The following is a 54,489-nucleotide window of genomic DNA, read 5'->3' on the forward strand; positions in this document are numbered from 1 at the left end:
ACCCAAAAACCCCCCGCCCGCCCGCCCGGCTATCATTCAACCCCCCCGGGGCCCCCTCCCCCCCGTGGGGCCCCGGGGGGGGGGGGGGGGGGGGGGGGCCCCCGGGGGGCGGCGCCCCCCCCCCGACCACGGATCCGAGGGGCCTTCTCCGGCGGGGTTCAGCCGCAGTTGGCCCAGCCGGTGCTCGTGCTGCCCGAGCCGGCGCTGCCGGACACGCGCACGCACTGGCCCTTGGCGGGCAGCTTGACCGGGCCGGCGTAGTACTGGAAGCTGCCGCTGTCCGACTGGCTCCCGCCGCCCTGCACCTCCAGCGTGACGCTGACGGAGGTGCTCTTGCCGACGTTCGCGGTCTTCATGGTGACCGCGCAGTTCTGTCCGGTGCCGTTGTTCCACAGCTGGTACGTCACACCGCCGGAGAAGGAGCTGGAACGCTGGACCACGAAGCCCGACCCACACACCTGGGTGGGCGTGTGCGGGTTCTTGACCGGCGCGGCGGCCGCCGTGGGCTTGGCGGTGGTCTTCGTCGGCGTCGGGGCCGGCTTGGCGGTCGTCCTCGTGGGCGTGGGTTTTGCGGTCGTCGGGGTCGGGCGTGCGCTGGTCCTGGTGGGCTGCGGCTCCCGCGGCGGGGTCGTCCGTTGCGTGGGCGTCCGGCTCGCGGGCACGGTCTTGGTCACCCTCGCCTGGGGCGAGCTCTGCTTCTTGGCCTTCGCGGTCGGCCGCGCGGTGCTCACCGACGGCGTGGGCACCGCGACCGGCTGCGTCGGCATCGGCGCCGGCGTCGCGGGCACGCTCGGCACGGAGGTCAGCTCGGGCGCCACCGGAGAGGCCGGCGTCCATTCCGACGGCAGCTCCATCGGGCCGACGTCCTGGTCAGGGCTGATGGTGCCCCAGGGCACGACGGCCTCGGGCTGCGCGTCGCCGGCCTGATCGGAGCCCTGCGGTCCCTGGGCCGGCGCGGTGCCCACCGGCGCCAGGATCCCGCCCCGGCCGGCCCGCGCCGCGGCGGAGTTGACCTGCTGGAGCTCGACGTATTTGGTGGCGCCCCACAGGCCGACGGCCGAGACGAGCGCGACCACGCCCACTCCGGCGACCACCATCACGGGGAAACCCCGACGCGGGGGCTGGGTAGAGGGACCGAGCGGCCTACGCTCGTCCCTGACGGCGTTCGGCGGCTGCGGAGCGCCCTCCGGCGGCCCCCACATCGGCCTCTCGGGCCGCTGCGGCGGCCCTGCGAGGGGGACGTCGTTCATCGGCCCCTGCGGCGGCGACCCGTGGGGCGGCACGTGCGGCGGCGGTCCCTGCGTGAACGGCCTCTGCGCAGAGGCCGTCGGCCCCTGACCCGGCACGCCACCCTTCGGGCCCTGCGGCCCCTGACCCGGCACACCACCGTTCGGGCTCTGGGCCGGACGCCACATCGGCCCTTCGGCCGGCACACCGGAAACCGGAGCCCCCGGCGCCGGACTCGCACCGGGATCCCCCGTCACCGGACCCGGAACGAGACCGCCCAGGACGGGACCGCCGGGAACCGGACCCTGGAGCGGCCCCGGCGCCGGGGCATCGGGGGATGATCTCGGGAGGGGGACGCCCTCGACGGGCTCCTGCGCGGCGGCGGGCGGAGGATCCCCGCGGTGGTCCCCGAGCATCCGCATGAGCGCGTTGTAAGCGGTCGGCCGCGCCCTCGCCTCCTTTGTCAGGGCCGCGAGCAGCACCTTGCGCATCGGCTCGCGCGCTATGCCGACCTCGGGCTCGGCGTCGAGCACACCGTCCCGCCCGGCGAACGGCGGCTTCCCCGTCCCGGCGAACACGACGGTCGCCGCCCAGGCGAACACGTCCGCGTACGGCCCGTACTGGAGGCCCTTCAGCTGCTCGGGCGCCTGGTAGGCGGCCTGTCCCGCGGGCTCGCCGAGGGCGGCGTCGGTCACCCGGGGACCGTCGGGGCCGAGGATCACGTTGTGCGGGGTGAGCGAGCCGTGCGTGAGGCCCGCGAGGTGGACGGCCGACAGCGCGGTCAGCACGCCGACAGCGACCCGTTCCAGCGCGTCCCCGCTCAGCGGCCCGTCGTCGGCGACCGTCTGCGCCAGGCTCTTGCCCTCGACGTGCTCGCGGACGACGTACGGCCGGCCCTCCAGGAGTCCCGCGTCCAGGACCCTGGCGACGTACGAGCTGGAGACCCGCTTCGCGCCGAGGAGCCGGGCGGGCACGTCAGGGCCGGGATCCGGTTCGGCGGGGAGCACCTTGACGGCGACGAGGGGCGCCTCGGCGGACTCGCGTCCGAGGAAGACCTGGCCCCTCGGTCCCTCTCCCAGCAGCCCGACAATCTCGAAAGCGCCGATCCGCTCTGGATCCTCAGGTCGCAACGGGTGCATGCCCAAAAACCTTCCACCAGCAAAGCATGATCGGGCACATTCAACCAGATATGTTACATAAGCATCAGGAGTTTCGGTCATGCGCTGACATAGCCGGTGCCGGTGAGATCGGTCCGGCCGGCCAGGCGGATCTGGGGGTGCTCCAGGCCGACGCCCGCTGTCGATGACCGCGCCGGTGGACAGCGGCCAGACGCGCTGGGGTCGAGCCGTTTCTGCGCCACGACTCGCCGACCTGCGTCCGGGACGGCCGGCAGTCGTCAGGGGCGGTGGCGGGCGCCAGGCAGGGCGAGCGCGCTATCCATGAGGGCGCGACCCATCATGAGGAAAGAGGGCAACCCGCCCGATTCATCCGGTAATCAACGGAAGAAGCCCCGGCGCCGTCGCCAGGGCCTCAGACCGTCGGTCACTGCGTCGCGGACTCGATGTTCTGGCGGTACGTGCCGATGACGCGCGACGCCTCCCTGAGCTCGTCCGACATGCGCTGGAACGAGACCTGGTAGTTGTCCCACGCCTGCTTGAAACGCACGGCGCCCTGACCGGTCCACACCGTGCCGACCTTGGCGGCCTCCTTGCTGAGGGCGCCGATGACGGCCTGGACCGCCTCCGCCTGCCGGTCGAACTGGCTGGCCATCGCCGCCATCTCGGTCGGGTCGCCGCCTAGCATGCTCTGGCTCATGCATACCTCCTGGAAGGGGTGAAAGCGCCCTCACCCTAAGAGCGGCCCACCGGCCGTCGCCCGGGTTATGCCAAGCGGCTATGGTCTACCAGAGGATCGTTCGGATGGGTTCAGGGAGCAGTCCGCACATGCGGGAAGTCGTGGTGACCGGCGGCGGCATCGGCTACACGATCGCGGCCAAGGGCACCGGATCCGGCTCGTACGGCGCCGTCAGGGCCGCCCTGAAGTCATGGAGCGCCGACCTGGCCGCCGACCTGGCCGCCGGGCTCGGCCCCCGGGGGGTCACCGCGAACGTCGTCTCCCCCGGCCTCGTGCCGGACACCGACTTCTTCCGCGGCGAGGATGACCGGCGAGGGCGTCCGGCGGCGCCTGGCCGGCACCCGCGACGGCCGGCCCGGCACCCCTCCGACGTGGCCGATACCGTTCTGTTCCTGGCCTCGGCGGGAGCCGGGCACATCACGGGGCAGGTGCTCCACGTGAACGGCGGCGCGTACCTCAGCCGCTGAACCGAGATGAGAGACACGAGGAAGGACGTGGTCCGGTGCGGAAGGTTCTGATCGCCAACCGCGGCGAGATCGCCGTACGTGTGGCCCGGGCGTGCAAGGACGCCGGGATCGGCAGCGTGGCGGTCTACGCCGACCAGGACCTCGACGCCCTGCACGTCAAGGTCGCCGACGAGGCGTACGCGCTGGGTGGGCAGAGCCCGGCCGAGACCTACCTCGACATCGCCAAGCTCCTCGACGTCGCCCGGCGCTCCGCGGCCGACGCCGTGCACCCCGGCTACGGGTTCCTGGCCGAGAACGCCGACTTCGCCCAGGCCGTCATCGACGCGGGTCTCGTCTGGATCGGGCCGCCGCCCGCCGCCATCGCCGCCCTCGGCGACAAGGTGCAGGCCCGCCACATCGCCCAGAAGGTCGGCGCGCCGCTGGTCGCCGGCACGAAGGACCCGGTCTCCGGGGCGGACGAGGTGGTGGCGTTCGCCGAGGAGCACGGCCTGCCCATCGCGATCAAGGCCGCGTACGGCGGCGGCGGGCGCGGCATCAAGGTGGCCCGCCGCCTGGAGGAGGTCGCCGAGCTGTACGAGTCGGCGGTGCGCGAGGCGGTCGCCTCGTTCGGGCGCGGCGAGTGCTTCGTCGAGCGCTACCTCGACCGGCCGCGCCACGTCGAGACGCAGTGCCTGGCCGACCGCGAGGGCAACGTGGTGGTCGTCAGCACCCGCGACTGCTCGCTCCAGCGCCGCCACCAGAAGCTGGTCGAGGAGGCGCCCGCGCCGTTCCTGACCGACGAGCAGGTCGAGATCCTCTACACGAGCTCCAAGGCCATCCTCAAGGAGGCCGGCTACGTCGGGGCCGGCACCTGCGAGTTCCTCGTCGGCCAGGACGGCACGATCTCGTTCCTGGAGGTCAACACCCGGCTGCAGGTCGAGCATCCCGTCACCGAGGAGGTCTCCGGCATCGACCTGGTGCGCGAGATGTTCAGGGTCGCCGACGGCGAGCCGCTCGGTTACGACGACCCGGTGCTGCGCGGCCACTCGATCGAGTTCCGGATCAACGCCGAGGACGCCGGGCGCAACTTCCTGCCCGCGCCCGGCACGCTGACCGTCATGCGCCCGCCGTCCGGGCCGGGCGTGCGGCTCGACGCCGGGTACGAGGCCGGGATGACCGTGCCGGGCACGTTCGACTCCCTGGTCGCCAAGCTGATCGTGACCGGCCGCACCCGCGAGGAGGCGCTGGAGCGGTCGCGGCGGGCGCTGGCCGAGTTCGACATCGCCGGCATGCCCACCGTGCTGCCGTTCCACCGGGCCGTCGTGTCCGACCCGGCGTACACGTCCTCGCCGTTTTCCGTCCACACGCGGTGGATCGAGACGGAGTGGGACAACCCCGTCGAGCCGTACGCGGGCGACGTGGCCACGGCCGAGACGCCCGCACGGGAGACGGTGACGGTCGAGGTGGGCGGCAAGCGCATCGAGGTCGTCCTGCCCGCGGGGCTGGGCACGCCCTCGTCCGGGCCGGCCCCGGGCAGGGCGCCGCGGCGCGCGGGCGGCGGGGCGAAGAAGGCATCGGCCGCGGGCGGAGACTCGCTGGTCAGCCCGATGCAGGGCACCATCGTCAAGGTCGTCGCCGCCGACGGCGACACGGTGAACGAGGGCGACACGGTCGTGGTGCTGGAGGCCATGAAGATGGAGCAGCCGCTCACCGCCCACAAGGCCGGCACGATCACCGGCCTGACCGCGGCCGTCGGCCAGACGGTCACCGCGGGCGCGGCGATCTGTGAGATCAAGGACACCTGATCGCCGGCGGTGGGCGGTTTGACCGGACCACAAGGCGCCACACCGCCCGTTGACCGGCGATCGACCGGACCGGTGCCTGTCTGTTCCACCGCGATGTACGCCTATGAGGGTCCGGACGGGTAGCGTGCGCATTGAGGAACTTTGCCGACCGCCCGTTCGTCCTCAATGGGCGAAGGAGGCTTGCTGCCAATGACTCATTCGCTGCGCCGTGCAGGGGCCGCGATCGCGGCTCTGATCGCCGGTCTACTCGTCGTTTTCGCGCTGTCCCCTGCCGCCAACGCGGCGGCTCCCCCCGACGCACAGTCGGTGGTGTCCCACTGGAAGGACAAAGATCCGCTTCTGGTCCAGTCCGGCTCGCCGCTGACGTCGGACCAGCAGAGTGAGATCCGTGACGCCCTCGAAGGAGCCAGCAGCAAGATCTACGCTGTCGCGCTTCCTCCCAACACGGTGACCGACTCCACCATCGCGTCGTACATGACCCAGCTCAACTCCGCGATGGAGGCCGCGCGGGCGCCCCGGGCCACCTACGCGGTGCTCGACGGCACGAAGCTGTACGCCGCCTCCAGCGCCCTGCGCGCGGACGGTCTCGCGGGCCGGCTGTCCGACCTCGCGGTGACCGCCAACCCCGGTGACGTCGTCGCCGGGATGAAGGACTTCACCAACCGCGTCGACGACGCCGTCCGCGGGCGCAACTCCGCGCTCGACCCCGACAGCCAGGCCAACCCCGGCGCCGGCGGCACCGCGGCGCTGATCGCCCTGGGCGCGCTCGTCCTGGTCGGCGGCGGCGGCTACTTCCTCTACTCCAGCAACAGGAAGAAGAAGCGGGCCATCCAGGAGGCGAAGGACCTCGCCGCGGTCAAGCAGACCGTCGACGAGGACGTCACCAAGCTGGGCGAGGAGATCACCGCGGTCGACGCCGACGTCACCCTGTCCGGCGCCGGCGGCAAGCACATCGACGAGTGGCAGACCGCTCTCGACTCCTACGAGAAGGCCAAGACGCAGCTGGCCGCCGTCCAGCGGCCCGACCAGGTGCGCGAGGTCACGCAGACCCTCGAGGACGGCCGTTACGCGCTGGCCGTGGTGAAGGCCAAGGTCAACGAAGAGCCCGTGCCCGAGCGGCGCGCGCCCTGCTTCTTCAACCCGCAGCACGGCCCGTCCCTCCGTGACGTGCGCTGGGCCCCGCCCGGCGGCGCCGCACGTGACGTGCCGGCCTGCAAGATGGACGCCGAGGCCGTGGAGCGCGGCTTCGACCCGCAGATGCGCGAGGTCATGGTCGACGGCCAGCGCAGGCCCTACTACGACGCCGGCCCCGCCTACCAGCCGTACGCCTACGGCTACTACGGCGGCTTCGGCGACATCATGACCGGCATGTTCATCGGCACCATGATGGGCAGCATGCTCACCGGCGGCTTCGGCATGGGCGGCTACGGCGCCGGCTACGCGGAGGGCGCCGCCGACGCCGGTGCCGGCGACTTCGGCGGTGACGCCGGCGGCGGCTGGGGCGACTTCGGCGGCGGAGGCGACTTCGGCGGCGGCGACTTCGGCGGCGGCGACTGGTAAACCGCACGAGCACACCGGAAGCGCCCCTCCGGACCCACGGGTCCCGGAGGGGCGCTTCTGTCGTCTCCGGTCACCGGGCGGAGAGCCGGGGAGCCGGGGCTACCCCGGTTCACCTGGCGCCGAGCGCGCGCAGGAGGGTGGCGAGGGACTGCTCGGGCGTCTGCCCGGCCGTGTCGACGGTGATGTGGTCGCGGGTCCACGGCTCGTAGTCGCGTTCGACGACCTCCCGCCAGGTGGGCAGCAGGTGGCCGGGGATGTCGGGCGAGCGCGAGGTCACCCGGCGCCGGTGCTCGGCCGGGTCGGAGCAGACCACCTCGACCTCGGCCACCGGGACGCCCGCCTCCGCCCCGACCTGCCGCCAGGCGTCCCGGGTGACCGCGATCGGGTTCACCGACTCGGCGACGACCGTGAGCCCCTGGCGCAGATGGTCGCCGGCGAGCGCGTACGCGACCACGTAACCGACGGGCCCGAGCGGCTGCCGGGCCAGCCCTGACCGCACGATGGCCTGTTCGATGGTGTCCACGCGCACGTGAACGCCGTTCAGCCGGGCGGCCGCCGGCCGCGAGAGCGTCGTCTTCCCCGCGGCCGGCAACCCCCCGATGACAACGAGCACAGCCCCCATGCTGCCAGAGGCCGGCTCAGACGCCGAAGGCCTCCGGGTACTGGATGGTGCCCGAGGGGACCGGGCGTCCGGGGTCGAGGACGAGCGCCATCATGTACTCGTCCGCGACCTCGAACGACGGGCGGATGCCGTAACGGGAGGCGGGAACGAACCCGAAGCGGGGGTAGTACTCCGCGTGGCCGAGGACCAGCACGAGGTTCTCGCCCTGTTCACGGGCGGCCCGCAGCGCCGCGCGGATGACCGCCGACCCCGCACCCCGGCGTTGCAGCTCCGGCCGTACGGCGCACGGCCCCAGCGTGAGGGCGGGAGCGCCGTCGACGTGGCAGCGGGTGAGCAGCGCGAAGGCCGCGACTTCTCCCTCGGGGTCCTCCGCCACCCACGACAGACCGGGCGACCACGCCTCCGGGTCCGCACGCAGGGCCTCGACCAGGTCGGCCTCGTGCGGGCCGGGGAAGGCGGCCAGGTTGACCGCACGGATCCCGAGACGGTCGGCGGCGCTCTCGGGGCGGGTGGTCCAGGCGTCGTGGTCGGGGTGCGGTCGCAGGACGTAGCCGGTGTAGCGGTACTCGGCGCCGTGCTCCCGGCGCATGGTGATCTCCTCCCGGGTGGCGGCGACGGCCTCGCGCATGCCCGGCACCGTCAGGTCGGCGGTCTGGACGCGTTCGGCGAGGGGCGTGTAGTACTCGTCGAACCAGTCGCTCTCCGGCAACTCGTGCAGCCCCGGCACCTCGTACCCGGCCGCGCGGGCCGTGGCGAGGTTCTCCGCCCTGGTCCGCAGCCGGTACCGCTGGTCCCAGAACGCCCGTGCCTGGGCGGAGGGCGAGTCGGTGCTCCATTCGCACTCGGTGAGGACCAGGACTCCGCCGGGCGCGAGCAGCCGCCGCCAGGAGCGCAGGGCGGCGTCGAAGCCGACGAAATAGGCCGACCCTTCCGCCCAGATCACGTCGAAGCTCGCGTCCGGGAAGGGCAGGTCCGCCATCGAGGCGCGTACGGTGCGGACGGCGAGGCCGCGATCGGCGGCGGCCTGCGCCAGTTCGTCCAGGAACGGCTGGTACAGGTCGAGCGCGACGACCTCGGCCCCGGCCTCCTCGGCCAGGAGCAACGAGGCACGGCCGGGCCCGCAGCCGATGTCCAGGACGCGCGGGCGGTCCGGCAGCGGACCGGCCAGCGCCGTCATGCGGCGGGTGGAGGAGTCGGAGCCCGGCCCCTGGCGGGGCAGGCCGTGGTGCAGGGTGAGGAACGCGGACGTCAAAGCGTCGTGCATGGTGATGGGTGATCCTTGCGAGAAGGGCCCCGACGCGGTTCAGGCGTCACCCACCTGACGAGCCGTGCGGCTCGTGACGAAGCGGGGAACCAGGTCAGGCCGGGACCGGGAACATGAGGACGATCGCGGCGCTGCGCACGGCAGCGGCCTTCGGCGCGGCCATCAACTCATCTCCCCCTTCATCGCGGACGAATCGCACCCTAGCACCTGCAGCAGAATGTCGGGTGTGATTTATCTTGCCCAGGGGGCTCGAGTGGCCATCCGGTACGTCACCCTGCGGGACTTCGAGGAGCTCGCGCCGTTGCACGAGGAGAGCGCCGAGATGCTCGCCCGGTGGATGCCCGGCGCCCCCATCGTCACCTACGAGGACTTCGAGAGGTATGTGGCCAGGTTCGACGGGCCGTCGCACGAGGGGTTTCTCATCTGCCGGCACGACACCGGCGCGATCGTCGGCCGCGTCAACGTCAACAACGTCATCCGCGGCACCCACCAGAGCGCGACCGTCGGCTACTGCGCGTACGCCTCCACGACCGGGCGCGGCTACATGACCGAGGGGCTGCGGCTGCTCGTGCGGCACGCGTTCGGCGAGATGGAGCTGCACCGGCTGGAGGCCAACATCCAGCCGGCGAACACGCCCTCGCTCGGCCTCATCCGGCGGGCCGGCTTCCAGCGCGAGGGCTACTCGCCGAACTTCCAGTTCGTCGACGGCGCCTGGCGCGACCACGAGCGCTGGGCCATCACCGCCGAGATGGCCACACCGTGATCGTCCGCGAGACGGCCCGCGTCCTGCTGGTCGACGCCGCCGACCGGATCCTGCTCTACCGCGGCCTGCTGCTGCAGCGGGAGGACACGCCGTACGCGTGGTTCACCCCAGGCGGCGGCGTCGACCCCGGCGAGAGCGCCCCGCAGGCCGCCGCGCGTGAGCTGCGGGAGGAGCTCGGCCACGTCGTCGCCCCCGAGGCGCTCGGGCCGGTGGTGGCGACGAGCGAGGGCGGCTGGCGGCTGGGCGGGCGGCGGTACCACTCCCGCGACTCCTTCTTCCTGCTGCGCGTGCCGGGACTGGAGGTGGACACGTCAGGCATGGACGAGGAGGAGCGGGCGACGACCGACCGGTTCAGGTGGTGGTCACGGCCCGAGCTCGACCGCACCGACGAGCCCGTCGTGCCGAGAGAGCTCGGCAAGCTGATGGAACGGCTGCTCCGCGGCCCGGTGGACGAGCCCGTCGTGCTGCCGTGGCACCTCAGCGCGGATGACGGAGGAACCAGACCGTGCTCCGGGTGACGGCCTCCTTGAAAGCGGCCGAGGCGCGCCCCGTCATGACGGCGTCAAGGGGCGTGTCGTCGGCGCGGGTGAACTGGGTGACGCCGTCGCGGCGGCCCAGGCTGACGTTCTGCCAGACGAAACGGAAGCGCGCGGTACCCGGTTCGCGGCCGGTGAGCAGGTCGGCGACGGCCTCGCCGGCGTACCTGCCCATGGGCAGGCCCGTCTGACAGGACATGCGGGCCGTCCGGCCCCGCCGGTCGGCGGCGGCCGCGTCCCCCGCGCCGAACACGTCGGGGTGCGACAGGGACCGCAGCGACGCGTCGACCAGCATGCGTCCGTGCCCGTCGACGGCCAGGCCCGCGTCGGCGGCCAGCGCCGGCACGGCGAACCCGGCCGCCCACACCACCGTCTCCGCGCGCAGTTCCGTGCCGTCGTCCAGCAGCAGGGCGCCGGGGCCGAGCTTGGCGACGGCCGCGTGCTCGCGTACGGCGACGCCCAAGCGCGCGAGCGACCGGCGGATGTGGCCGCGCGCGCGGGCCGACAGGCCGGGCCCGGCGACGCCGGTCGTCAGCAGCTCCACGCGCAGCCCCGGGCGGGCCAGCTCGGCCGCCGCCTCGATGCCGGTCAGCCCGCCGCCGACCACGGTCACTGAGCCGGTCACCGAGCCGGTCACCGAGCCGGTCACCGCCAGCCGCGCCCGCAGCCGCAGCGCCTCGTCCGCCGTGGCCAGCGGGTACGCGTGCTCCCGCACCCCTGGCACGGCCGCGCCGCCGGAGCCGCTGCCGAGCGCGTAGACCAGGACGTCGTAGCGCAGCTCGTACGGCGGCCCGTCGAGCCGTACGGTCCGCGCCGCCAAGTCGATCCCGGTGGCCCGCGCGACCACCAGCTCCACGCCGGTGCCGCCGAGCAGGCCCGCCAGCGGCAGCTCGGCCAGCCGCCGGCCGGCCGCGAGCTGGTGAAGCCGTACCCGCTCCACGAAACGGCTGGACGCGTTGACCAGCGTCACCCGTGCGGCGGTGCGGCGCAGCCGCGCGGCGGCGCGCTTGGCCGCCGCCAGCCCCGCGTATCCGGCTCCCAGCACCACGATGTGGTCCGTCATGGTTCCTCCCATCGAGTCACCACCTGAACCGGACAGCCGGGTCATCCGTGACACCCCTGGCCCGTGATGCCGGTCACATGAGCTGGGCGGCGGCGTAGGCGAGTTTGGCCGGGTTGACGATCGTCCGCACGGCCGCCACCCGGCCGTCCGTGACCTCCATGGCGACGACCGCCAGGATGCCGCCCGCGGCGTCGCGGAAGAGTGCGGCGGGCTCGCCGTTGGCCTCCACGACCTCGCCCGTCGCCACGGCGGCCTCCGGCCGTCGGCTGAGCCCGCCCAGGTAGCGCAGCACGTCCGCACGCCCGCGTACCGGACGCCGGGCGGCGGTCGTGGTGCCGCCGCCGTCGGCCCAGGCGACCACGTCGTCGGCGAGCAGCCGTTCGAGGGCCGCGACGTCACCCGTGCGGGCGGCGGCGAGGAAGCCGCGCACGATCCGCCGGTGGTGCTCCCGGTCGCCGTCGAACCGTTTGCGCGGCTCGCCGACGTGCGTCCTGGCCCGGTGGTGCAGCTGGCGCGAGTGGGTCTCTTCGATGCCGAGGATCGCGGCGATCTCCGCGTGCGGGTGCCCGAACGCCTCCCGCAGCACGAACACCGCCCGTTCCACCGGGGTCAGCCGCTCCAGCAGCACGAGCACACCCATGGAGACGCTCTCGCGCTGCTCGACGGTCTCCAGCGGGCCGAGCGCGCCGCCACCCGTGAGGACCGGCTCCGGCAGCCACGGCCCCACGTAACGCTCACGCCGTACGCGGGCGGAGGTGAGCTGGTTGAGGCAGAGGTTCGTGACCACCCGGGTCAGCCACGCCGCCGGATCCCCGACCGGCCGGGCCCGGCTCCATCGCAGATACGCCTCCTGGACGACGTCCTCGGCCTCGGCGGCGGAACCGAGCATCCGGTACGCCAGCCCCAGCAGCCGCGGCCGCTGCCCCTCGAACGCCTCCACGCCACCGGACTCCACGCGTCGATGCTAGAGCTCCGTCGACGAAAGGCGGCGTGGTCCCCAGGGAGGCCGTCCCCGGCCGATCCGCGGAGTCAGTCGTTCGACGGCAGGAGGGTGCCCAGGGGGCCGAGGTCGAGGTTGAGGTCCTGCGGGCGCAGGTCGAAGTGGTCGCAGAGGTCGCCCATTCCCTCCTCCAGCCGCATCAGCGCGACGCCGAGCGCCTCGATCTGCTCGTCCGTCAGGTCGCCCTGCTCCATCCGCCGTACGGACTGGCGCTCGACGAGCTGGCGGACCAGCTCGACGAGCGTCAGCACGAGACGGGTCAGGTCGCGCTCCACCGTGTCCGGGTCGGCGGCGACCCGCCAGGCCGGCCTCTCCGTCTGGCTCACCAGCCGGCACTCCCCTCGAGGTCTTCGTCGATCGACGCGATCAGGGCTCGCAGCGAGATGCGGACGAGGTCGATGTCGGCGATGGACAGCACCAGGTCGCCGGTGATCACCACGCCTCCCGCCAGGAGCCGGTCCAGCAGGTCCACGAGCGCGACGCGCTCGGGAGGCAGCCGTTCCTCGGCCACCACATCACGCATCAGCCCATCTCCATCACCGTGAACGAGTACGGCGCCCACGGCCCGGTCACCCGGATCTCCACCCCGTCGCCCCCCAGGGCCGCCGCCTGCTCGGCGAACTCGGCGTCGCGGCCCTCGTCCACGAGGTAGGCGCCGTTCAGCAACATCCAGTCGTGCCGGCCGGACAGGCGCGGGTCCTGGGCGCGGTGCCGGTAGCTCGCGGCGGCCAGCTCCGACAGCGCCCGGTGGATGTGGTCGGCGCGCTGGAGCACCTGCCTGCGCACCTGCTCGCGCCCGCGCAGGCTCGCGCGGCGCCGCTGCAGGTACGCGGTCCCGGGTCGCCCGGCACCCCCGCCGCCGCTCGCGCTCGGTCCCGGGCACGACTCGCCGTTCCCGCCGCCTGAGGCTCCGGGTCCGGGGCCCACGCCGGCGGCCGGGTCGGCGTACGCCTTGACTCCCCACTCGCGGCGGCCGGTCACCCGCGCGAGGACCCGCAGGAAGTCGTCCCCCCGCCGGTCCAGCAGGTCGCGCACGTGCCCGTCGTCGTCGTACACGGTGACGAGCCGGACGGGGGCCGTCGGGGTGGCGGCGGCCACGGCGTCCACGACCCGGTGGTGGGCGCGGGCCGTCTCGGCCAGCCAGTCCATGTCCTCCAGCGACCGGCGCAGCGCCTGCTCGCCGAACTGCTCCAGCGGCACCGTGCTCACGTACGCGACCAGCCCCTCCCGGCCGATCGTGCGCACCGGCAGGTCCGCCACGCCCGCCGGGCACTCCGGAAGCGCGTCGCGCGCCACGGCGTACAGGTACGTCGCGTCAGACATCGACGTCTCCGTGTCGCTCCGCGTGGTCCCTGTACCGGTCGTACCGCTCCGTGGAGTCGCCGCCGTCGATGGCCTCTCCCCGTCGTTCGATGGCGGACAGGCGGCGGCGCAGGCGGCGGTTCTCCTCCACCAGCTCGCGGTCCCGGCCCGACAACCACGGGTCGTGCTCCCACCAGTCGATGCCGAGCTCCCTGGCGGTGTCCACGGACGCGATCAGCAGCCGCAGCTTGATCGTGAGCAGTTCGATGTCGAGCAGGTTGACCCGGATGTCACCGGCGATCACCACGCCCCTGTCGAGCACCCGCTCCAGGATGTCGCCGAGGTTGGTCGGCTCGCGGTTGGCCGCCGAGCCCGCGTAGGCAGGGCGGACCGCCGAACCGGATCCCATCATTCTGTCCATCAGAACGCCTCACCGATGTCGGCGTTCGAGCGCCGGTAGCGCCGTGTCCTGCGGTATGACAGCAAGCTGCCCTCCCTGTCGATCTTGGCTTGGTAGATGGCGAGGATGTCGCCGGAGGAGGGGATCCGGCGGTCCTCTACGACCTCGACGCTGACGATCCAGCCGTCCTCGACGGGCTCGACCGAGGTCACTCCCTCGGTGTGCTTCGAGGTCAGGTCGGCGATGTGGCGCACGCCGACACCGCCCGCCGTCGCGGCCGTCAGCTCGCGGGGCTGCTGCCGTTGCGGGCGGGCGGCACCGCGTGCCCCCGCCTCACCCGAGGCGGGGGCACGCTGGTCCACCTCCCCCGAGGCCGCGGCGCGAGTGCCCTCCTCCTCGTCGGTCGATGGGCGGGCGCGCGTCTTCGTGACGGTGGTGCGCCTGGTAGTGGGCATCTATTCACCTCCGGGTGGCGGTCACGCGCTGCAGAACCTCCTCGACCGCCTGGCGCTCCTCCTCTTCGGAGATCTCGCCGGCCCGCCGGGCCTCCTCGATCTCCTCCAGGCGCCGCCGGACGGACGTGGGGCTGTGCAGTTCCATCTCTGCCTGGTCCTGAATCCGCTCCGCGAGCCAGACCAGGCCGCGCAGCGGCGCACTGACCGGAAAGGTCAGGATCCCGGTCACGAGGCCCACGGGTCACACCCCCTGCTGGTCGGTGACGACGAAGTCGTACGGCGCCAGCGGCCCCAGCAGTCGCAGGTCCACGCGGCCCTCCCAGCGCTCGCCGAACGCGGTGAGCGTCTCCTCCAGCCGGCCCTGCTCGCTCGTCCTGGCCAGCATCGCGATGTGCACGGCGTCCTGCTCGTGCGTCGGCTCGCGCACGAACGCCATCTCGTAGTGGCCGGAGAGGTGGTCGAGTACCTGCTGCGTGTCGAAGTCGCGCTTGGCCTCGATGCCGGCGGAGATGATCTCCCCGAGCCTGATCCGCTCGTCGCGGGTGAGCTCCTCGGGACGGCCGCGGATGGCCTGGCGCAGGCTTTCTGCCTCCGCGTTCTCCGCGAGGATCTCGGCCAGCACGGCACGCTCGACGTAGCGGCCCCGGATGATGAACTCGGCCTTGCCCTCCAGCTCGCGCAGCGCGGCGATGAACTCGTCGTGGTGCGGTTCGAGCAGCTCGGCCACGACCGCGTCCGCGTTCGCCACCACGCCGCCGAAGCGGAACGGCAGCACCGGCGCCTTCGCGGCGGTGGCGTCGAGCAGCCGCTCGTGCGCCAGGAAGTCGCCCGGCCGGCCCAGCGGCTCGTCGGCGTCGATGTCGCTGACGAGCGCGGCGATCTCACCGTGACGGACGAGCCGTACTTTTCCCGCCGGGTCGCCCAGCCCCTCGGTCTCCGGCGGGCTCTTGAGGTCGGCGGGCACGACGCCGTAGACGTACGAAGCGAGGTTCTGGACCTTGCGCGTGGGCTGCTTCGGCACGGAGGATTCTGAGACCTTCGATCGCCCCATGGCGTTACCCTTCCTCTCGCTGCGGGCGCGGCCGCTTGCGCGGGGCCTCGCGTGGCTCGCGTTCGACCGTGACCTCGGGCTCCTCGGCGGCGGAGCGCGGCTTGTCGGTGAGCTCGCGCAGCTTGTCGCCGGCCGTGTCCATCACGCCCTCGACGAGTTCCTTGGCCTTGTCGGCGCCGCCGCCCTTCGTCTTGGCGAGGACGTCGGTCAGGCCCTCCTCGCTCTCGGCGAGGTCCAGCCGGTTGGCGGCCTCGGCGAAGCGCAGATACGTGTCGACGCTGGCCACGACGACGCGAGCGTCCACCGTGAGAATCTCGATCCCGACAAGCGAGACCCTGACGTACGCGTCGATCACCAGGCCCTTGTCCAAGATGGTGTCGATGACATCGGCCAGGCCCGAAGACGACGGACGTCCGGCCATCTGACCGGACGCCGCCGGTTGCACAGACGTAGTCATGAATATCTCCCCTCGCCTTTCGCAGCCTGCCCATCGAAACCGACACAGAACCCCATACGACAAAAAAACCGGCAGACTTGGCACACATTGCGCTAACGGGTAGCGACATTCCGTGACCTTTCCCAGCGCTGGAGTTTGTTCTCCGGAAGCGTCCGTGGAGTGTTTCCCACGGGCACAGTGGGACGCATGCTGCGGCGTGTCCGGGTAGCTGGCGTACATGCACACTCTCGTCAAGGGCCTGATCGCCGGTGCGGCCGGGACCAGCGCGCTCAACCTGGCCACGTACCTCGACATGGCGATCCGGGGACGCGGGTCAAGCAGCACGCCGCAGCAGGCCGTGGAGAAGCTCACCGACCTCGCCGACGTGGACCTCGGCGAGGCCGAGCGGGCCGAGAACCGCAAGCAGGCGCTCGGCTCGCTCATGGGCTACGGCACGGGGGCGGGCGCGGCCCTGTGCTACGCCCTGCTGTCGGCCCGCCGCCGCCCGCCGTGGCCGGCCGGGGTGCTCGCGCTCACGGTCCTCGCCATGTTCGGCTCCAACGCGCCGCTGACCGCGCTCGGCGTCACCGACCCGCGCGAGTGGCCGCCGTCCAGCTGGGTCTCGGACGCCGTCCCGCACCTGGCGTACGGGATCACGGCGTACGCGACGTACGAGATGTTGAGGGCTTGACAGGCGGGACGAGCGGGCGAAGCGTGGCGTTCACACGCGCCACCCGAAGGGGTTCCGCCATGGCCGTTCACGAGATTCGCATCAACCCCGCCCTCCCCTTACGTGACGAACCCGGCACCGGCCACAACCGCTGGCATCCGGACATCCCACCCGTCGTCCGCTGCGCTCCCGGCGACGAGGTGGTCATGGAGACGCGCGACGCGTTCGACGGCCAGATGGGCCCGGACGCCACGCTGAAGACCGTCGAGGCCCCGAACCTCGACCTCGTCCACCCGCTCACCGGCCCGGTGTACGTCGAGGGCGCCGAGCCCGGCGACCTGCTGGAGATCGAGATCCTCGAGGTCGTCCCCGACGGCTACGGCTACACCGTGCAGGTGCCCGGCTTCGGGTTCCTGCGGGACGTGTTCCCCGAGCCGTTCATCGTGCGCTGGCAGCTCGCCGACGGCTGGGCGGTCTCCGACGACCTGCCCGGCGTGCGCATCCCCGCCGCGCCCTTCATGGGCACGATCGGCCTCGCCCCCGGCCACGCGTCGCTGTCCGCGATCACCGCACGCGAGCAGGCGGCGCTGTCGCGCGGCGGCTTCGTGCTGCCGCCCTCGCCCGAGGGCGCGGTGCCCGCCTCCGCCGCCGGGGCGGCCGGCCTGCGCACGATCCCGCCCAGGGAGCAGGGCGGCAACGTGGACATCAAGCAGCTCGGGGCGGGCACGCGGCTGTTCGTCCCGGTGGACGCGCCGGGGGCGCTGTTCTCGGCCGGCGACGCCCACTTCGCGCAGGGCGACAGCGAGGCGTGCGGCACCGCCATCGAGATGAACGCGACCCTGCGGGTGCGCTTCCACCTGCACCCCGGCGAGGCCGCCGCCAAGGGCATCCGCGCTCCCCGTTTCACCCGCTCCGACTACTGGGTGGCCCCGGCGTACGCGGCGCCGCGCCGCTTCTACGCCACGACCGGCATGTCGGTGAGCCGGGACGGACAGGTGGCCGCCGAGGACGCCACCCTGGCCGCCCGCAACGCCCTCCTCGACATGATCGACCACCTGGGGGAACGCGGGTGGACGGCGCAACAGGCGTACGCGATCTGCAGCGTCGCCGTCGACCTCAAGGTCAGCCAGCTGGTAGACGTCCCCAGCTTCCTGGTCTCCGCCTTCCTGCCCGAGGACATCTTCCCTGACGGCCACTGACCGGGCCCCTCGGCGTACCGTTCGGCCCGTTCCCGGCCCGGCGAACCCGGACCGAGGTCGTTCGGCCCGTCCCCGGCCGGAGGTCGTGCAGTCAGCTCCCGGCCGGGCGGTGCTCGGCGTGCCGTTCGGTCAGTTCCCGGCCGATCCGGGCGAGTTCGGCGCGTACCGACTCGGGCTCCACCACCTCCACCATCGCGCCCCAGCCCGCCAGTTGCTCGGCGATCGAACGAACCAGGTGCGCGCCCACTCGCGCCCTGACCCGGCCGTCCTCCTGGCCGATGACCTCGCAGTGGCGTGCGAAATGCGAGCGCAGCACCGGGAGGAAGCGGGCGTCGATCAGCACCACGGCGGAGACGAGCGAACGCCGCCGCTCCATCTCCGCCACCACCCGCGCCCACTCCGCCGGCAGGTCGAAGTCGTCGGGATGCTCGGCACGGAGGTCGGTGACCTCGGCGGAGTCGACGCGGTCCACGCGGAACGTCCGCCGGCCCGCCTCGGTGCCCGCGACGAGGTACCAGGTGCCGTCCTTGTCGGCCAGGCCGAGGGGATCGACCAGCCGCTCCGTCCCCCTGTACGTCAGCCGCACCTTGCGCCGTCGCACCACGGCGTCCCGCAGCGCCCGCACGAGGGCGGGAGTCTCGCGCTCGGCCTCGCCCCAGCCCGCCGGATCGGAGACGACGGCCCGCGCCGCGGCCTCCGCGTCGGCGCGGAACGTGGCGGGCAGGGCGTGAACGAGCTTGCGCAGGGCGGAGGCCAGCACCGGCTCGCCCGAACCGGCCGGACCCAGGAGCAGGAAGAGGGCCTGGGACTCGGCCGCGGTCAACCCGCTGAGATCCGTACGGGCGCCGCCGACGAGCTGCCAGCCCCCACCACGCCCCGGCTGCGGGTAGACGGGGATCCCGGCGGCGGACAGGGCCTCCAGGTCACGCCGCGCCGTGGCCACCGACACCTCCAGCTCCTCGGCCAGCTCGGCCGCGGTCACCCGGCCGCGGGCCTGGAGCAGCAGCAGGGCGGCCACGAGACGGTCAGCGCGCATGTCGCTCATCCTCGCAAACAAAGTGCTCAGTTGATGAGCACTTTGAACGCGAGTATGGGTCTCACCACCCCGAGAGAGGACCGGAAATGTTGCGAGGACTCAGCACCATCACGTTCTACTCGCCCGACTTCGAGGCGACCAAGCGCTGGTACACCGACCTGCTCGGGATCCCGCCGTACATGGACACGCCGGCGTACATGGAGTGGCGCGTCGGCGACTACCAGCACGAGTTCGGCTTCATCCACAGCTCCTACGCGGGCGGCGAACTGGCCAGGACCCCCGACGCTGGCACGGTCGGGGGTCCGGCGGGCGCCGTGGTCTTCTGGCACGTCGACGACGTCCCGGCGACCCTGGAACGGCTCGTGGCGATGGGGGCGAAGGAACACGACTCGCCGCGCGACCGCGGCACCGGCTTCATCACCGCCTCGGTGATCGACCCCTGGGGCAACATCCTGGGCCTGATGTACAACCCGCACTACCTGAAGGTCCTGGGCTGATCACGGCACGGCGCGCCTCATGAGGCGCCCCGGTAGTCTCGGGGAGATCCCGGTCGGTACAGCACGGAGGCCATGAATGATGGGGTTGGAGCGGGGTTCGCGTCGGCTGTACGGCATGATGCTCATGCTGGCGGCGGTGGTCCTGCTCGTGGACCAGCTCACCAAGCTCTGGGCGGTCTCCGCGCTGTCCGACAGCGAACGCGTCGCCGTGATCCCCCCTCTGATCCACTTCCGGCTGCTGTACAACGCCGGGGCGGCGTTCTCCACGGGCACCGGCGTGACATGGGTGTTCGCCCTGGCGGCGGCAGGGGCCGTGGTCGGCATCCTCTACACCGCGCGTCGGCTGGCCTCCCCCGGCTGGGCGATCGTGCTGGGCATGCTGCTCGGCGGCGCGGTGTCCCACCTGGGCGATCGGCTTTTCCGCGAGCCCGGCTTCGCCCGCGGGCACGTCGTGGACTTCATCGACTACGGCCCGTTCGTGGGCAACGTCGCCGACATCGCGATCACCTGCGGGTGCGTCGCGATGGTGCTGCTCAGCATGCGGGGTGTGCCGCTCGCCAAGGTGCCGGGCGAAGAGCCCGCCTAGAGCTCCCGGCCAGGACGCCCGGGCGGGCTCGCGTGGCGGCGGTGCGCCACTGAGCGGCCGGCGGGTGTTTCCGTGAACGGGCGCGAGCCCGCGGTGACCGTGACGGTGGAGATCAGATGGAGACGCCCGGCTGCATGAGGCGGCGGGCGGCCTCGGTGATGGAGCCGGACAGGGACGGGTAGACGGCGAACGTGTGGGCGATCTGGTCGACGGTCAAGCGCTGCTGCACCGCGACCGACACGGCCAGGATCAGCTCGGACGCGCGCGGCGCCACCACCACTCCGCCGAGCACGATGCCGGTGTGGGGGCGGCAGAAGAGCTTGACGAAGCCGTCGTTGAAGCCCTGCATCTTGGCCCGCGCGTTGGTCGCCAGCGGCAGCTTGACCACGTTGGCCTCGATCTCGCCCGCCTCGATCGCCCGCTGCGCGACGCCCACCGCCGCGATCTCCGGGTCGGTGAAGATGTTGGAGGCCACGGTGGACAGCCGCAGCGGCTGCACGGCCTCACCCAGCGCGTGCCACACCGCGATGCGCCCCTGCATGGCCGCCACGGAGGCGAGCATCAGCACGCCGGTGCAGTCGCCGGCCGCGTAGACGCCGGGCGCGGAGGTGCGCGAGACCTTGTCGACCTTGATGAAGCCGCCCCGGTCGAGCTGGACCCCGGCCTCTTCCAGGCCGATGCCCGAGGTGTTGGGCACCATGCCGACGGTCATCAGCGCGTGAGAGCCCTCGGCCGTGCGGCCGTCCTCCAGGGTCACCACGACCCCGTCGTCGGTGCGCTTGACGGACGACGCCCGCGAACGGCCCATGACGTTCATGCCGCGCCGCCGGTAGACCTCTTCGAGCACCTCGGCGCCGTCGGCGTCCTCGTTGGGCATCATCCGGTCGCGGCTGGAGACCAGCGTGACCTCCGCCCCCAGCGACCGGTAGGCCCCGGCGAACTCCGCCCCCGTCACGCCCGAGCCGATCACGATCAGGTGCTCGGGCAGCTCCTCCAGGTCGTAGAGCTGACGCCAGTTGAGGATGCGCTCCCCGTCGGGCTCGGCCCCGGGCAGCACGCGCGGCGTCGCGCCGGTGGCGATCAGCACCACGTCGGCCCGGATCGTACGGTCGCCCGCCCGCACCACCTGCGGATCGACCAGCCGCCCGCGCGCCCTGACGATCTCGACGCCCTCGGCCTCGACCCGCGTCGCGATGTCGGCCGACTGAGCCTGCGCCAGCTCCTTGACCCGTTTGTTGACCAGCGGCAGATCGACCCCGACCGATCCGACGTCGCCGTCGGGCCCGCCGGTGAACGACACGCCCAGCGAGGCCGCGTCGAGCAGCGCCTGCTTGCGCACGGAGGTCGCGATCAGGGTCTTGGACGGCACGCAGTCGGTCAGCACGCAGGCCCCGCCGGGCCCGTCCTGCTCGACCAGCGTGACTTGCGCGCCCAGTTGCGCCGCCACCAGCGCCGCCTCGTAGCCGCCGGGTCCGCCGCCAATGATCACGATCCTCGTCACGGTTCCATTGTCCCGTACATACCGGACTGCACTGCAACCGGGCTGTGGCGGCTCCCGGCGGAGGTGAAGATCTCGATCCAGAAGCGCTGGCGCTCGTCACCCGCCCCCACCAGGTACGTCGCCTTCAGCTTGGGCGGCAGCAGGGGCGCGAGCCGGGCGACCGCTTCACGGTGGGCGCGCAGTTGCGACAGCTCGGCGTTGGCCAGGACGCGGTGCACGACGTCGCTCGCGTCCGCGCCCTCGGGGCCGTCCTCGGCGGCCTCGCGCAGCCGCGCGGCCCAGCCGTCCACGTCGCCGGCCAGCTCGCGCAGCCCGGTGACCTGCCGGGAGGCCAGGCGGGCCGACAGGTCGGTGAGGGGCACGGGGGCGTACTCGCCGTCGCCCAGGTAGATCTTTCCCAGCTCCAGGGGCAGCCCGCGCCCGTGCAGCTTGACGAGCCGCTCCAGGGTGCGCTTGGTGATCCAGGCGCGGCCCTCGTCGTCGATGTCGTTCTTCCACCACTCCAGGACGGTCTCCGCCACCGGGCCGTACCGCTCGATCAGCCACTCGTTGGCCGGGATGTCCTCGGGCGTGATGTCCAGGGAGACGGTGAAGCGGGAGGCCTGGGCGACGGTGTTGCGAGCGACCAGGAGTTTGCGTCCGAGGTGGTACGGCGGGTTCTGGAGCGCCACCTGGGCCCGCAGCCCCTCGATGCGGCGCCCGGCCAGCGACCATTCCTGCGTGATCTCCATGAGCCTGGCGAAGGTGGACTTGTCCTTGGGCCGGTTGTACTCGTCCCAGACCACGGCCTTGGACTCCTCGCCGGTGAAGACGCGGGCCATCAGGTTGTCGAGCGTGCCGTCCGGGGTGGGCACCGGGACGCACAGATCCTCGACGTTGGTCACGGGCAGGGAGAAGTAGACCGGGTCGCGGCCCAGTTCCTCGCGTACGACCTGCTTGACGACCTCGGTCTTGCCGCAGCCGGGCGGGCCCTGGATCAGCACCGCCCAGCGGCGCCGCAGGGCCTCGCGGACGACCGTGCGGACGGCGTCCGGGAGGTGCGCCGGGGCCGGAACGTCGGCGCCCGCGCGGCGCAGCTCCTCGACCACGGCGGCCAGCACGTCGGGTGCCTGGTCAGGGCCGGGCGTGCCGTCCTGGCGGGGCACGGCCAGACGCAGCCGGTCGCCGTTCACCAGCGGCAGGCCCCAGTGCGGCGGGAGCCCGGCCAGGGCGCAGTCGAGGACGTGCTCCAGCGTGCGCGGGGACATCAGGCGGCGCAGGTCCGGCGGCAGCGTCGCCCACACCCGGAAGACGCCGGAGAGGTCGACGTCGCCGAACTTGCGCGCGAGCGCGGCGCGCCACGCGGTGTCGGCCGCCGTCACCCGCAGGGTGGCCATCCGGTCGAGGATCGCGAGGTCGGAACGGCGGGCGGAGGTCTCGGTCAGCGACTCGTTGTCGGTGAGGAAGACGCCGACGCAGCCGAGCGCGCGCAGGTCGTGCTCGCCCAGCGTCCAGGAGCAGGCGATCTGCATGAGCTGGGCCTGGATGGTCTCGCCGGCCTGCAGGGAGTCGTCGATGAGCAGCACGAACGGGCGGCCCGGGCTGAGCTGACGCATGATCAGCTGGCGCAGGACCAGCTCGCCGTCCTGCCGTACGGGGGCGTTGACGAGGAGGTCGTCGGGCGTGAGGTTCGCGGCGGGCACGTAGACCAGCCGGACGCCCTCCATGTTCTCCCGGACATGGGTGAAGAAGGTGGCGGTCTTGCCGATGCCGTGCTCGCCGAAGACCTGGCCGGTGATGCCGAGGTCGATCATCGCGTCGATGAAGTCGGCGAGGGCGGACCGCCTCGTCCGGCGGCCGGGCGGCTGCGGGTTCACCTCGTGTCCTCCCCCTGGGACGTCGTGTGAGAGCCAGTACATCGGGGCCCGCCAGGAATATCATCTGATTTGCCGTTTAATACCGGCATGCGTGAGGACGATCTCCGAGTATGCCTGCGGGTGCTCGCCGAGCTGGCCGAGGCTCCGCACGACGACCCCGATCTCGTACGCGTCCAGCACGCGGTCAGCGCCTTCACCAGGCGCACCCGGGAGAACGCACGGGCCAGGGAACGACGTCGGCGCGTGGACGAAGACGCGGCGGCGCTGGCGAGTCCCCGCCCGGCGCCCCGGACGGAGGCGGCCGAGTACGCCGATGGTGCGCCGACGGCCCTCGTACGGTCCCCGGAAACGGCCGTCGCGCCGCTCCCGGAGGGCACCGGCCGTCCGGTGCGGTGGCCGCTCGGCTCCGGCGACGGGCTGCGGCGGTGCTACGTGTGCAAGAGCCATTTCCGAGGCGTGGGCAGGCTGTGCCCGCCATGTGATGCCGAGAACCGGGCGCGCAGGCACGCCCGTGCCGACCTGTCCGGCAGGCGGGCCGTCGTCACCGGCGGCCGGGTGAAGGCCGGCTTCGAGCTGGTGCTGAAGCTGCTGCGGGACGGGGCCGCGGTGACCGCGCTCACCCGGTTTCCGCACGACGCGCGCCGCAGGTTCGCCGCCGTGCCCGACAGCCCCGAGTGGGCCGACCGGCTGACGGTCACCGGGATGGACCTGCGCGACGTCCCCGCCCTGCTGCGCTGGTGTGACGCGCAGGTGGACGCGGGCGAGCCGCTGGACATCCTGGTGAACCTCGCCGCCCAGACCGTGCGGCCTCCGGCGGAGTCGTACGCGGCGCTGCTGGCGGCCGAACGTGTCGCCGAGCTGACCGCGGGACCGAGCCTGGGGGCGAGCGCGGAGATCGCCGCCGTAAGAGACGTCTCGGGCCTGATCCCCGACCTGTCGCCGGTCAACTCCTGGACGCGCCTGGTCGAGGACGTCGACCCGGTGGAGTTCCTGGAGGTGCAGCTGATCAACGTCACCGCGCCGTTCCTGCTGCTCGCCCGGCTCCGCCCGCTGCTGGAGAGCTCGCCGCACCCCCGCAGGTACGTCGTGAACGTCTCGGCTGCCGAGGGCCAGTTCGACCGGCGGCACAAGGGCCCGGAGCACCCGCACACCAACATGGCCAAGGCCGCGCTCAACATGCTCACCCGCACCAGCGCCGGCGAGCTGGCCGCACACGGCGTCTACGTGACGAGCGTGGACCCCGGCTGGTTCTCCGACCAGCAGCCGGAGCCGGACCGCCGCCGCCGCGCCGCGGCCGGTTTCTGCCCGCCGCTGGACGACGTGGACGCGGCGGCCCGCGTGTACGACCCGATCGTGCGCGGCGAGGCCGGCGACCCGCCGTACGGGTGCCTGCTGAAGGACTACCGCGTCGCGCCCTGGTGACCGGTCAGGCGGCCACGGCGCCCGCGGTGACCAGCAGCTCGGGAAGGGTGCCGACGAAGCCGTCCTGCAGCAGCCGCAGCGCCACCATCCACGCCTCCGGCCGCCCGCCGAGGTTCTGGTGCACCAGCTCGGCCAGCCGGCGCAGCACCCGCGGATCCGGCGACGCCGCCGGGCCGGGGGCGAGCACGGCGTCCGGGGATACCATGGACAGCACCTCGTCGGCCGACAGCTCGCGATGCCGCAGCGCGTCGGCCACCTGCCGCCCGTAGACGGCGGCGGCGTCCCAGTGCGCCCGCCGCAGGGGTGAGCGCAGCCGGCGGTGGGCGCCGTGGCCGGTCTCGTCGCAGAAGAACGGCCGCAGGACCACGTCGCCGTCCTTGCCGGTCAGCGTGCGGACCGCCGCCGTGCCGCGCAGCCCGGGAAGCCACAGCGACTCCGCGTACGGCTCCAGGGCCTCGGGCGGGAGGATGGAGGCGATCTGCTCGGCGGTCAGGGTGCCCATGACGAAGCCGTTGCCGGCCACCTTCACCGCGGCGGGCGCGCCGACCAGTGCCAGGCGCTCGCAGACGTCCGCGAGCAGCTCGGCGGTGGGTGCGGGGGCGAGCGGCGCGACATGGGGATGGTCGGCGACCGCGAGCCGGAGCAGCTCGTACGGCGTGTCGGGGCGCAGCGCCAGCAGCCGCGCCACCGGGTAGGGGAAGGGCCCGTCGCGCCGCCGCCGTTCCGGCTCGGCCGCCAGCAGGGCGCACCAGTCGATCCGGGGCGCGCAGGGATGCCGGCGGTGGACGACCGAGCGCACCAGCGGCGCGGACGCCAGCGGGTCCCGGCCCGCCGCGTCGCCGAGTTCGGCCACCGAGGCGAGCCGTTCCGGCCGCCGCACCCGCTCGCTCAGCTCGCGCAGCCGGTCGGCGCCGTCCTGGCCACGCAGCGCGGCCCGTACGTACGCGCCGACGCTCGGCTCCGACTCGTCCGGCCCCCAGCGGGCTTCGGGCAGCCGGTCCTCCTCCTCCAGCCGCCGCAGCTCGTACGAGCGGTGGGTGTCCAGCAACAACCGGCAGGCCCGTACGGCGCCGTGCGGCTCGGCGCCCCGGCCCAGCGTCCGCAGGGCGTGCGCGGCGACGTCGGGGTCGGAGGAGTGCAGCAGCGCGTTCAGCAGCCGCTCGGAGCCCGCCTGCTGCAGGACGTGCGCCGGGAGCGGGACGAGCGTGACTCCGTCGCGCCGGGAGGTCTGGCCGGCCAGCTGCCGCAGGACATTGCGCGGCACGGCGGGCGAGAGGAAGAGCGCGCCGTTCACCTCGGGGTCGTCCAGGTCCAGCAGCCGGCCGAGCAGGCATGACTTCGGGTCCGACAGCGCCGGATCGGACAGCAGGCCGGCGGGCGGGCGGCCGTCCCGCCGCAGGAACGCCTCGACGACCGTCAGGTTGAGCATTCCGTAGCTGGTGTGGGCCTGTGCGGTCAGGGGGTCGGCGAGCAGCGCGTCCAGCTCGCCGGGGGCGGCGAAGCGCAGCAGGCCCGCGGCGCAGGCGCGGATGTCGGCCGCCCTGACCCGGGCGACAGCGGCAAAAGTCACGGATCGACACCGTACGGGGTCGGAGATCACATCGCCAGCACCGGGCGTACCCGGTGGCAGGCCATCGGCGGGTGATGCCGCTCGGGCCAGTCGTCGCCGCCTGGCGTGACCAGCCAGATCCACCGGTCGGGCATGGCGGGCGTGATCGGCGGAGCGTGCCCATCGGTGAGCACGATCACCGCGTCGGGGTGCCCGTCAAGGTGATCGACCTGCCCGTCCGGCTGGTCGATCACCCCGTGACGGCCCTCGACGTGGTCGCGGACCGCGGCGAAGCTCGTGCCGCCCCCGCCGTACACCCGCTCACCCGGCCGGAACGGCATGACGACGGCGTCGAAGCTCAGCCAGTGCGCCTCCACCCCGTCGATCCGCCCGACCAGCTCGGTGAGCCACTCCACCACGCCGTCCGGCATCGACCCCGACGTGTCGAGGGCGATCACCAGCGTCTTGACCCGCTCCCGGCCGCGCCGGGCCAGCGTGGGTTCGTGGCCGAGCGCGGCCAGCACGGCGCCGCGCTTCTTGGGGTAGACCAGCCGCTCGCCGTCCCTCAGCTTGGAGCCGAGCACGTCGACGAGCCACTGCTGCCACCATTCGACGCGGCGCGTGGCGACGGTGCGCCCGCGCAGCGCGTGCGCGCCGAGGTCGCCCCAGAGCCGGTCGGCGCGCGCCCCCGCGCCTTCGGTGCGGTCGAGCAGGTCCAGCAGCTCGCCGCGCGCCACGGCGTTGCCGCGCCGGGCGGCGATCAGCACACTGCGCAGCACCTCGTTGCCGACGCGGTCGACGGTCTCCTGGTCGAGCCCGTCCATGAGCAGGTGGACGCAGGGCGGCTGCCGGGGCACGGGCGGGTGGCGCATCCGGCGCAGCTCCCGATAGACGATCATGTCGGTGGCGGCGAACTCCTCGTAGGGCAGCGCCGCCAGCCCCTGCTCCGCCAGGTCGGCCTGGTACGCCCGGTGCACCGTGGCCGGGTCGATGCCCACCGGCCGCCCGTCGATCACGGGAAGCCCGCGGGCGCGCAGCCGTACGAGCGCGACGTGGTTGATGGTCACCTCGCAGGCCAGGGTGAAGACGGGGTCGTCCAGCAGCTCCTGCTCGGCGAACAGGTGCCGCTGCACCAGGTGACGGGCCTCGTGGAAGAGGACGAACCGCACCCCTTCCAGGCCCAGGGCCACGAAGAAGCCGGGGTTGTAGAGCAGCAGGCACGTGCCGTCGCCGGAGGCCAGCACGGCCGCGGTGTCCACGGCCGTGGTCGGGACCTGGTGGTGACACTTGCTGTAGATCCACGACGCGATCGCGCTGTGCGTCAGGCCGAGGTCGAGCAGCGCCTGCTCCTTCAGCCGCCGCGCCCGCTCGACCGTCTCGGGATCGGCCGGCCGCCACCGCTCCAGCGCGCGCCGGTCGGTCAGCTCGACGACCGGCGGCCTGGGCCTTCCCGTCTGTCCGTACGGCATGGAGCCAGCATGCCTGACCGTGGCATGACACGGCTTCGTACCGGGGGTGGAACGACTCGGCCGCGGGGCGTGACAGGATAGCGCGGTAGCTGGATGAGCGTCACCCGTCGAGAGGGGTGGATCGTGGCATGGCTTTCGCACTCGGGGAAGCCGAATGACCGCAGGCTTTACGCTGCTTACGGCTCCAACATGGATCCGGAGCAGATGGCCATGCGTGCGCCGCATTCTCCGATCTGGGGCGTGGGCTGGCTGCCCGGCTGGCGGCTGACGTTCGGCGGCTACGACTCCTCCTGGGAGGGCGCGGTCGCGACGATCGTGGAGGATCCCAGCGAGCACGTGTTCGTGGTGCTCTACGACGTGCCCGAGTGGGAGGAGACCTCGCTCGACCAGTGGGAGGGCGCGGTGCGCGGCGCCTACCACAAGGTGCGGCTGCGTGTGCAGACGCTGGAGGGCGAGGTCGTGGCCTGGTTCTACGTGCTCGACGGCTATGAGGGCGGCCTGCCCTCGGCCCGCTACCTCGGCTGCCTGGCCGAGGCGGCCGAGCGCGCCGGAGCCCCCGACGACTACGTCAAGGAGCTCCGGCAGCGCCCCTGCACGTCCTACGGCGGCTAGATCGGGTAACGCGTGGCGTCCGCGGTGAGCAGATCCGCGAGGAAGGCCGCCTGCCGCGGGTCGTCCCAGTCGCCGACCTCGCCGCCGTGGACGGCCGTCCACACGCCCCACTCCAGCAGCATGTACGTGACGGCGGCCGGCCACAGCGCCCGCTCCTGATCGGTCAGCCGCACGTGGGCGAGATAGGCGTCCCGGAAGGCGGCCCACTCCGTGGCGGAAAACGACCGCGCGGGGCCGCCCGGCAGGTCGTTGTGGAACAGCAGCACGGCCAGGGCCAGGTCGAGGAGCCGGGGCGCCCGTTCCCCGTTGTCGGGGTCGATCAGGACGGGCCCGGCCGCGCCGTACACGAGGTTGACGGCTTTCCAGTCGAGCGACACGTCGGCCGCGGGCAGGCCGGCGTCGCGGATCGCGGGCAGCGTGGTGGTCATGAACGACCGCAACAGCGGCGCGAGCCGGCCGAGCACCTGCTCGCGCAGGTCCGGCCGGTAGGCGGTGAGCACCTTGTCGAGGCCCGCCACGTCCTCCTCGACCGACGCCGCGTCGTGGTCGGGCCACGCGAAGCCGGGCAGGCCGGTCGAGCCGTCGGGCGCCGCGTGCAGGCGTCCCAGCAGGTCGCCGGCGGCGCGGATGTCCGCCGGCGAGCCGTCGTAGGCGCGCCCGTCGATCCAGGGGTAGGCGACCCAGTCGTGCTCGCCGATCCCGTACGGCCCGGCCAGTGGCGTCACCACCGGCACGCCCGCGCCCGCGAGGTGGCGCACCCACCGGCCCATGGCCTCGGCCGAGTGGGTGCGTTTGACGGCGACGGCCACTCCGCCGATCGCGCCGCGGAACACGGGGGCGTAGGGGTAGAGGGAGTCCTGCGGCTCGATGCCGAACCGCAGGAACACCTCCGAGTAGTCGTCAGTCACGAGCAGGACGCTAGCTCAGCGGCCGGCCCTTCGTCTCCTTGAGGACGAACACGTAGACGAGGGTCGAGATCAGCGCGAGCGCCGACATGTACCACGGGAAGAGCTGCGGGTTGCCGGCCTCCTGCAGGGCGGTGCCGATCAGCGGCGCGGTGCCGCCGAAGAGCGCCACGGTCAGCGAGTACGGGAACCCCGCGCCCGCCGCACGCACCCGCGTCGGGAAGAGCTCGGAGTTGACCGCGGCCGAGATCGAGGTGAAGCAGCCGAGGAAGACCATGCCGACGAGTTGCACGACGAGCAGGCTCGCGTACGCGTCGGTGAGCAGGCTGAGCAGCGGCACCGGCAGCACGAGGAACCCGACGCCGAACGTGATGAGCATCGGCCGGCGCCCGACCCGGTCCGACAACATGCCGAGCAGCGGCTGCAGGATCATGAAGAAGACCAGCGAGATCGTGCCGATCTGCAGCGAGTCGGCCTCGTCGAAGCCGACGGTGATCTGCGCGTACGTGGGCAGGAAGCTGGTCCAGGTGTAGTACGCGACGGTGCCGGCGATCGTGATGCCCACGATGGTGGCCGCCGACCTCGGGTGGTTCTTGAGGAACTCGAACATCTTCGGCCGCTCGGCCTTGCCCTGCTGGATCTCCTCGGCCACCGCCGACGTCTCGTCGGCGCCCTTGCGGATCCACAGGCCGACGAGGCTGAGCACGGCGCCGACGATGAACGGGATGCGCCAGCCGTAGGAGTCCATGTCGGCCTCGGCGAGGCTGGTGGCCAGCACCGCCGCCAGGCCCGAGGCGAGGAGCTGGCCGATGGTCGTGCTGACGTACTGGAAGCTCGAGAACAGGCCGCGGCGGCCCTCGGGGGCCGACTCGACGAGGAACGTGGTGGCGGCGGCGAACTCGCCGCCCACCGACAGGCCCTGGATGAGCCGGGCCAGGGTGAGGATGACCGGCGCGAGCAGGCCGACCGCCTCATAGGTGGGGGTCAGGCCGACGATCAGCGAGCCCACGCCCATCAGGATGATGGTGAACGTCATGGCGGCCTTGCGCCCGTACCGGTCGGCGAAGGCGCCGACCAGCAGGCCGCCGAGCGGACGCATGAAGAAGCCCACGGCGAAGACGGCGAACGAGCTGAGCAACGGCACGAGACTGCTGCCGGTGCTCGCGGGGAAGATCTGCGCGGAGAAGTAGATCGCGAGGAAGGTGTAGGCGTACCAGTCGTACCACTCGACGACGTTGCCGATGCTCGCCGCCATGAGCTGGCGAGCCCGGCTCTTGGGGATGCCGAGCGGTGACGGGGCCATGGGGGAGGTGGCCACCTGGACTCCTTTGCTGCCACGTGCGGGAATGCTTTACTGTGCAGGTAGCAGACCGAAACAGTCAAATGTCGAGGAATATATTTACAATCCCGACACAGAAACGGGTCTACGTGGACGTTCTCGACCGGCGGCTCGTCGCCGCCCTGCAGGTCAGCCCCCGCGCGTCGTGGGGCGAGATCGGCCGGGCCGTGGGCGAACACGAGCGCACGGTCGCCCGGCGGCTGCAACGGCTGATCTCCGAGGGCGTCGTCCGGGTCACCGCCATCTACGACGACCTGCGCACCGGCCACGGGCGTCCGGTGCACCTCGACGTCCAGGTGTACGCGGGCACGGCGGACCACGTCGCCAAGTCGCTGACCGAGCGGCCCGACACCCGCTCGGTGTACGCGCTGACCGGCGCCGCCGACCTCGGCTGCGAGCTGATCGCGCCCTCGCGCGAGGACCTGCACCGCATCCTGTCCGAGCAGCTCACCGGCATCGACGGCATCGTGCGGACACAGGCGCAGGTGGTGCTGCACACGTTCAGGACCGTCGCGGAGTGGCACGCGCCCTACCTCACCGAGCAGGAGGTCGCCGAGCTGCGGCCGGGGCCGCCGCCGGAGTGCCTGCCCGACGAGGAGACCCTGTCGCCGCTGGAACAGCAGATCGCCGACCTGCTCGTCGCCGACGGCCGCATCGCGTACACCGCGGTCGCCGAGCGGCTCGACCTCTCCCCGCCGACCGCCCGCCGCCGGCTCACCTCGCTGCTGGAGCGGCGGCTGCTGCTGCCGCGCGCCGAGGTGGAGCCCGCGCTGCTCGGGCTGCAGGTGGAGGCCATGCTCTGGCTGAAGGTCCGCCCGCACGGGCTCGACCTGGTCGGCCAGCGGCTGGCCGCACACCCCGACGTCCGGTACTGCGCCGCGACCACCGGCACGCGTTCCCTCATCGTGCAGGTCGTCGCGGCGCACGAAGCCGACCTCTATCGCTTCGTGACAGGGGTGGTCGGCCGGTACGACGAGATCACCGACATCGATCTCACCCTCATCACCCGCGCCTACAAACGCGGCCATCTCCACAAGTCCGGACTGCTCACGCTGAACCACCGTTGGGAGACCACACCATGACGCCCGCAGAGAAGGAAGTCGCCGACCTGTGCGTGGAGCTCATCCGCGCCGACAGCAGCAACTACGGGGACGGCAGCGGCCCCGGCGAACGAGCCGCCGCCGAGGTCGTCATGGCCAGGCTGTCGGAGGTCGGGATCGAGTCGACGTACATCGAGAGCGAGCCCGGCCGCGGCAACGTGATCACCCGGGTGGAGGGCTCCGACCCGTCGCTGCCCGCCCTGCTCGTCCACGGCCACCTGGACGTCGTGCCGGCCAACGCCGCCGACTGGTCGGTGGACCCGTTCGCGGGCGAGATCCGCGACGGCTACATCTGGGGCCGCGGCGCGGTGGACATGAAGGACATGGACGCGATGATGCTGGCCCTGATCCGCCAGCTCAAGCGGGAGAACCGCAGGCCCCGCCGCGACATCGTGTTCGCCTGGGTGGCCGACGAGGAGGCCGGCGGCGTGTACGGCGCCAAGTACCTCACGGCCCACCACCCCGAGCTGTTCGAGGGCGTCACCGAGTCGATCAGCGAGGTCGGCGGCTACTCGCTGGAGGTGGACCCGTCGCTGCGGCTCTACCTCATCGAGACGGCCCAGAAGGGCCTGTCCTGGATGAAGCTGATCGCCGACGGCACGGCCGGGCACGGCTCGATGCTCAACTCCGACAACGCCGTCACCGAGGTCGCCAAGGCCGTGGCGAGGATCGGCGCGCACGACTGGCCGCTGACCTACACCGCCACGGTCCGGCAGTTCCTCACCGAGGTCGCCGACGCCTTCGGCATCCCGTTCGACGAGGACGACCCGCAGCCGGTCCTGGACAGGATCGGGCCGCTGGTGCGGTTCGTCGGCGCGACGCTGCGCCACACCGCCAACCCGACCCAGCTCGACGCCGGCTACAAGTCGAACGTCATCCCCGGCCAGGCCACGGCCGTGGTGGACGGGCGTTTCCTGCCCGGGTTCGAGGAGGACTTCTTCAAGACGATCGACTCGCTGCTCGGGCCGAAGGTGCGGCGCGAGTTCATCCACCACGACATCGCGCTGGAGACGACGTTCGACGGGGCGCTGGTGGAGTCGATGATCGCGGCGCTGAAGGCCGAGGACCCGGCGGCGCGGGCGATCCCGTACTGCATGTCGGGCGGCACCGACAACAAGACGTTCTTCGCGGACCTCGGGGTGCGCGGGTTCGGGTTCGTGCCGCTGCGGCTGCCCGGCGACATGGACTTCGCCTCGATGTTCCACGGCGTGGACGAGCGGGTGCCGGTGGACGCGCTGCAGTTCGGCGTCCGGGTGCTGGACCGGCTGCTCCTAAACTACTGATTTGTGAACAACGACCCTTACACCCAGGCCGGCGAGGCCGCGGCGGCGCTGCGCGGCGCCGCCGGCCTCGACACCTTCGACGTGGCGCTCGTCATGGGGTCGGGGTGGGTGCCCGCCGCCGACGCGATCGGCGAGACGGTGAGCGAGATCCCGTTCTCCGACCTGCCCGGCTTCCGCGCACCCGCGGTGGCGGGGCACGGCGGCAAGATCCGCGCCGTGCGCACCGCCGGGGGCAGGACCGCGCTGATCTTCCTCGGCCGTACGCACCTGTACGAGGGGCTCGGCGTCGACGCGGTGGTGCACGGCGTGCGCACGGCGGCGGCGGCCGGCGTCCGCACACTCGTGCTGACCAACGCGGCAGGCGGGCTGCGTCCCGAGACGCAGAACGTCGGCGACCCGGTCCTGATCAGCGACCACATCAACCTGACCGGGGCCAACCCGATCACCGGCACCACCTTCATCGACCTCACCGAGGTCTACTCGCGCCGCCTGCGCGACCTGGTCCGCGAGATCGACCCGTCCATCGCCGAGGGCGTCTACGTCGCCTTCCGCGGGCCCACGTACGAGACGCCGGCCGAGATCCGCATGCTGCGCACGCTGGGCGGCGACCTGGTCGGCATGTCCACCGTGCTGGAGGCGATCGCGGCCCGCGAGGCGGGCGTGGAGGTGCTCGGCGTCTCCCTGGTCACCAACCCCGGCGCCGGGCTCTCCGGCGAGCCGCTCGACCACGAGGAAGTGCTGGAGGTGGGCCGCGCCACGGCCGCCCGCATGGGCGTCCTGCTGTCCAAGGCAGTGGACCGCCTGTGACCGCCCGGGGCCCCTTCGGGGCGGCGACGCCGGCGACCGCCCGGAACTTCCGCGGGGAGGCGCGCCGGTGAACGCGCAGGAGCTTCTGCGGGACGCGCGCCGGTGGCTGGCGCAGGACCCCGACCCCGACACACGCGCCGAACTGTCGGAACTCATCGAACGTGAAGACCTGCCCGCGCTGCGCGAGCGGTTCGGGGCCAGGCTGGAGTTCGGCACCGCCGGGCTGCGCGGCGAGCTGGGCGCGGGCCCGAACCGGATGAACCGCGTCACCGTCATGCGCGCCGCCGCCGGACTGGCCGCCGTGCTGGGGCCGGGCAGGCACGTGGTCATCGGGTACGACGCGCGGCACAAGTCCGACGTGTTCGCCCGCGACACGGCCGCCGTGCTCACGGGGGCGGGGCTGCGCGCCTCGCTGCTGCCGCGCCCGCTGCCCACCCCCGTCCTGGCCTTCGCCGTGCGCCACCTGGGAGCGGACGCGGGCGTCACCGTGACGGCCAGCCACAACCCGCCGCGCGACAACGGCTACAAGGTCTACTGGGGCGACGGCTCGCAGATCGTGCCGCCGATCGACGCCGAGATCTCGGCCGCCATCGACGCCGCAGGCCGCGTCGACGAGCTCCCCCTGAACGGCCCCGGTGAGCTGACGATGCTCGGCGAGGACGTCGTCACCGCCTACCTCGACGCCGTGACCTCGCTGCCCCTCGGTGACGCCCGCGACCTGCGGGTGGCCTACACGCCGCTGCACGGCGTCGGCGCGGACCTGCTGACCAGGGCGTTCAAGGCGGCCGGGTTCGAGGAGCCGATCGCGGTCGAGGAGCAGCGCGACCCCGACCCGGACTTCCCGACGGTGGCCTTCCCCAACCCGGAGGAGCCGGGCGCGATGGACCTCGCCGTCGCGCTGGCCGCCAAGACGGACGCCCACCTGGTGCTGGCCAACGACCCCGACGCCGACCGGTGCGCGGTGGGGGTTCCGCTGCCGGGCGGCGGCGTACGCATGCTGACCGGTGACGAGCTCGGCGGCCTGCTGGCCGAGCACGTCATCACGCACACCACGGGCGACCGCATGGTGGCCACCACGATCGTCTCCTCCACCCTGCTCGGCAAGATCGCGCGGGCGCACGGCGTCCGGTACGGCGAGACGCTCACCGGCTTCAAGTGGATCATCAAGGCCGGGCCCGGGCTGGTCTTCGGCTACGAGGAGGCCATCGGCTACAGCGTCGGCTCCGACTCCGGCCTGCCGGTCCACGACAAGGACGGCATCGGCGCGGCGCTGACCGTGGCCGGCATCGCGGCGGCGGCCCGGCGCGACGGCCGTACGCTGCTGGACCTGCTGGACGACCAGGCCCGCCGCCACGGCCTGCACGCGACGTCGCAGGTGTCGTTCCGGGTGGCGGACCTGTCGCTGATCTCCGGCGCGATGACCCGCCTGCGCACCACCCCGCCCACGACGCTCGGCGGCCTGGCGGTGGAGCGCGCCGACGACCTGTCCAAGGGAGACGGCGGCCTCCCCCCGACCGACGGCCTGCGCTATGTCCTGTCCGGCGGCGCCCGCGTCGTGATCCGCCCTTCCGGCACGGAGCCCAAACTGAAGTGCTACCTGGAGGTCGTCGTCCCCACGCCGGACGACGTCACCGAGGCCCGCACCCAGGCCACCGACGCCCTCTCAGCTCTGAAGCACGACCTGGAATCCCACCTGGATCTCTAGCGACACAGCCGCACTCGGCAGTGCCAGGATCGGCACGACCACATTCGGCCCCATCCCCGGTCCGCTTCTCCTCATTGGCACCGACCTCTCCATGATCGAGGCGATCAACACCGATGGTCGCCCCTTCTACCAGCAACCGTCTGTTTCATCGTTCACCCGCTCGCTCCCTACAATGTCCGGCAGTTGCTCGACCTGCCGGCGCCGGCCCCCAGAAGCCAGTCAGACCCAGGCGTAGTTGTCATCGGTGACATCCGGCAGTTCGGCGGCACCAGCCGGTGCCCAAGGATCGGAGAGCCCGGCTAGGGCGGCACCGATCGGCGGGAAGATCGGCAGACGGGTGGTCTTGCGATAGTGGACCCACTTCGTGTCCGCCCGTCGGGCAATGCGTCGTACTCATTGCGGGCGAGGGTGGAGCGCACGCGCTCGGTGATGTGCAGCCGGTAGATGAGGTGGAGTTTGCGCGGTGGAGGTGTGGGGCCGGGGCGTGAGACGCGCTGATCCACCAGCCAGAGGAGTTCCGGTTCGGTGGCGTGGCTGAGATCGAGGTGGAGTTCTTCGGCCAGTTCCCGACGTAGCGCGTCGTGCAAGGGCTCGCCGGATTCGACGTTCCCCGCCGGACGCCGTCACGGGCGCACTGGGTCAGCCGCTACGGACGGCCCGGCCAAGGGCGGGCAAAGAGGCGGCCAAAGTCATGCTCTAGCGTAAGCACCATGAGGGCGGCTCGGTATCTGTGCTGGCTGGCCTGGGCGCAGAAGGGTCGGGTCGCGCTTGGCGCGATGCTGGGAACCCTCTGGATGGTGGGCCTGACGCTCCCGCCGTACCTGCTGTCGAGGGCCGTCGACGACGGCCTGGCGCCCGGCTGGGTGCTGGCGCTGCTCGGCGCGGGCCTGGTCAACGCCTGGCTGGCGATGGTGCGGCACCGCACGATGACCAAGATCCGGATGGACGCCAACTTCCGCACCGTGCGCGCCCTGGTCGAGCAGATCAACAAGCTGGGCGCCGACCTGCCCAAACGCGCTTCGACGGGCGACGTGGTGACGATCGGAATCGGCGACGTCATCGCCATCGCCGCCTCGCTGACGGTGACCGGCCCCGGGGTGGGCGCGGTGATCAGCTACGGCGTGGTGGCGGCGCTACTGCTGCAGGTCTCCGTGGTGCTGGCCGTGGTGGTGCTGCTGGGCGTGCCGCTGCTGGCGATAGTGCTCGGCCCGCTGCTCGGGCGGCTGATGAAGGTGCAGAACGGCTACCGCGAGAACCAGGGCAGGCTGACCACCCGCCTGGTCGACCTGATCGAGGGGCTGCGGGTGCTCAACGCCTTCGGCGGCAAGGGCGCCTACGCCGAGCGGTACCGCGCCGACTCGGCGAGCCTGCGCGAGCAGGGCTACCGGGTGGCATCGCTGACGAGCTGGATCGGCGCGCTGGGCGCCGGATTGCCCGCCCTGTTCCTGGCCGCCGTCACCTGGCTGGGCGCCCGGCTGGCCGCCGAGGGGGCGATCACGGTGGGCGAACTGGTCGGGGTGTACGGGTACATCGCCATGCTGGTGGTTCCTGTCTCCTCCTTCATCGAGGGCAGCTTCCAGGTCAGCCACGGCCTGGTCGCCGCCCGCCAGGTCACCCGCTTCCTCGCGCTGCGCGCCGAGGAGCGGCCCCGGCCCGCCGGGCCGGAGGTCGCGCCGGGGAGCCTGGTGGGGCTCGTCAGCGCCCGGCCGGAGGAGAGCCTGGCACTGCTCGAAGGGATGGGCGGGTTCGATTGCACCTCTCTGATCGCCGACCACGACGCCGCCCTGTTCGCGGGCACGCTGCGCGAGGTCCTCCAGGGCCGGGGCGAGGCGGACGACGAGGCCATCGACCGGGCCGTGCACGTCGCCGCGGCGCAGGACGTGGTCGCCGGGCTGCGCCACGGGCTCGACTCGTTGATCGAACCCGGCGGCCGCAACCTGTCGGGCGGCCAGCGCCAGCGGGTGCGCCTGGCCCGATCCCTGCTGGCCGAGCCCGAGGTGCTGCTGGCCATAGAGCCCACCTCGGCCCTGGACGCGCACACCGAGTCCCTCCTCGCGGGGCGGCTCCGTACGGCGCGCGCCGGCCGTACCACGGTCGTGGCCACCACCTCGCCACTGCTGCTCGCCCAGGCCGACCAGGTGCTGTTCATCGAGGATGGGCGGGTGGCCGCCACCGGCACCCACCGCGAGCTGATGGACTCCACCCCCGCCTACCGATCGGTGCTCGCATGAACCGCGACCTGCCCATCGCCGACCGCCGGCAGGTACGGCGGGCCGCCCTGCGCCTTGTCAGGCGCGAGGTGCCTGGCTTCATCGCGACGCTGCTGCTCAACAGTCTGGCGGCGGCCGCCGCGCTGATCAGCCCGTGGTTGCTGGGCCGCATCATCGACGCCATCAGCGCCGGAGACACGGTCGACCTGCTCGCCGCGATCGCCGTGGGCGCTGCGCTGGCCCAGCTGGTCCTGTCCAGATACGCCGAGAAGGTCGGCGCTCGCTTCAGCGAGCGTGTCCAGGAAGGCATCCGCGCCGAACTCCTGGACCGCGTGCTGGCCCTGCCCGCCGCCACGGTCGAGCACATCCGCACCGGCGACCTGACCGCCCGCGGAACCACCGACGTGGCCGTCGTCGGCCGCACCCTGCGCGACGCCGCCCCCGCGATCCTCGTCTCAAGCTTGCAGGCGCTCTTCCTGATCGTCGCCGTCTTCCTGGTCGACCTCGTCCTCGGCGCCTGCGGCCTGCTCGCGCTGGTCGGCATCGTGGCCGCCTCCCGCTGGTACCTTCGCCGCGCCCGCCCCGCCTACCTGGAGGAAGGCGCCGCCCGCTCGGAGCTGGCCGAGCACCTGGCCGCCAACGCCGCGGGCGCCCGCACCATCGAGGCCCTGGGCCTGCAGGCCAAGCGCACACAGGCGGCGGAACGGGTGATCGAGCGCAACCGGGCCGCCCAGTTGCGGACGCTCTTCCTGCGCAGCGTGCTCTGGCCCTCGGTGGAGGTCTCCTCGCTGCTGCCGCCCGTGCTGGTACTGCTGCTCGGCGGGGTGCTCCTGGACCGCGGCCAGGTCACGCTGGGCGCGGTCGTCACCTGCGTGCTCTACCTACGCCAGCTCGGCCAGCCGATCGAAACGATCCTGATCTGGCTGGAGCAGCTGCAGAGCAGCGGCGCCTCCTTCGCCAGGATCGAGGGCCTCGCGGCACCGGCGCGGGAGGAGGCCGCCGCCGCGACGCCGCAGGGTGACCGCATCGAGGCATGCGGCGTGCACTTCGCCTACGAAGGCGGCGACGACGTGGTGAGCGGCGTCGATCTGACCGTACGGCCCGGCGAGCGTCTGGCCGTCGTCGGCCCCTCGGGAGCCGGCAAGTCAACCCTGGGCAAGCTACTGGCCGGCATCGACCGCCCCCGCCTGGGCACGGTCACCGTCGGCTCGGTACCCGTCGCCGACCTCTCCCCCACCCAGCTCCGCGAGCACGTCGTCCTGGTCACCCAAGAACAGCACCTGTTCCTCGGCACCGTCCGCGACAACCTGCTGCTGGCGGATCCGACGGCCGGCGACGACCGACTGGACAAGGCGCTTGCGGCGGTCGGCGCCGACTGGGTCGCGTCGCTCGACGACGAGCTGGGGTCCCAGTCGTCCGGCGTCACCCTCGGCCCGGACCGGGTCCAGCAGCTCGCCCTGGCCAGGGTCATGTTGGCCGACCCGCACACCGTCATCCTCGACGAGGCCACCGCCATGCTCGACCCCCGTACGGCCAGGCGCGCGGAACGCTCGCTCGCCGCCGTCCTGGAGGGGCGGACCGTCATTGCGATCGCCCACCGCCTGCACACTGCCCGCGACGCCGACCGGGTGGTGGTCATGGACAACGGCCGGGTGGTGGAGGTCGGCGCCCACGACGAGCTGGCCGCGGCGGGCGGGGTGTACGAGGCGCTGTGGAGGTCGTGGCACAGCTCGCGGAGTGCCGGCGCCGAACACGATTCTCCGCCGCACTGATCGGTGAAGCCGGGAGACGGTCGGCATCACGACCTCAGCGAGCTCATCGTCCACCGCTCCAAGATGCCCTGGGCCGGCACGTCCGCCCCGCTCTACGCCGCCTCCCGCAGCGGGTGAGAGGTGGGCGGGGTCACGCACATCACGCCCGAGCAGCTGGTGGACGCCCGGTGGTGGGCGGCGTGGGAAGCCGCGCCGCCCACGACCGTCAGGACAGGCGGAACTGCAGGTCGATGTCCCAGTTGTTGAGGTCGGGTTCCTCCAGCGGGTTGGTCTTGTAGAGCTCCAGGCGGCAGCCCCAGTGCTCGGTGCCGTCCTTCTCGGTCGCGTCCAGGGTCAGGCCCTGCTCCTCGACCCACGTGAGCACGGACTCGATGACGCCGAACAGCTGGTCGGGGTGGCCGTGGTGCGACTCGGTGACGTAGCGGCCGGCCGGAAGCACGGCGGCGAAGAGGTCTCCCTCGCCCTCCACCGGCACGGCCACCGGCACCCCCGCCTGCACGACCAGCCGGTCACCGGCCATGTCGATCTCCTCGTACCGGAAGAACGGGGCGTCGGCGGGGTGGTGGCCGCGTTCGGCGAGCCAGCCGATGATGCCGGCGATGCGGTCGCCCACCACGCCGAACGTGGTCATGGTGATGGTCCCGCGCACCCCGACGTACGGACGCTCGGGAAGTTCGATGATCTGTGGCATGTGTCCTCCTTCACCCATCAGTACGGAGGACGTCCCCGAAACTCATCGGCAGCCCGAAGAACGGGAACAACCCCGGATCCAGGTACGTCGTCTCCCCCGTGATCACGCCGCCCGCGACCTCCAGCACGACCAGGGCGAACGCCTCCCCCTTGACGTACTGCCCGAAAGCCGGGCAGCCGTTGGCCCGCGTACGGACGAGGCGGGAGCCGGCGCAGTACGCGTCGCCGGCGGCGGCGGCCAGCACCGTGCGGACGTCCTCCCGCCCGCGCAGCCACCACGTGAACGGCGGCATCGACGACGTGGCGTCCTCGTGCAGCAGCGACACGAGCGCGGCCACGTCGTAGCGCTCGAACGCCGACACGTAGCGGTCCAGCAGCCCTTCGTCCACCTCTGAGTCGGTCTCCCGGGTGGCGGGCAGGGCGGCCCGGGCGCGTTGCAGGGCGCTGTTGACGGAGGCGACGCTCGTGCCCAGCAGGACGGCCGTCTCGGCGGCGCTCCACTTCAGCACGTCACGCAGGATGAGCACGGCGCGCTGCCGGGGCGGCAGGTGCTGCAGGGCCGCCACGAACGCCAGCCGCACCGTCTCCCGCGTCACCGCCACGTCGGCGGGATCGAGGACGCGCACGTCGGGGACGGGCCAGACCCACCGGTCCCCCGGCAACGGGACACCCAGGTCGGCGCCTGGAACGGCGGCGGGCGTGAGGTCCATGGCCCGGGCGCGGCGCTGGGGGCCGCGCAGCATGTCGAGGCAGATGTTCGTGGCCAGGTGGAACAGCCACGCCCGCAGCGGCCCCTTGGCCGAATCGTACGTCCGCCACGCCCTGACGAACGTCTCCTGCACCGCGTCCTCTGCCTCGAAACCGGAGCCGAGCATGCGGTAGCAGTAGCCGGTCAGCTCGACCCGATGCGGTTCCAGCAGCGGCCCGAGGTCCTGCGCGGTCACGGGGACGAGATCACCTGCTCCAGGGCGAAGCTGAGCTGTCCGATGCCGAACATGTCCTCACCAGATGTAGGGGCTGACACGGTGTCACAGTCAACCTATGGCGATTTTTCACGACGTGAGGTACTTTTCGAAATCAAGGCGACCGAACGTTCGGTAGGCGACATGTCAACTCACCTCACCACCCGCGACACCGGCGAACGGATCAGGACGGCGGCGGTCCTGCTGTTCGCCCGGCAGGGCTACGCCGCCACGAGCGTCAGAGACCTCGCCAAAGCCGTCAACATGACCAACGCCGGCATCTACCACCACGTCTCCAGCAAGGAAGCCCTGCTGGCCGACCTCATGCGCGTCGCCCAGCAGGGGCTGATCGACGCGACCGAGCGCATGCTGGCCCCGTACGCCCGCCCCGCCGACCGCCTCGCCCTGCTGATCGGTTCGCTCACCGCCATCCACGCCCGCAACCCCATGACCACCCGCGTCATGGACGGCGAGCTGCGGTCCCTGACGCCCGGCTCCGCCGCCCGCGACGAGATCATCACCCTGCGCGACACGTACGAGGACCACTGGCGGCGCGCCCTGGCCGACGGCGTGGCGGAGGGCACGTTCCGCCTCGCCGACCGGAGGCTGACCCGCCTGGCCCTGATGTCCATGTGCACCGGCACCAGCGAGTGGTACCGCCCCGACGGGGACTCCACGCTGGAGCAGGTGTGCGCCGAGTTCGTCACGATCGGGCTGGCCGCCGTCCGCGCCCCCGCCGACGCCGCCGTTCCCACCGCCGATTTCTCCCAGCTGCCCGACTTTCCATGGGAGCCGCCGGATGTACGCAACGATCCCCGACCTGATGAGGCACGCCGCTAGGACGTACGGCGACCGCGAGTTCCTCCGCTTCCCCTCCCACGGATCCGTCACTTTCGCCGAGGCCGGCACGCGCTCCGACCGGCTGGCCGGCGCCCTGGCCGACAAGGGCGTGCGGCCGGGCGACCGGGTGGCGATCATGATGGACAACGTGCCCGGCTGGCCGCTGACGTGGCTCGGCGTGCTCAAGGCGGGCGCGACGGCGGTGCCGGTGAACGTCCGTTACCGCGCCGCCGACCTGGAGCACGTCCTGCGCGACTCGGGCGCCGTCGCCACCGTCACCACCGCCGGGCACGCCCCGCACATCCCCGGCACGGTGCACCTCTTCGACGCCCTGACCGACGGGACCTCTCCCGCCGTTCGCATCAATCCCGACGATGTCGCGAATTTTCAGTACACATCGGGTACGACGGGCTTCCCCAAGGCCTGCATGCTCACCCACGACTACTGGCTCAGATGCGCGCAGGTCGTCGCCGACCAGGTGGGCCTGCGCGACGACGACGTGATCATGATGGCGCAGGCGTACTCGTACATGGACCCGCAGTGGGTCACCGTGCTCGCGCTGATCGGCGGCATCCCGCTCGTGGTGCTCCCCCGCTTCTCCGCCTCCGGCTTCTGGCCCGCCGCCGGCGAGCACGGGGCGACGCTCACGTACGTGCTGGGCACGATGCCCCTCCTCATGCACAAGCAGCCGCCCGCCCCGCACGACCGCGACCACCGCATGCGGCTCGTGCTCTGCTCCGGCATCCAGCCCGACCTGCACCGCACGTTCGAGGAACGCTGGGGCGTCCCCTGGCGCGAGCTGTACGGCTCCACGGAGAGCGGCCCCGACCTGGTGATGCCCGTCGAGGCGAAGGACACGGTGGGAACGGGCGCGATGGGCCTCGCCCCGCCGGGCAAGGAGGTGGTCGTCGACGAGGAGACCGGCGAGATCCTGGTCAGGGGCGTCCCCATGATGAAGGGCTACTGGAACCACCCCGAGGCGACCGCCCACGCCTTCAGGGGCGGCTGGTACCACACCGGCGACCTCGGCGTCCGCGACGACCGGGGCTACATCCGCCACGCCGGGCGGATCAAGGACATGGTCCGCAGGGGCGGCGAGAACATCTCGTGCGCCGAGGTCGAGAACGTCCTCGCCCAGCACCCGGCGGTGCTGTCGGCAGCGCTCGTGCCCGTCCCCGACGACCTGTTCGGCGAGCTGCCGAAGGCGTTCCTCCAGCTCCGCCCCGGATTCCCGCCGACCGAGGAGACCGCCGTGAGCGTGGTCGAGCACGCCAGGGAACGCCTGGCCCGCTTCAAGATCCCGGCGTACGTCGAGTTCGTCGAGGAGTTCTCGCTCACCCCGTCGGCCCGCATCGAGAAACGCCACCTCCTCCAGCCGGAGCGCGACCAGCGCGCCGCCCCCGCCATCCAGGTCGACAAGGAGACCCGATGATCGACGTGACCGTACGCGACGAGGTGGCCCTGATCACCCTCGCCCGCCCCGAGAAGCTCAACGCCCTCACCGCCGGCATGCGCGAGGACCTCGCGGCGGCCGTCCGCGAACACGGCAGCGGCACGAGAGGGATCGTGGTGACCGGCGCCGGCCGGGCGTTCTGCGCCGGCGAGGACCTGCACCAGGCCGTCGGCCGGTCGCTGGTCGAGGAGGTGGAGCTCTTCCACGACATGACCAGGGCCGTGCTCGAAACGCGAGTCCCGGTCGTGGCGGCGGTCAACGGCCTGTGCGTCGGCGGCGCCGCCGAATGGACGCTCAGCTTCGACGCCCGCGTCGGCGCCCCGGCGGCCGAGTACTTCTTCCCGGAGAACCACATCGGCCTGTCGGTCTCGAACGCGGCCGGCTACCTGCTCCCCCGCCTGGTCGGCGCGCGGGCGCTGCGGTTGGTGCTCGACTCGACCCGCATGAGCGCCGCCGACGCCCTCTCCCTCGGCCTGCTGGACGAGATCGTCGCCCCCGAGGCGCTGGTGGAGACGGCGATCGCCCGGGTCCGCCGGTGGACCGAGCCGGGCACGGCCACGTCCGTCCACCTCGCCCTGCTCCGCCCCGCGCCGGAGGAGGTCGAACGGGCCTTCGCGGCGGAGACGGAGGCGGCCCGGCAGGTGGAGTCGTCCGGCATCGCCCAGGCCGGCATGGCGGCCTTCGTCAACCGCCCCCGGCCGTGAGATCTCCCAGGGCGCGCAGGGCGCCGGCGGTGAAGGCGTCGAGGGGACAGAAGAGCTCGATCGCCAGCTCCGACAGCGTGACGTCGGCCGGCGCGCCGAACGTCGCCATGGTGCTGAACATCGCCAGCTCACCCAGCGGGGTGCGGATCCGCAACGGCACCTGGATCGGGCTGGGCCGGTGCCGGGAGGGGCCGTCGTCCCGCGCGGTCACGGGGTAGCCGGCCACCTCCTCGTGCAGCGCCTGGAGATCGGCGTCGCCGGTCGCGTCGGCCTGGCGTGACAGCCGTTCGAGGAAGAGCTCCCGCACCTCGCCCAGGTTGGCCAGCCGCGCGGCCAGCCCGTCGGGGTGCAGGGCCAGCCGGAACACGTTCGGCAGCGGCTCCAGCAGGTGCGGCGGGATGCCGTCCATGAGGACGCCCATGGCCCGGTTGGTGAGCAACACGTTCCACAGCCGGTCGACCACGACCGCCGGGTACGGCTCATGCGCCGTCAGCATGGTCTCCAGCGCCGAGCGGATCGAGGCCAGGTAGCCGTCGTCGAGGCTGCTCTCCCGGTAGGCCGGCGCGTAGTCGGCGGCCAGCAGCAGGGTGTTGCGCTCCCGCAGCGGCACGTCGAGAGCGGCGGACAGGCGCAGCAGCATGGCCCGGCTCGGGCGCGCCCGGCCGTTCTCCATGTACGACAGGTGCCGCGCCGAGGTGTCGGCCAGGTTGGCGAGGTCGAGCTGGCTGAGCCTGCGCCGCTGCCGCCACTGCCGCAGCAGTGGCCCCACCCGAGACGGTTGTGCCGTGTCCATGCCGAGGAGGATAGGCCTCCACCAGGTGGGCGCCGCCGTGCTCGGCCTCATCGCCGCCCACTCGCAGATCCCCGCCAGGTACGTGGCGTACGTCGTCGCGGGCAACGCGCTGTCGTGCGCGGCGCTGCTGGTGCTCGCGTTCGCGGACGTGATCCCGCTGACCGGCCTGGGGGTCGCCTTCCTGCTGACCGGCGCGCTGGTGGTCGCGGTCTACGCCGCGCTCGAGTACGTCGGGCTGCGTCGGCTGCCCAGGGGCGGGAGCGCCTGACGGCGCTACGCGAAGGCGACGACCCCGACGAGCAGCACGACCGTGACCACCACGAAGGCGATCGAGTCGTACGACCACGTCATCCGGGCCGGCGCCGCGGCCTCGTCACGGAGCCTCGCCTTCTCGGCGCGCTCGCGGATCTGGTCGCCCACCCAGTCGGCGTGGGTCTTGCCCGCGAACGCCTCGGCCGCCGCCTGCTCGGCCTTGGGCAGCGTCGGCTCGGTCTGGAACCGCCCGCGCCGCTCCGGCACCGTGCCGCGGCGCTGCGCCTTGGCCCGCTCGCGGGCGCTGCTCATCGGCGTCCAGAGCCGCAGCACCTGCTCGTCGCCGTAGCGGACGGCGATGGCGTGCGACACGCTCACGTCGTCGATGGCGGCCCACGGCACGAACGTGCTACGGAACGGGTTGCGCCCCAGCAGCCCCTCCTCGGTGAGGACGGTGGCGGGGCGCAACGCGATCGCGTACACGAGCGACGTCAGCAACGCCAGCACGGCCAGCGCCACCAGCGACGGCTTGCCGGTGTAGCGGGCGATCAGGTCCCAGACGTTGAGCGCGACGAACGCCAGCCACACCCACGCCAGCACGAACGCGGTCTTGGAACGGAAGGTCTGCTTCATGGCTGCCATTTGAGTTGGGCGAACCCCGGCTTGATCACGCCGTTGATCAGCGCCAGCCGCTCGTCGAAGGGGAGGAACGCCGACTTCATGGCGTTGACCGTGAACCACTGCAGGTCGTCCCAGCCGTAGCCGAACGCCTCGACCAGCTTGAGGAACTCCAGCGACACGCTGGTCGAGCTCATCAGCCGGTTGTCGGTGTTGACCGTGACCCGGAAGTAGAGCCGCCGCAGCAGCCCGATCGGGTGCTCGGAGATCGACGCGGCGGCCCCCGTCTGCAGGTTGGAGGTCGGGCACATCTCCAGCGGGATGCGCTTGTCGCGGACGTACGCCGCCAGCCGCCCCAGCTTGGCCGTGCCGTCCTCGGCCACGGAGATGTCGTCGATGATCCGCACGCCGTGGCCGAGCCGGTCGGCGCCGCACCACTGGATGGCCTGCCAGATCGACGGCAGCCCGAACGCCTCGCCGGCGTGGATGGTGAAGTGGGCGTTCTCGCGCTGCAGGTATTCGAAGGCGTCGAGGTGGCGCGTGGGCGGGTAGCCGGCCTCGGCGCCGGCGATGTCGAAGCCCACGACGCCGCCGTCGCGGTAGCGCACGGCCAGCTCGGCGATCTCACGGGAGCGGGCCTGGTGCCGCATGGCGGTCAGCAGCGTGCCGACGCGGATGCCGCGCCCGCGCGAGCCCTGCTCGAACCCCTCCAGCACGGCCTCCACCACCTGGTCGAGGCTGAGCCCCGTGGTGGTGTGCTGCTCGGGCGCGAAGCGCACCTCGGCGTAGACGACGCCGTCGGCGGCGAGGTCTTCCGCGCACTCGGCGGCCACGCGGACGAGGGACTCGCGGGTCTGCATGACGCCGACCGTGTGCGCGAACGTCTCGAGGTAGCGCTCGAGCGAACCGGAGTCGGACGCCTCCTCGAACCACCGGCGCAGGTTGTCGGGATCGCGGGTGGGCAGCCGCTCGTAGCCGGACTCCCTGGCCAGCTCGGCGATCGTCTCGGCGCGCAGCCCGCCGTCGAGGTGATCGTGGAGCAGAACCTTGGGAGCCCGCCGGATCTCGTCAAGCGTGAGACTCATCTGGCCATGATATGAGCACCGTCGGGCTCAGTCGCGCCCCGCGGCCTCCGGCGAGAACGCGGGCAGGCACACGGCGATGTACTCCGCGCCCTCGGGGCCGACGCTGTAGCGGACCTTCTCCCCCGGCGACGTCACCACCGACTGCCCGGCCTCGACCCGGGTGACGCCCCCGTCGTGCTCCACGATGACCGTGCCGCGCAGCACCACGGTGTATTCGGTGAACGACGGCGTCTGCGGCGGTTCCTCCCATCCGGGCGGGGCGGTCATATGGGCGATGGAGACGGCCTCGTCGCCGCCGGCCACCCGGCCGACGTGCTCGTCGATCACCTTGCCGCCGGGGACGGGGATGCGGGCCGGGCCCTCGATCTTCTTCACCACGGACGTCAGTGTGCCACGTCGATGACGAGCCGGTTGGGCGAGCCCATCTCCTTCACCTCGAACGGGGCCTTCCTGTCGAGCACCAGGGCGATGCCCACGCGGGCCTCGAAGTCACCGGTCCTGACGACGTCGGTGAGGTTGCCCAGCCCCGCCTGGTAGACCGGGCCGCCCTCCCAGGTGAGCCGCCCCTTCTCGTCGTGGGCGTTGGCCGGGAAGAGCGTGAGCAGCAGGTACGCGCCGCCGCCCACGTCGATCGGCCGGCCGGAGCCGTCCTGGACGAGCTGGTCCACCCAGCGCACGGAGTAGCCGGGGACGTCGCCTTCGAGGTCGACCACGAGCCGGTCGTACGAGCCGTGGGAGGCGTAGCGGACGTCCTTCACGACGGCGGGCTCCATGCCGCCGCGGTCGACCTCGACCTCGGCGGTGCTCGTCGGCACGTCGGGGACGGGGCTGGGCGAGCCGGGCGGGGTGCCGGTCGCGACGGCCTGCTTCTCCGGCAGGGCGCTCTGCTCGGCCGGGCCGCAGGCCGTCAGCACGGTGAGCCCGGCGGCCAGGGCCAGCAGGACGCGTGGAGCGGGCAGCCGGCCGCGCGGCGAGGATGGCGAGTCCATGCGGGGTAGATGCCCCGCCCACCGGCCCGCAAGCCGCACCACACCCGATCGGTACGGCGCTTCCCGCGACCGCTGCGGGCCCCTACCCTGCCCTACCCTGTCCCGCCGGGCCGTGCGGCACCCTCTATGAGGCAGGGCCCCGCCGGTCCGGCGGGGCCCCAGCGCGGTCGGACCGCATCGTAAGCGGTCGGACGGCCTCAAACGGACAGCCCCGTCTCGTTCAGGGACGGGCCGCCTCGCGGGAGCACGACCCGGTCGCCGGGGCGGCCGGCACCGGCTCCCGGCAGAGGAGAAGGCGCGTAGAGATAATAGTTGTTTGTGCACTTAATGCAAATGCAATTAATGCGATGGTCTGAGTATTTGCGAAGTGGTAACCTCCGCGTCATGGAGGAGCAGTACGTCGTGGACACCTGGCAGTACGTGCTGTCCACGCACGCCAGGGCCATGTGCGCGCTGGAGCGGGAGCTGGGTGACCGGCACGGCCTGGGTCCCAGTGAGTTCGAGGTGCTCGACCGGATCGTCCTCCATGACCGCAAGCTCCGCATCCAGGAGCTGTGCGACGAGGTCCACCTCAGCCAGAGCGCGCTGTCGCGCGTGGTGGCCCGCCTGGAGAAGGCGTCCCTGGTGACGCGCGTGGTGTGCGACGCCGACCGCCGCGGCGTCTACGTCAGCATCACCGACGAGGGCCGCACCCGCCACGCCGAAGCCCTCCCCACCCACCGCGCCGTGCTCAAGCAGGTCTTCACCGACGCCCCGGCCCTGACCTCCTGACCGCGCCCGGTCCCGCGGGGCCCGCGGCACGAAGCCGAGGGAGTCCCCGTCCTCACTCCCCGGCCGCGCCCCAGTCCCACAGGGCCTGGAGTACGGGGGCCAGGCCGCGGCCGCGCGGGGTGAGGGTGTAGCAGGTGCGGGGTGGCCAGCCCGGCAGGCGGCGGCGTTCGACGACGCCGGCCTGAGCCAGCTGCGCGAGCCGTTCGGAGAGCACCTTGTCCGACAACGCAGGCAACGCCCGGCGCAGGTCGGTGTAGCCGCGGTCGCCGCGCAGCAACTCCCGGACGACCAAGGTCGTCCAGCGGCCCCGCAACGCCGCCAGCGTGATCTCCACCGGGCACGAGGGATCGGGCTCGGTGACGTCCGCGAGCGGATCGTCGGGCAGGCCCGGCCGGGCCGGGTGACCAACGGTTTGGTGAGTCACGAGAGCGCCTCCTAGCGTTGCCGCGTCCCAGTGATTCCTACCTGCCGGAAGGTCAAGATGCGCGAGCTCGCCGAACGTCCCGAGGACGTGCCCCTGGTGTTCGCCGAACGCTTCAACAGCGGCGACCCGGACGCGGTGGCCCAGGTGTACGAGAGCGGAGCGCTGTTCGTCCCCGAGCCGGGCCGCGCGCTGACCGGGACGCGGGCCCACGCGGCCAACGCCCGGTTCATGCGGCTGGGAGTGCCGATCACCGTCCGCCCGCGGCACGTCTACACCGCGGGCGACCTCGCGCTGCTGATCGTGGACTGGTTCATCGACGGCGAGGACGCCGACGGCCGGCACGTGCGCGTCGAGGGGACCGCCACCGACGTCGCCCGGCGCGGCCAGGACGGACGATGGCGGTACGTCGTCGACAACCCCTTCGGCACGCTGCGCACCGCTACGGAGTGACGCGGTCGATGACCAGGGGAAGCTGCGGCGCCGTGGACGGGCCCACCGCGTAGGCGCCTTCCAGGGCCTCCAGCGCGCGGGCGAAGCGGCCGGTGTCGTCGGCGTGCAGGGTCATCAGCGGCTGGCCGGCGCGGACGAGGTCGCCGGGCTTGGCGTGCAGCACCACACCGGCCCCGGGCGAGACCGGGTCCTCCTTGCGGGCGCGACCGGCGCCGAGCCGCCAGGCGGCCAGTCCCACGGCGTACGCGTCGAGCCGGGTCAGCACCCCCGGCTCGGCCGCCTCCACGGTCATCGTCTCTGCGGCCCTGGGCAGCAGCGCGTCGGGGTCGCCGCCCTGCGCCGCGACCATGCGCCGCCACACGTCCATCGCGGAGCCGTCGGCGAGCGCCTCGGCCGGGTCCTTGCCGGAGATCCCGGCGGCCTCCAGCATCTCGCGCGCCAGCCGTACGGTGAGCTCCACGACGTCGGAAGGCCCGCCGCCGGCGAGCACCTCGACCGACTCCGCGACCTCCAGCGCGTTGCCGACGGCCCGCCCGAGCGGGCGGTCCATCGCGGTCAGCAACGCGACCGTGCGCACCCCCGCGTCGGTGCCGAGCGCGACCATGGTCTCGGCCAGCTCCCTGGCCGTCTCCTCGGTCTTCATGAACGCCCCGGAGCCCACCTTGACGTCGAGGACGAGCGCCCCCGTCCCCTCGGCGATCTTCTTGGACATGATCGACGAGGCGATGAGCGGGATCGACTCGACGGTGCCGGTGACGTCACGCAGGGCGTACAACTTCTTGTCGGCGGGGGCCAGGCCCGAGCCGGCCGCGCACACCACCGCGCCCGCCGTGCGCAGGACGTGCAGCATCTCGTCGTTGGACAACGAGGCCCGCCAGCCGGGGATCGACTCCAGCTTGTCGAGGGTGCCGCCGGTGTGCCCGAGGCCGCGCCCCGACAGCTGCGGCACGTACGCCCCGCAGGCCGCCACCAGCGGCGCCAGCGGCAGCGTGATCTTGTCGCCGACGCCGCCGGTCGAGTGCTTGTCGGCCGTGGGCCGGTCCAGCATCGACCAGTCCATGCGTTCGCCGGAGCGGATCATGGCCTGGGTCCAGTCGGCGATCTCGCGCCGGTTCATGCCGTTCAGCAGGATTGCCATGGCCAGCGCGGACATCTGCTCGTCGGCCACCTCGCCGCGCGTGTACGCGGAGATCACCCAGTCGATCTGGGCCGTGGTCAGCTCGCCCCGGTCCCGCTTGGCGCGGATGACCTCGATGGCGTCCATCACGCGCTCCGGCTGAGGTCCTGCGGCCCGAACGCGTACGGCAGGATCTCGGCCATGCGCTTGGGCCCGTCCTCCGTCTCGACCAGCAGGTCCTCACCGCCGAACTCGTAGAGCAGCTGGCGGCAGCGCCCGCACGGCATGAGCAGCTCGCCGTGGCCGTCGCAGCAGGTGAACGCCACCAGCCTCCCGCCGCCCGTGGCGGCCAGCGCCGAGATGAGACCGCACTCGGCGCACAGGCCGACGCCGTAGGAGGCGTTCTCGACGTTGCAGCCGGTGACCACCCGCCCGTCGTCCACGAGCGCCGCGGCCCCCACGGGGAACTTCGAGTACGGCGCGTACGCGTTCCGCATGGCCTCCTCGGCGGCGGCCCGCAACGCGTCCCAGTCGATGGTCAATGCTGTTCCCCTCTGCGGTAGGTCACGCCGTCGGCCTTGGGCATCCGCAGGCGCTGCGAAGCCACCAGGAGCACGAGCAGGGTGAGCACGTGTGGCGTGATGTTGACGAGTTCGTCCGGCAGCCGGTCGACGGTGAGCCAGAGCCAGAACAACACGATCATGCCCAGGGCGGCGAAGGCCATGACCGTGTACTGCCTGGCGGTTCTCGCCTCCAGCTCGGACGACATGAGCTTGCGGGCCTGCATGACCAGGTAACCCAGCAGCAGCAGCGCCCCGAACAGCAGGACCGAGGTGATCGCACCCGAGCTGCGCAGCTGCAGGCCGTCGGCGTAGCCGAACAGGCCCGCACCGACGGCGAGCCCGCCGGGCCGCCAGTTACCGAAGATCATGGCGGCCAGGCCGATGAAGCCGCGGCCCTGCGTCTGGCCCTCGACGTACTTGGTGGAGACGAAGACGAGGAAGACGCCGCCGAGACCGGCGAAGGCTCCGGAGATCATGACGGCGATGTACTTGATCCGGTAGACGTTCACGCCGAGCGACTCGGCCGCCCACGGGTTCTCGCCGACAGAGCGCAGCCGCAGGCCGAAGGGGGTGCGCCAGAGCACGTAGAAGGTCAGCGGCAGCAGCAGGACGGCCAGGATGACGAGCACGTTCACGTTGTGGGTGAGGCCGCGCAGGATGCCGGCCACGTCCGACAGCAGGAACCAGTGGGTACTCTCCAGCTTGCCCAGCAGGTCGGGCCCGTCGGAGAGCAGCGGCAGGCTGCGCTCCGGGGCGGGCGGGCTGATCGGCGGCGAGGTGGTGATGGCGCCGCCGGCCTCCGCGGCCGCGGTGCCCTCCCGGTAGAGCACCTCCGACAGGAAGCGGGTGACGCCGGGGCCGAGCAGGTTGATGGCGACGCCGCTGATGATGTGGTCGACGCCGAAGGAGACGGTGGCGATGGCGTGCAGCAGCCCGCCGAGCGCGCCGCCGAGCAGCCCGGCGACGAGCGCGGCCACGGGACCCCACTGGTAGCCGGCCCAGCCGGCGAACCAGGTGCCGAGCACCATCATGCCTTCGAGGCCGATGTTGACCACGCCGGCCCGCTCGGCCCACAGGCCGCCGAGCCCGACGAGGGCGAGCGGCACCGCCAGCGTCAGCGCGGCCGAGAACGTGCCGGAGGAGGTGATGTCGTTCTGGCCGGTCACCACGCGGACGAGCGACATCAGCAGCAGGAGCGCGGCGACCCCGATGAGCGCCAGATGGTACTTCCCGATCCTGGTCATGCTGCCACCTTCAGTTGCCTGGCGGCCCGCCGCTCTTCGAGCCTGAGCGCGAACCGGTTGGTCACCTCGTTCGCCACCACGACCAGCAGGACGATCGCGCCCTGGATGATCTCGACGACGGAGGGCGGGATGTTCGCGAACTGCAGCGCGCCCTGCGCCCGGTCGAGGAAGGCGAAGAGCAGCGCGGCGACCGCGATGCCGGCGGGCTTGTTGCGGCCGAGCAGCGCCACCGCGATGCCCAGGAAGCCCAGCCCCGAGGTGAAGGTGGTGCCGAACGAGCCCGTGGAGCCGAGGATCTCGGGCAGTCCGATGAGACCGGCGATCGCGCCCGACAGCACCATCGCGGCGATCACCATGCGCTTGGGGTTGACGCCGGCGGCCAGGGCCGCGGACTGGTTGAGGCCGCTGGCCTTGACGTCGAAGCCGAAGCGGGTGCGCTCCAGCACCACCCAGAGCACCACGCCGAGCACGATCGCCACGACGAGGAAGCCCCACAGGCCGCCCTCGCGGGTGGGGGCGAGCATGCCGAACCACCCGAAGAGGAAGTTCAGATCGGGGAACATGCCCGAGTCGGGGAGCGGCGGCGTGCTCACGGTCAGCTCGCCCTCCGCCCGCGTGCCGGCGAAGGGGCCGCGCACGAGGTAGGCGGTGATGTTGAGGGCGATGTAGTTGAGCATGATCGTGGCGATGACCTCGTTGACACCCCTGGTCACCTTCATGATCGCGGGGATGAGCGCGTACAGGCCGCCGGCGACCATCGCCACGATGATGATCACCGCGATCTGGATCGGCGCCGGAGCCACGAAGGTGGAGCCCACGTACGCCGCGCAGATGGCGGCGATGCGGTACTGGCCCTCCACGCCGATGTTGAAGAGGTTCATGCGGAAGCCGACCGCCACCGCGAGACCGGCGATGAACAGCGGCACCGCCCGGTTGAACAGCGTGGCGACGCTGTTCGACTGCGCCCGCTCGGAGGCGCCGAAGTCGAAGAAGGCGGTCAGCGCGTGCAGCGGGTCGCCGCCCGCCGCGACGATCGCCACGCTGCAGACCGCGATGGCCAGCACGATGGCGACGACGGCGCCGGCGAGGGTGAGCAGCGCCCGGTTGAGCCCGGCGGGCATCACTCCTCCTCAGTTCCGGCGATGGCGCCGGTCATGTAGCCGCCCAGCCGTTCGGGCGTGATGTCGGATGGATCGAGGGCGGCCACCAGCCGGCCGCGGTAGATCACCTGGATGGTGTCGGACAGGCCGATCAGCTCGTCGAGATCGGCGGAGATCAGCAGCACGGCGAGCCCGGCGGCGCGGGCCTCGCGCAGGTGGTCCCAGATCGCGGCCTGGGCGCCGACGTCGACGCCGCGGGTGGGGTGGGCGGCGATGAGGAACGACGGCTCGCCGCTCATCTCGCGTCCGACGATCAGCTTCTGCTGGTTGCCGCCGGACAGCGCCAGCGCGAGGGTCTCGACGCCGGGGGTGCGGACGTCGTATTCGCCGATGATGCGCTCGGTGTCGGCCCTGGCGGCCTTGCGGTCGATCCAGGGGCCCTTGCGGGCGGGCCGCCTGGTCTGGTGGCCGAGCACCCGGTTCTCCCATAGCGACGCCTCCAGGAGCAGGCCCTGGCGGTGGCGGTCCTCGGGGATGTAGCCGATGCCGGACTCCCGGCGCCGCAGTGTGGACCAGGAGCTGATGTCACGGCCGTCCAGCTCGACGCCGCCGTGCGCCTGACGGATGCCCATGATCGCTTCGATCAGCTCGGACTGGCCGTTGCCCTCGACGCCGGCGATGCCGAGGATCTCACCCTTGTGGATCTCGAACGACACGTCGTCGAGGAGCAGGCGCTTGCCGTCCTGGCGAAGCTTGTCCACGTAAAGGCTGACCGAGGTGCCCTTGGGGACGGGGCGGTAGCCGCCGGCCTCCATGGTGAGGCCCGCGACCTTCAGCGCGACCGTGTCGGTGACCGTGGACTCGCGGGTCTCGGGGGTGGGGAGCTCGCTGCCCACCATGAGCTCGGCGAGCCGGCGGGCGGTGACCTCGCGGGGGTCGACGCTGGCGACGGTGGTGCCGCGCCGGATCACGGTGATCTCGTCGGCGATGTCGAGCACCTCGTCCAGCTTGTGCGAGATGAAGATGACCGTCAGGCCCTCGGACTTGAGCTCGCGCAGGTTCTGGAAGAGCTCCTCGACCTCCTGCGGCACGAGCACGGCCGTCGGCTCGTCGAGGATGAGGATGCGGGCGC

The 54,489-nt window shown here is 72.4% G+C and carries 58 protein-coding genes and 1 pseudogene (1 of these 59 only partly in view); 23 read left to right on the forward strand and 36 right to left on the reverse strand.

Features of this window, described 5'->3' with window-relative positions:
• Positions 1-158 precede the first annotated feature (158 nt).
• On the reverse strand, positions 159-2,366 hold the full coding sequence (locus ACIBP6_RS46125) for a protein kinase domain-containing protein (RefSeq protein ID WP_397061507.1): 2,208 nt from the start codon (positions 2,364-2,366) through the stop codon (positions 159-161).
• Positions 2,367-2,769: 403 nt separating this feature from the next.
• Entirely contained in the window at positions 2,770-3,042 is a 273-nt protein-coding gene (locus ACIBP6_RS46130) for a WXG100 family type VII secretion target (RefSeq protein WP_165969688.1), read from the reverse strand.
• A 128-nt stretch (positions 3,043-3,170) separates the two neighbouring features.
• Here ACIBP6_RS46130 and ACIBP6_RS46135 point away from each other — a divergent pair, with 128 nt between their 5' ends.
• The 3 genes from ACIBP6_RS46135 (at position 3,171) to ACIBP6_RS46145 (ending at position 6,892) form a co-directional block, all read left to right on the forward strand.
• Entirely contained in the window at positions 3,171-3,548 is a 378-nt protein-coding gene (locus ACIBP6_RS46135; RefSeq protein ID WP_397061509.1) for an SDR family oxidoreductase, read from the forward strand.
• Positions 3,549-3,583: 35 nt separating this feature from the next.
• Complete coding sequence (locus tag ACIBP6_RS46140; protein WP_397061510.1) at positions 3,584-5,332, forward strand: acetyl/propionyl/methylcrotonyl-CoA carboxylase subunit alpha; 1,749 nt, start codon at positions 3,584-3,586, stop codon at positions 5,330-5,332.
• 189 nt (positions 5,333-5,521) lie between these two features.
• On the forward strand, positions 5,522-6,892 hold the full coding sequence (locus ACIBP6_RS46145; protein WP_397061512.1) for a hypothetical protein: 1,371 nt from the start codon (positions 5,522-5,524) through the stop codon (positions 6,890-6,892).
• 109 nt (positions 6,893-7,001) lie between these two features.
• Here the strand turns inward: ACIBP6_RS46145 and ACIBP6_RS46150 are convergent, their stop codons facing one another.
• The 3 genes and pseudogenes from ACIBP6_RS46150 to ACIBP6_RS46160 form a co-directional block, all read right to left on the reverse strand.
• A complete protein-coding gene (locus ACIBP6_RS46150) occupies positions 7,002-7,505 on the reverse strand; it encodes an AAA family ATPase (protein WP_397061514.1) in 504 nt (167 codons plus the stop codon).
• 25 nt (positions 7,506-7,530) lie between these two features.
• Entirely contained in the window at positions 7,531-8,103 is a 573-nt protein-coding gene (locus tag ACIBP6_RS46155) for a GNAT family N-acetyltransferase (protein WP_397061704.1), read from the reverse strand.
• Positions 8,104-8,322: 219 nt separating this feature from the next.
• A pseudogene (locus ACIBP6_RS46160) lies at positions 8,323-8,778 on the reverse strand (class I SAM-dependent methyltransferase); the annotation flags it as partial.
• A 253-nt stretch (positions 8,779-9,031) separates the two neighbouring features.
• Between ACIBP6_RS46160 and ACIBP6_RS46165 the strand changes: the two are divergent.
• Both ACIBP6_RS46165 and ACIBP6_RS46170 read left to right on the forward strand, forming a co-directional pair.
• Positions 9,032-9,541 (forward strand): GNAT family N-acetyltransferase, encoded by a 510-nt coding sequence (locus tag ACIBP6_RS46165; RefSeq protein ID WP_397061516.1) that lies wholly within the window; start codon positions 9,032-9,034, stop codon positions 9,539-9,541.
• Entirely contained in the window at positions 9,538-10,059 is a 522-nt protein-coding gene (locus ACIBP6_RS46170) for an NUDIX hydrolase (RefSeq protein ID WP_397061518.1), read from the forward strand. Before ACIBP6_RS46165 ends, ACIBP6_RS46170 begins: the two co-directional genes overlap by 4 nt.
• On the opposite strand, the gene ACIBP6_RS46175 is transcribed toward ACIBP6_RS46170, so the two are convergent.
• From ACIBP6_RS46175 to gvpJ, 10 genes are all read right to left on the reverse strand, one after another.
• Positions 10,019-11,140, reverse strand: a complete 1,122-nt coding sequence (locus ACIBP6_RS46175; RefSeq protein ID WP_397061520.1) for an NAD(P)/FAD-dependent oxidoreductase — start codon at positions 11,138-11,140, stop codon at positions 10,019-10,021. The genes ACIBP6_RS46170 and ACIBP6_RS46175 overlap by 41 nt on opposite strands.
• A 73-nt stretch (positions 11,141-11,213) precedes the next feature.
• Positions 11,214-12,095, reverse strand: coding sequence for an RNA polymerase sigma factor SigJ (gene sigJ, locus ACIBP6_RS46180; RefSeq protein ID WP_397061522.1), 882 nt, complete (start codon positions 12,093-12,095; stop codon positions 11,214-11,216).
• A gap of 74 nt (positions 12,096-12,169) precedes the next feature.
• The gene (locus ACIBP6_RS46185) at positions 12,170-12,466 is read right to left on the reverse strand and encodes a gas vesicle protein K (RefSeq protein ID WP_397061523.1); all 297 of its coding nucleotides are present in this window, start codon (positions 12,464-12,466) and stop codon (positions 12,170-12,172) included.
• On the reverse strand, positions 12,463-12,663 hold the full coding sequence (locus ACIBP6_RS46190) for a gas vesicle protein (RefSeq protein ID WP_132611442.1): 201 nt from the start codon (positions 12,661-12,663) through the stop codon (positions 12,463-12,465). The genes ACIBP6_RS46185 and ACIBP6_RS46190 overlap by 4 nt, the downstream gene beginning before the upstream one ends.
• The gene (locus ACIBP6_RS46195) at positions 12,663-13,463 is read right to left on the reverse strand and encodes a GvpL/GvpF family gas vesicle protein (protein WP_397061525.1); all 801 of its coding nucleotides are present in this window, start codon (positions 13,461-13,463) and stop codon (positions 12,663-12,665) included. The genes ACIBP6_RS46190 and ACIBP6_RS46195 overlap by 1 nt, the downstream gene beginning before the upstream one ends.
• Positions 13,456-13,851: a gas vesicle protein gene (locus ACIBP6_RS46200; RefSeq protein WP_246074737.1), complete on the reverse strand. Its 396-nt coding sequence runs from the start codon at positions 13,849-13,851 to the stop codon at positions 13,456-13,458. Before ACIBP6_RS46200 ends, ACIBP6_RS46195 begins: the two co-directional genes overlap by 8 nt.
• Before the next feature lie 11 nt (positions 13,852-13,862).
• On the reverse strand, positions 13,863-14,297 hold the full coding sequence (gene gvpO / locus ACIBP6_RS46205) for a gas vesicle protein GvpO (RefSeq protein WP_132611446.1): 435 nt from the start codon (positions 14,295-14,297) through the stop codon (positions 13,863-13,865).
• Positions 14,298-14,301: 4 nt separating this feature from the next.
• The gene (locus ACIBP6_RS46210; RefSeq protein ID WP_397061528.1) at positions 14,302-14,535 is read right to left on the reverse strand and encodes a gas vesicle protein GvpG; all 234 of its coding nucleotides are present in this window, start codon (positions 14,533-14,535) and stop codon (positions 14,302-14,304) included.
• 3 nt (positions 14,536-14,538) lie between these two features.
• On the reverse strand, positions 14,539-15,318 hold the full coding sequence (locus tag ACIBP6_RS46215; protein WP_397061529.1) for a GvpL/GvpF family gas vesicle protein: 780 nt from the start codon (positions 15,316-15,318) through the stop codon (positions 14,539-14,541).
• A 34-nt stretch (positions 15,319-15,352) separates the two neighbouring features.
• The gene (gvpJ, locus tag ACIBP6_RS46220) at positions 15,353-15,805 is read right to left on the reverse strand and encodes a gas vesicle protein GvpJ (protein WP_132611452.1); all 453 of its coding nucleotides are present in this window, start codon (positions 15,803-15,805) and stop codon (positions 15,353-15,355) included.
• Positions 15,806-16,022: 217 nt separating this feature from the next.
• Between gvpJ and ACIBP6_RS46225 the strand changes: the two genes are divergently transcribed.
• Both ACIBP6_RS46225 and ACIBP6_RS46230 read left to right on the forward strand, forming a co-directional pair.
• A complete protein-coding gene (locus tag ACIBP6_RS46225) occupies positions 16,023-16,475 on the forward strand; it encodes a hypothetical protein (RefSeq protein WP_397061530.1) in 453 nt (150 codons plus the stop codon).
• A gap of 59 nt (positions 16,476-16,534) precedes the next feature.
• Complete coding sequence (locus ACIBP6_RS46230) at positions 16,535-17,653, forward strand: acetamidase/formamidase family protein (protein WP_397061532.1); 1,119 nt, start codon at positions 16,535-16,537, stop codon at positions 17,651-17,653.
• 91 nt (positions 17,654-17,744) lie between these two features.
• Here ACIBP6_RS46230 and ACIBP6_RS46235 read toward each other — a convergent pair whose 3' ends face one another.
• On the reverse strand, positions 17,745-18,689 hold the full coding sequence (locus tag ACIBP6_RS46235) for a helix-turn-helix transcriptional regulator (protein WP_397061534.1): 945 nt from the start codon (positions 18,687-18,689) through the stop codon (positions 17,745-17,747).
• An 86-nt stretch (positions 18,690-18,775) separates the two neighbouring features.
• On the opposite strand from ACIBP6_RS46235, the gene ACIBP6_RS46240 reads away from it, so the two are divergent.
• The gene (locus ACIBP6_RS46240; RefSeq protein ID WP_397061536.1) at positions 18,776-19,186 is read left to right on the forward strand and encodes a VOC family protein; all 411 of its coding nucleotides are present in this window, start codon (positions 18,776-18,778) and stop codon (positions 19,184-19,186) included.
• A 76-nt stretch (positions 19,187-19,262) separates the two neighbouring features.
• Complete coding sequence (locus ACIBP6_RS46245) at positions 19,263-19,772, forward strand: signal peptidase II (protein WP_397061538.1); 510 nt, start codon at positions 19,263-19,265, stop codon at positions 19,770-19,772.
• A gap of 112 nt (positions 19,773-19,884) precedes the next feature.
• On the opposite strand, the gene ACIBP6_RS46250 is transcribed toward ACIBP6_RS46245, so the two are convergent.
• Together ACIBP6_RS46250 and ACIBP6_RS46255 are read right to left on the reverse strand one after the other, a co-directional pair.
• Entirely contained in the window at positions 19,885-21,273 is a 1,389-nt protein-coding gene (locus ACIBP6_RS46250; protein ID WP_132611464.1) for an NAD(P)H-quinone dehydrogenase, read from the reverse strand.
• Positions 21,270-23,129, reverse strand: coding sequence for an AAA family ATPase (locus ACIBP6_RS46255; protein ID WP_397061540.1), 1,860 nt, complete (start codon positions 23,127-23,129; stop codon positions 21,270-21,272). Before ACIBP6_RS46255 ends, ACIBP6_RS46250 begins: the two co-directional genes overlap by 4 nt.
• Before the next feature lie 87 nt (positions 23,130-23,216).
• Here ACIBP6_RS46255 and ACIBP6_RS46260 point away from each other — a divergent pair, with 87 nt between their 5' ends.
• A complete protein-coding gene (locus tag ACIBP6_RS46260) occupies positions 23,217-24,551 on the forward strand; it encodes an SDR family NAD(P)-dependent oxidoreductase (protein ID WP_397061541.1) in 1,335 nt (444 codons plus the stop codon).
• Positions 24,552-24,555: 4 nt separating this feature from the next.
• On the opposite strand, the gene ACIBP6_RS46265 is transcribed toward ACIBP6_RS46260, so the two are convergent.
• Positions 24,556-26,121 carry a hypothetical protein gene (locus tag ACIBP6_RS46265; RefSeq protein ID WP_397061543.1) on the reverse strand — a complete coding sequence of 522 codons (1,566 nt, stop codon included), beginning with the start codon at positions 26,119-26,121 and terminating at the stop codon, positions 24,556-24,558.
• A 26-nt stretch (positions 26,122-26,147) separates the two neighbouring features.
• Positions 26,148-27,569: a vWA domain-containing protein gene (locus ACIBP6_RS46270; protein WP_397061545.1), complete on the reverse strand. Its 1,422-nt coding sequence runs from the start codon at positions 27,567-27,569 to the stop codon at positions 26,148-26,150.
• A gap of 123 nt (positions 27,570-27,692) precedes the next feature.
• On the opposite strand from ACIBP6_RS46270, the gene ACIBP6_RS46275 reads away from it, so the two are divergent.
• Complete coding sequence (locus ACIBP6_RS46275; protein WP_281282655.1) at positions 27,693-28,181, forward strand: gamma-glutamylcyclotransferase; 489 nt, start codon at positions 27,693-27,695, stop codon at positions 28,179-28,181.
• Here ACIBP6_RS46275 and ACIBP6_RS46280 read toward each other — a convergent pair.
• On the reverse strand, positions 28,178-29,089 hold the full coding sequence (locus tag ACIBP6_RS46280) for a phosphotransferase (protein WP_397061547.1): 912 nt from the start codon (positions 29,087-29,089) through the stop codon (positions 28,178-28,180). The genes ACIBP6_RS46275 and ACIBP6_RS46280 overlap by 4 nt on opposite strands.
• Positions 29,090-29,099: 10 nt before the next feature.
• Positions 29,100-30,404, reverse strand: a complete 1,305-nt coding sequence (locus ACIBP6_RS46285; RefSeq protein WP_397061549.1) for an MFS transporter — start codon at positions 30,402-30,404, stop codon at positions 29,100-29,102.
• 110 nt (positions 30,405-30,514) lie between these two features.
• Here ACIBP6_RS46285 and ACIBP6_RS46290 point away from each other — a divergent pair, with 110 nt between their 5' ends.
• The 4 genes from ACIBP6_RS46290 (at position 30,515) to ACIBP6_RS46305 (ending at position 35,320) form a co-directional block, all read left to right on the forward strand.
• Complete coding sequence (locus tag ACIBP6_RS46290) at positions 30,515-31,507, forward strand: Lrp/AsnC family transcriptional regulator (RefSeq protein WP_132611476.1); 993 nt, start codon at positions 30,515-30,517, stop codon at positions 31,505-31,507.
• Entirely contained in the window at positions 31,504-32,808 is a 1,305-nt protein-coding gene (locus tag ACIBP6_RS46295; protein WP_397061551.1) for a M20/M25/M40 family metallo-hydrolase, read from the forward strand. Before ACIBP6_RS46290 ends, ACIBP6_RS46295 begins: the two co-directional genes overlap by 4 nt.
• 3 nt (positions 32,809-32,811) lie before the next feature.
• Positions 32,812-33,615 (forward strand): purine-nucleoside phosphorylase, encoded by an 804-nt coding sequence (locus tag ACIBP6_RS46300; RefSeq protein ID WP_397061553.1) that lies wholly within the window; start codon positions 32,812-32,814, stop codon positions 33,613-33,615.
• Positions 33,616-33,682: 67 nt separating this feature from the next.
• Positions 33,683-35,320, forward strand: a complete 1,638-nt coding sequence (locus tag ACIBP6_RS46305) for a phospho-sugar mutase (protein ID WP_397061555.1) — start codon at positions 33,683-33,685, stop codon at positions 35,318-35,320.
• Between the two features lie 299 nt (positions 35,321-35,619).
• Here the strand turns inward: ACIBP6_RS46305 and ACIBP6_RS46310 are convergent, their stop codons facing one another.
• On the reverse strand, positions 35,620-35,907 hold the full coding sequence (locus tag ACIBP6_RS46310; RefSeq protein WP_397061557.1) for an NUDIX hydrolase: 288 nt from the start codon (positions 35,905-35,907) through the stop codon (positions 35,620-35,622).
• A 123-nt stretch (positions 35,908-36,030) separates the two neighbouring features.
• Between ACIBP6_RS46310 and ACIBP6_RS46315 the strand changes: the two genes are divergently transcribed.
• The gene (locus tag ACIBP6_RS46315) at positions 36,031-37,551 is read left to right on the forward strand and encodes an ABC transporter transmembrane domain-containing protein (protein WP_397061559.1); all 1,521 of its coding nucleotides are present in this window, start codon (positions 36,031-36,033) and stop codon (positions 37,549-37,551) included.
• Positions 37,548-39,302: an ABC transporter ATP-binding protein gene (locus ACIBP6_RS46320; protein WP_397061561.1), complete on the forward strand. Its 1,755-nt coding sequence runs from the start codon at positions 37,548-37,550 to the stop codon at positions 39,300-39,302. Before ACIBP6_RS46315 ends, ACIBP6_RS46320 begins: the two co-directional genes overlap by 4 nt.
• A gap of 205 nt (positions 39,303-39,507) precedes the next feature.
• Here the strand turns inward: ACIBP6_RS46320 and ACIBP6_RS46325 are convergent, their stop codons facing one another.
• Positions 39,508-39,993 (reverse strand): GyrI-like domain-containing protein, encoded by a 486-nt coding sequence (locus ACIBP6_RS46325; protein ID WP_397061563.1) that lies wholly within the window; start codon positions 39,991-39,993, stop codon positions 39,508-39,510.
• Positions 39,994-40,003: 10 nt separating this feature from the next.
• Positions 40,004-40,936 carry a sigma-70 family RNA polymerase sigma factor gene (locus ACIBP6_RS46330; protein WP_397061565.1) on the reverse strand — a complete coding sequence of 311 codons (933 nt, stop codon included), beginning with the start codon at positions 40,934-40,936 and terminating at the stop codon, positions 40,004-40,006.
• Between the two features lie 162 nt (positions 40,937-41,098).
• Here ACIBP6_RS46330 and ACIBP6_RS46335 point away from each other — a divergent pair, with 162 nt between their 5' ends.
• Genes ACIBP6_RS46335 through ACIBP6_RS46345 form a run of 3 tightly spaced genes read left to right on the forward strand, consistent with a single transcriptional unit; the run spans position 41,099 to position 43,951 of the window.
• The gene (locus ACIBP6_RS46335; RefSeq protein ID WP_397061567.1) at positions 41,099-41,794 is read left to right on the forward strand and encodes a TetR/AcrR family transcriptional regulator; all 696 of its coding nucleotides are present in this window, start codon (positions 41,099-41,101) and stop codon (positions 41,792-41,794) included.
• Complete coding sequence (locus tag ACIBP6_RS46340; RefSeq protein WP_397061568.1) at positions 41,754-43,226, forward strand: AMP-binding protein; 1,473 nt, start codon at positions 41,754-41,756, stop codon at positions 43,224-43,226. The genes ACIBP6_RS46335 and ACIBP6_RS46340 overlap by 41 nt, the downstream gene beginning before the upstream one ends.
• Positions 43,223-43,951 carry an enoyl-CoA hydratase/isomerase family protein gene (locus ACIBP6_RS46345; protein ID WP_132611491.1) on the forward strand — a complete coding sequence of 243 codons (729 nt, stop codon included), beginning with the start codon at positions 43,223-43,225 and terminating at the stop codon, positions 43,949-43,951. Before ACIBP6_RS46340 ends, ACIBP6_RS46345 begins: the two co-directional genes overlap by 4 nt.
• Here ACIBP6_RS46345 and ACIBP6_RS46350 read toward each other — a convergent pair.
• A complete protein-coding gene (locus ACIBP6_RS46350; protein ID WP_397061570.1) occupies positions 43,932-44,744 on the reverse strand; it encodes an MmyB family transcriptional regulator in 813 nt (270 codons plus the stop codon). The genes ACIBP6_RS46345 and ACIBP6_RS46350 overlap by 20 nt on opposite strands.
• Here ACIBP6_RS46350 and ACIBP6_RS46355 point away from each other — a divergent pair.
• Positions 44,743-45,012 carry a hypothetical protein gene (locus tag ACIBP6_RS46355; RefSeq protein ID WP_397061572.1) on the forward strand — a complete coding sequence of 90 codons (270 nt, stop codon included), beginning with the start codon at positions 44,743-44,745 and terminating at the stop codon, positions 45,010-45,012. The genes ACIBP6_RS46350 and ACIBP6_RS46355 overlap by 2 nt on opposite strands.
• Before the next feature lie 5 nt (positions 45,013-45,017).
• Here ACIBP6_RS46355 and ACIBP6_RS46360 read toward each other — a convergent pair whose 3' ends face one another.
• From ACIBP6_RS46360 to ACIBP6_RS46375, 4 genes are read right to left on the reverse strand one after another with little or no spacing between them, the layout of a single operon-like run.
• On the reverse strand, positions 45,018-45,629 hold the full coding sequence (locus ACIBP6_RS46360) for a PH domain-containing protein (protein WP_397061574.1): 612 nt from the start codon (positions 45,627-45,629) through the stop codon (positions 45,018-45,020).
• A complete protein-coding gene (locus ACIBP6_RS46365; RefSeq protein ID WP_397061576.1) occupies positions 45,626-46,699 on the reverse strand; it encodes an adenosine deaminase in 1,074 nt (357 codons plus the stop codon). Before ACIBP6_RS46365 ends, ACIBP6_RS46360 begins: the two co-directional genes overlap by 4 nt.
• 27 nt (positions 46,700-46,726) lie before the next feature.
• Entirely contained in the window at positions 46,727-47,077 is a 351-nt protein-coding gene (locus ACIBP6_RS46370; protein WP_132611497.1) for a cupin domain-containing protein, read from the reverse strand.
• A gap of 5 nt (positions 47,078-47,082) precedes the next feature.
• Positions 47,083-47,688: an AMIN-like domain-containing (lipo)protein gene (locus ACIBP6_RS46375; protein ID WP_397061578.1), complete on the reverse strand. Its 606-nt coding sequence runs from the start codon at positions 47,686-47,688 to the stop codon at positions 47,083-47,085.
• Between the two features lie 384 nt (positions 47,689-48,072).
• On the opposite strand from ACIBP6_RS46375, the gene ACIBP6_RS46380 reads away from it, so the two are divergent.
• On the forward strand, positions 48,073-48,459 hold the full coding sequence (locus ACIBP6_RS46380) for a MarR family winged helix-turn-helix transcriptional regulator (protein ID WP_397061580.1): 387 nt from the start codon (positions 48,073-48,075) through the stop codon (positions 48,457-48,459).
• Positions 48,460-48,511: 52 nt separating this feature from the next.
• Here the strand turns inward: ACIBP6_RS46380 and ACIBP6_RS46385 are convergent, their stop codons facing one another.
• Entirely contained in the window at positions 48,512-48,883 is a 372-nt protein-coding gene (locus ACIBP6_RS46385; RefSeq protein WP_397061582.1) for a winged helix-turn-helix transcriptional regulator, read from the reverse strand.
• 57 nt (positions 48,884-48,940) lie between these two features.
• Here ACIBP6_RS46385 and ACIBP6_RS46390 point away from each other — a divergent pair, with 57 nt between their 5' ends.
• Positions 48,941-49,333 (forward strand): YybH family protein, encoded by a 393-nt coding sequence (locus tag ACIBP6_RS46390; protein ID WP_397061584.1) that lies wholly within the window; start codon positions 48,941-48,943, stop codon positions 49,331-49,333.
• On the opposite strand, the gene ACIBP6_RS46395 is transcribed toward ACIBP6_RS46390, so the two are convergent.
• The 5 genes in view from ACIBP6_RS46395 to ACIBP6_RS46415 are tightly spaced (each overlapping or abutting the next) and all read right to left on the reverse strand, a layout consistent with a single transcriptional unit that may run on beyond the window.
• The gene (locus ACIBP6_RS46395; protein WP_397061586.1) at positions 49,323-50,597 is read right to left on the reverse strand and encodes a thymidine phosphorylase; all 1,275 of its coding nucleotides are present in this window, start codon (positions 50,595-50,597) and stop codon (positions 49,323-49,325) included. The two genes, ACIBP6_RS46390 and ACIBP6_RS46395, sit on opposite strands and share 11 nt — an antisense overlap.
• Positions 50,597-50,992 carry a cytidine deaminase gene (locus tag ACIBP6_RS46400; RefSeq protein WP_397061588.1) on the reverse strand — a complete coding sequence of 132 codons (396 nt, stop codon included), beginning with the start codon at positions 50,990-50,992 and terminating at the stop codon, positions 50,597-50,599. Before ACIBP6_RS46400 ends, ACIBP6_RS46395 begins: the two co-directional genes overlap by 1 nt.
• Complete coding sequence (locus tag ACIBP6_RS46405; RefSeq protein WP_397061590.1) at positions 50,989-52,257, reverse strand: ABC transporter permease; 1,269 nt, start codon at positions 52,255-52,257, stop codon at positions 50,989-50,991. Before ACIBP6_RS46405 ends, ACIBP6_RS46400 begins: the two co-directional genes overlap by 4 nt.
• On the reverse strand, positions 52,254-53,378 hold the full coding sequence (locus tag ACIBP6_RS46410) for an ABC transporter permease (RefSeq protein ID WP_397061592.1): 1,125 nt from the start codon (positions 53,376-53,378) through the stop codon (positions 52,254-52,256). Before ACIBP6_RS46410 ends, ACIBP6_RS46405 begins: the two co-directional genes overlap by 4 nt.
• On the reverse strand, positions 53,378-54,489 hold the 3' portion of the coding sequence (locus ACIBP6_RS46415; RefSeq protein WP_397061593.1) for an ABC transporter ATP-binding protein. It continues 496 nt past the right edge of the window; the window shows 1,112 of its 1,608 coding nt (coding positions 497-1,608); the start codon falls outside the window, past its right edge; its stop codon occupies positions 53,378-53,380. The genes ACIBP6_RS46410 and ACIBP6_RS46415 overlap by 1 nt, the downstream gene beginning before the upstream one ends.

It is taken from the genome of Nonomuraea terrae (assembly GCF_044465245.1).
GTDB lineage: Bacteria > Actinomycetota > Actinomycetes > Streptosporangiales > Streptosporangiaceae > Nonomuraea > Nonomuraea terrae.

Excerpts from the sequence above, each read along its gene's own strand:
- ACIBP6_RS46125 (WP_397061507.1), bottom strand. The coding sequence starts at position 2,366 with ATGCACCCGTTGCGACCTGAGGATCCAGAGCGGATCGGCGCTTTCGAG.
- ACIBP6_RS46130 (WP_165969688.1), bottom strand. The coding sequence starts at position 3,042 with ATGAGCCAGAGCATGCTAGGCGGCGACCCGACCGAGATGGCGGCGATG.
- ACIBP6_RS46135 (WP_397061509.1), top strand. The coding sequence starts at position 3,171 with ATGCGGGAAGTCGTGGTGACCGGCGGCGGCATCGGCTACACGATCGCG.
- ACIBP6_RS46145 (WP_397061512.1), top strand. The coding sequence starts at position 5,522 with ATGACTCATTCGCTGCGCCGTGCAGGGGCCGCGATCGCGGCTCTGATC.
- ACIBP6_RS46155 (WP_397061704.1), bottom strand. The coding sequence starts at position 8,103 with ATGCGCCGGGAGCACGGCGCCGAGTACCGCTACACCGGCTACGTCCTG.
- ACIBP6_RS46175 (WP_397061520.1), bottom strand. The coding sequence starts at position 11,140 with ATGACGGACCACATCGTGGTGCTGGGAGCCGGATACGCGGGGCTGGCG.
- ACIBP6_RS46190 (WP_132611442.1), bottom strand. The coding sequence starts at position 12,663 with ATGCGTGATGTGGTGGCCGAGGAACGGCTGCCTCCCGAGCGCGTCGCG.
- ACIBP6_RS46195 (WP_397061525.1), bottom strand. The coding sequence starts at position 13,463 with ATGTCTGACGCGACGTACCTGTACGCCGTGGCGCGCGACGCGCTTCCG.
- ACIBP6_RS46200 (WP_246074737.1), bottom strand. The coding sequence starts at position 13,851 with ATGGGATCCGGTTCGGCGGTCCGCCCTGCCTACGCGGGCTCGGCGGCC.
- gvpO (WP_132611446.1), bottom strand. The coding sequence starts at position 14,297 with ATGCCCACTACCAGGCGCACCACCGTCACGAAGACGCGCGCCCGCCCA.
- gvpJ (WP_132611452.1), bottom strand. The coding sequence starts at position 15,805 with ATGACTACGTCTGTGCAACCGGCGGCGTCCGGTCAGATGGCCGGACGT.
- ACIBP6_RS46225 (WP_397061530.1), top strand. The coding sequence starts at position 16,023 with ATGCACACTCTCGTCAAGGGCCTGATCGCCGGTGCGGCCGGGACCAGC.
- ACIBP6_RS46230 (WP_397061532.1), top strand. The coding sequence starts at position 16,535 with ATGGCCGTTCACGAGATTCGCATCAACCCCGCCCTCCCCTTACGTGAC.
- ACIBP6_RS46235 (WP_397061534.1), bottom strand. The coding sequence starts at position 18,689 with ATGCGCGCTGACCGTCTCGTGGCCGCCCTGCTGCTGCTCCAGGCCCGC.
- ACIBP6_RS46240 (WP_397061536.1), top strand. The coding sequence starts at position 18,776 with ATGTTGCGAGGACTCAGCACCATCACGTTCTACTCGCCCGACTTCGAG.
- ACIBP6_RS46245 (WP_397061538.1), top strand. The coding sequence starts at position 19,263 with ATGATGGGGTTGGAGCGGGGTTCGCGTCGGCTGTACGGCATGATGCTC.
- ACIBP6_RS46260 (WP_397061541.1), top strand. The coding sequence starts at position 23,217 with ATGCGTGAGGACGATCTCCGAGTATGCCTGCGGGTGCTCGCCGAGCTG.
- ACIBP6_RS46270 (WP_397061545.1), bottom strand. The coding sequence starts at position 27,569 with ATGCCGTACGGACAGACGGGAAGGCCCAGGCCGCCGGTCGTCGAGCTG.
- ACIBP6_RS46295 (WP_397061551.1), top strand. The coding sequence starts at position 31,504 with ATGACGCCCGCAGAGAAGGAAGTCGCCGACCTGTGCGTGGAGCTCATC.
- ACIBP6_RS46315 (WP_397061559.1), top strand. The coding sequence starts at position 36,031 with ATGAGGGCGGCTCGGTATCTGTGCTGGCTGGCCTGGGCGCAGAAGGGT.
- ACIBP6_RS46320 (WP_397061561.1), top strand. The coding sequence starts at position 37,548 with ATGAACCGCGACCTGCCCATCGCCGACCGCCGGCAGGTACGGCGGGCC.
- ACIBP6_RS46325 (WP_397061563.1), bottom strand. The coding sequence starts at position 39,993 with ATGCCACAGATCATCGAACTTCCCGAGCGTCCGTACGTCGGGGTGCGC.
- ACIBP6_RS46335 (WP_397061567.1), top strand. The coding sequence starts at position 41,099 with ATGTCAACTCACCTCACCACCCGCGACACCGGCGAACGGATCAGGACG.
- ACIBP6_RS46340 (WP_397061568.1), top strand. The coding sequence starts at position 41,754 with ATGTACGCAACGATCCCCGACCTGATGAGGCACGCCGCTAGGACGTAC.
- ACIBP6_RS46345 (WP_132611491.1), top strand. The coding sequence starts at position 43,223 with ATGATCGACGTGACCGTACGCGACGAGGTGGCCCTGATCACCCTCGCC.
- ACIBP6_RS46355 (WP_397061572.1), top strand. The coding sequence starts at position 44,743 with ATGCCGAGGAGGATAGGCCTCCACCAGGTGGGCGCCGCCGTGCTCGGC.
- ACIBP6_RS46350 (WP_397061570.1), bottom strand. The coding sequence starts at position 44,744 with ATGGACACGGCACAACCGTCTCGGGTGGGGCCACTGCTGCGGCAGTGG.
- ACIBP6_RS46360 (WP_397061574.1), bottom strand. The coding sequence starts at position 45,629 with ATGAAGCAGACCTTCCGTTCCAAGACCGCGTTCGTGCTGGCGTGGGTG.
- ACIBP6_RS46365 (WP_397061576.1), bottom strand. The coding sequence starts at position 46,699 with ATGAGTCTCACGCTTGACGAGATCCGGCGGGCTCCCAAGGTTCTGCTC.
- ACIBP6_RS46375 (WP_397061578.1), bottom strand. The coding sequence starts at position 47,688 with ATGGACTCGCCATCCTCGCCGCGCGGCCGGCTGCCCGCTCCACGCGTC.
- ACIBP6_RS46380 (WP_397061580.1), top strand. The coding sequence starts at position 48,073 with ATGGAGGAGCAGTACGTCGTGGACACCTGGCAGTACGTGCTGTCCACG.
- ACIBP6_RS46390 (WP_397061584.1), top strand. The coding sequence starts at position 48,941 with ATGCGCGAGCTCGCCGAACGTCCCGAGGACGTGCCCCTGGTGTTCGCC.
- ACIBP6_RS46395 (WP_397061586.1), bottom strand. The coding sequence starts at position 50,597 with ATGGACGCCATCGAGGTCATCCGCGCCAAGCGGGACCGGGGCGAGCTG.
- ACIBP6_RS46405 (WP_397061590.1), bottom strand. The coding sequence starts at position 52,257 with ATGACCAGGATCGGGAAGTACCATCTGGCGCTCATCGGGGTCGCCGCG.
- ACIBP6_RS46410 (WP_397061592.1), bottom strand. The coding sequence starts at position 53,378 with ATGCCCGCCGGGCTCAACCGGGCGCTGCTCACCCTCGCCGGCGCCGTC.